General features: G+C 48.5%; 52 protein-coding genes (1 of these 52 running past the window's edge). 19 read left to right on the top strand and 33 right to left on the bottom strand.

Features of this window, described 5'->3' with window-relative positions; all coding sequences use genetic code 11:
- Positions 1-409 precede the first annotated feature (409 nt).
- The 17 genes from C5O22_RS09505 to C5O22_RS09585 form a co-directional block, all read right to left on the bottom strand.
- Entirely contained in the window at positions 410-1,372 is a 963-nt protein-coding gene (locus C5O22_RS09505) for a UDP-glucuronic acid decarboxylase family protein (RefSeq protein ID WP_132781255.1), read from the bottom strand.
- Positions 1,373-1,393: 21 nt separating this feature from the next.
- Complete coding sequence (locus C5O22_RS09510) at positions 1,394-2,251, bottom strand: alpha-1,2-fucosyltransferase (RefSeq protein ID WP_132781257.1); 858 nt, start codon at positions 2,249-2,251, stop codon at positions 1,394-1,396.
- Between the two features lie 3 nt (positions 2,252-2,254).
- Entirely contained in the window at positions 2,255-3,202 is a 948-nt protein-coding gene (locus C5O22_RS09515; protein ID WP_132781259.1) for a hypothetical protein, read from the bottom strand.
- Positions 3,133-3,960, bottom strand: a complete 828-nt coding sequence (locus tag C5O22_RS09520) for a glycosyltransferase family 32 protein (protein WP_132781261.1) — start codon at positions 3,958-3,960, stop codon at positions 3,133-3,135. The genes C5O22_RS09515 and C5O22_RS09520 overlap by 70 nt, the downstream gene beginning before the upstream one ends.
- Positions 3,953-5,797 (bottom strand): ABC transporter ATP-binding protein, encoded by a 1,845-nt coding sequence (locus C5O22_RS09525; RefSeq protein ID WP_132781263.1) that lies wholly within the window; start codon positions 5,795-5,797, stop codon positions 3,953-3,955. The genes C5O22_RS09520 and C5O22_RS09525 overlap by 8 nt, the downstream gene beginning before the upstream one ends.
- Before the next feature lie 28 nt (positions 5,798-5,825).
- Complete coding sequence (locus C5O22_RS09530; RefSeq protein WP_132781265.1) at positions 5,826-7,166, bottom strand: UDP-glucose dehydrogenase family protein; 1,341 nt, start codon at positions 7,164-7,166, stop codon at positions 5,826-5,828.
- Positions 7,167-7,265: 99 nt separating this feature from the next.
- Complete coding sequence (locus C5O22_RS09535) at positions 7,266-8,753, bottom strand: hypothetical protein (protein WP_132781267.1); 1,488 nt, start codon at positions 8,751-8,753, stop codon at positions 7,266-7,268.
- A 67-nt stretch (positions 8,754-8,820) separates the two neighbouring features.
- Positions 8,821-10,179, bottom strand: coding sequence for a 3-dehydroquinate synthase (locus C5O22_RS09540; RefSeq protein WP_165910484.1), 1,359 nt, complete (start codon positions 10,177-10,179; stop codon positions 8,821-8,823).
- 8 nt (positions 10,180-10,187) lie between these two features.
- Positions 10,188-10,784 (bottom strand): winged helix-turn-helix transcriptional regulator, encoded by a 597-nt coding sequence (locus C5O22_RS09545; protein ID WP_132781270.1) that lies wholly within the window; start codon positions 10,782-10,784, stop codon positions 10,188-10,190.
- A 271-nt stretch (positions 10,785-11,055) separates the two neighbouring features.
- A complete protein-coding gene (locus tag C5O22_RS09550) occupies positions 11,056-11,904 on the bottom strand; it encodes an FAD binding domain-containing protein (RefSeq protein ID WP_132781272.1) in 849 nt (282 codons plus the stop codon).
- Positions 11,888-12,373: a (2Fe-2S)-binding protein gene (locus C5O22_RS09555; protein WP_132781274.1), complete on the bottom strand. Its 486-nt coding sequence runs from the start codon at positions 12,371-12,373 to the stop codon at positions 11,888-11,890. Before C5O22_RS09555 ends, C5O22_RS09550 begins: the two co-directional genes overlap by 17 nt.
- On the bottom strand, positions 12,370-14,442 hold the full coding sequence (locus C5O22_RS09560; protein ID WP_132781276.1) for a xanthine dehydrogenase family protein molybdopterin-binding subunit: 2,073 nt from the start codon (positions 14,440-14,442) through the stop codon (positions 12,370-12,372). Before C5O22_RS09560 ends, C5O22_RS09555 begins: the two co-directional genes overlap by 4 nt.
- A 30-nt stretch (positions 14,443-14,472) precedes the next feature.
- Positions 14,473-15,753 (bottom strand): DegT/DnrJ/EryC1/StrS family aminotransferase, encoded by a 1,281-nt coding sequence (locus tag C5O22_RS09565; protein WP_132781277.1) that lies wholly within the window; start codon positions 15,751-15,753, stop codon positions 14,473-14,475.
- 3 nt (positions 15,754-15,756) lie between these two features.
- Entirely contained in the window at positions 15,757-17,223 is a 1,467-nt protein-coding gene (locus C5O22_RS09570; protein WP_132781279.1) for a polysaccharide biosynthesis protein, read from the bottom strand.
- A 35-nt stretch (positions 17,224-17,258) separates the two neighbouring features.
- Complete coding sequence (gene loaP / locus C5O22_RS09575) at positions 17,259-17,774, bottom strand: antiterminator LoaP (RefSeq protein WP_132781280.1); 516 nt, start codon at positions 17,772-17,774, stop codon at positions 17,259-17,261.
- 181 nt (positions 17,775-17,955) lie between these two features.
- The gene (locus C5O22_RS09580) at positions 17,956-20,127 is read right to left on the bottom strand and encodes a FecR family protein (protein WP_132781282.1); all 2,172 of its coding nucleotides are present in this window, start codon (positions 20,125-20,127) and stop codon (positions 17,956-17,958) included.
- 10 nt (positions 20,128-20,137) lie between these two features.
- Positions 20,138-21,541, bottom strand: a complete 1,404-nt coding sequence (locus C5O22_RS09585; protein ID WP_132781283.1) for a hypothetical protein — start codon at positions 21,539-21,541, stop codon at positions 20,138-20,140.
- A gap of 104 nt (positions 21,542-21,645) precedes the next feature.
- Here C5O22_RS09585 and C5O22_RS09590 point away from each other — a divergent pair, with 104 nt between their 5' ends.
- On the top strand, positions 21,646-23,118 hold the full coding sequence (locus C5O22_RS09590; protein ID WP_132781285.1) for a M16 family metallopeptidase: 1,473 nt from the start codon (positions 21,646-21,648) through the stop codon (positions 23,116-23,118).
- A gap of 18 nt (positions 23,119-23,136) precedes the next feature.
- Positions 23,137-24,615, top strand: coding sequence for a M16 family metallopeptidase (locus C5O22_RS09595; RefSeq protein WP_132781286.1), 1,479 nt, complete (start codon positions 23,137-23,139; stop codon positions 24,613-24,615).
- Between the two features lie 105 nt (positions 24,616-24,720).
- Here the strand turns inward: C5O22_RS09595 and priA are convergent, their stop codons facing one another.
- Together priA and C5O22_RS09605 are read right to left on the bottom strand one after the other, a co-directional pair.
- On the bottom strand, positions 24,721-26,856 hold the full coding sequence (gene priA, locus C5O22_RS09600; RefSeq protein WP_243692921.1) for a replication restart helicase PriA: 2,136 nt from the start codon (positions 26,854-26,856) through the stop codon (positions 24,721-24,723).
- Entirely contained in the window at positions 26,843-27,637 is a 795-nt protein-coding gene (locus C5O22_RS09605) for a uracil-DNA glycosylase (protein WP_132781288.1), read from the bottom strand. The genes priA and C5O22_RS09605 overlap by 14 nt, the downstream gene beginning before the upstream one ends.
- Positions 27,638-27,839: 202 nt before the next feature.
- On the opposite strand from C5O22_RS09605, the gene C5O22_RS09610 reads away from it, so the two are divergent.
- Positions 27,840-28,538, top strand: a complete 699-nt coding sequence (locus C5O22_RS09610) for an SAM-dependent methyltransferase (RefSeq protein WP_132781289.1) — start codon at positions 27,840-27,842, stop codon at positions 28,536-28,538.
- 77 nt (positions 28,539-28,615) lie between these two features.
- Here the strand turns inward: C5O22_RS09610 and C5O22_RS09615 are convergent, their stop codons facing one another.
- The 5 genes from C5O22_RS09615 to C5O22_RS09635 all read right to left on the bottom strand — a co-directional run bounded on the left by C5O22_RS09615 (position 28,616) and on the right by C5O22_RS09635 (position 34,562).
- Entirely contained in the window at positions 28,616-29,653 is a 1,038-nt protein-coding gene (locus tag C5O22_RS09615; protein WP_132781291.1) for a UPF0280 family protein, read from the bottom strand.
- Between the two features lie 144 nt (positions 29,654-29,797).
- Positions 29,798-30,217, bottom strand: coding sequence for a 4Fe-4S binding protein (locus C5O22_RS09620; protein WP_132781293.1), 420 nt, complete (start codon positions 30,215-30,217; stop codon positions 29,798-29,800).
- Positions 30,214-31,386 (bottom strand): homocysteine biosynthesis protein, encoded by a 1,173-nt coding sequence (locus tag C5O22_RS09625; RefSeq protein ID WP_132781295.1) that lies wholly within the window; start codon positions 31,384-31,386, stop codon positions 30,214-30,216. Before C5O22_RS09625 ends, C5O22_RS09620 begins: the two co-directional genes overlap by 4 nt.
- 227 nt (positions 31,387-31,613) lie before the next feature.
- Positions 31,614-34,196: a DsrE/DsrF/DrsH-like family protein gene (locus C5O22_RS09630; RefSeq protein WP_132781296.1), complete on the bottom strand. Its 2,583-nt coding sequence runs from the start codon at positions 34,194-34,196 to the stop codon at positions 31,614-31,616.
- Between the two features lie 3 nt (positions 34,197-34,199).
- The gene (locus C5O22_RS09635; protein WP_132781298.1) at positions 34,200-34,562 is read right to left on the bottom strand and encodes a MarR family winged helix-turn-helix transcriptional regulator; all 363 of its coding nucleotides are present in this window, start codon (positions 34,560-34,562) and stop codon (positions 34,200-34,202) included.
- A 184-nt stretch (positions 34,563-34,746) separates the two neighbouring features.
- On the opposite strand from C5O22_RS09635, the gene C5O22_RS09640 reads away from it, so the two are divergent.
- Positions 34,747-35,292: a hypothetical protein gene (locus tag C5O22_RS09640; protein ID WP_132781300.1), complete on the top strand. Its 546-nt coding sequence runs from the start codon at positions 34,747-34,749 to the stop codon at positions 35,290-35,292.
- Positions 35,293-35,319: 27 nt separating this feature from the next.
- Positions 35,320-36,849 carry an SPOR domain-containing protein gene (locus C5O22_RS09645; RefSeq protein WP_165910485.1) on the top strand — a complete coding sequence of 510 codons (1,530 nt, stop codon included), beginning with the start codon at positions 35,320-35,322 and terminating at the stop codon, positions 36,847-36,849.
- Positions 36,850-36,934: 85 nt separating this feature from the next.
- Here C5O22_RS09645 and secA read toward each other — a convergent pair whose 3' ends face one another.
- Positions 36,935-39,772, bottom strand: coding sequence for a preprotein translocase subunit SecA (gene secA, locus C5O22_RS09650; RefSeq protein ID WP_132781303.1), 2,838 nt, complete (start codon positions 39,770-39,772; stop codon positions 36,935-36,937).
- A 381-nt stretch (positions 39,773-40,153) separates the two neighbouring features.
- Here secA and C5O22_RS09655 point away from each other — a divergent pair, with 381 nt between their 5' ends.
- The 7 genes from C5O22_RS09655 to C5O22_RS09685 all read left to right on the top strand — a co-directional run bounded on the left by C5O22_RS09655 (position 40,154) and on the right by C5O22_RS09685 (position 45,996).
- Positions 40,154-41,386 carry an LIC_12708 family protein gene (locus tag C5O22_RS09655; protein ID WP_243692922.1) on the top strand — a complete coding sequence of 411 codons (1,233 nt, stop codon included), beginning with the start codon at positions 40,154-40,156 and terminating at the stop codon, positions 41,384-41,386.
- Complete coding sequence (locus C5O22_RS09660; RefSeq protein WP_132781305.1) at positions 41,383-42,987, top strand: NAD(P)H-hydrate epimerase; 1,605 nt, start codon at positions 41,383-41,385, stop codon at positions 42,985-42,987. Before C5O22_RS09655 ends, C5O22_RS09660 begins: the two co-directional genes overlap by 4 nt.
- Before the next feature lie 19 nt (positions 42,988-43,006).
- Complete coding sequence (locus C5O22_RS09665; RefSeq protein WP_132781306.1) at positions 43,007-43,231, top strand: hypothetical protein; 225 nt, start codon at positions 43,007-43,009, stop codon at positions 43,229-43,231.
- Positions 43,232-43,377: 146 nt separating this feature from the next.
- A complete protein-coding gene (locus tag C5O22_RS09670) occupies positions 43,378-43,782 on the top strand; it encodes a hypothetical protein (RefSeq protein WP_132781308.1) in 405 nt (134 codons plus the stop codon).
- Positions 43,783-43,803: 21 nt separating this feature from the next.
- Entirely contained in the window at positions 43,804-44,202 is a 399-nt protein-coding gene (locus tag C5O22_RS09675; RefSeq protein WP_132781310.1) for a (deoxy)nucleoside triphosphate pyrophosphohydrolase, read from the top strand.
- Positions 44,199-44,585, top strand: coding sequence for a hypothetical protein (locus tag C5O22_RS09680; RefSeq protein WP_132781311.1), 387 nt, complete (start codon positions 44,199-44,201; stop codon positions 44,583-44,585). The genes C5O22_RS09675 and C5O22_RS09680 overlap by 4 nt, the downstream gene beginning before the upstream one ends.
- The gene (locus tag C5O22_RS09685) at positions 44,578-45,996 is read left to right on the top strand and encodes a DUF445 family protein (RefSeq protein ID WP_132781313.1); all 1,419 of its coding nucleotides are present in this window, start codon (positions 44,578-44,580) and stop codon (positions 45,994-45,996) included. The genes C5O22_RS09680 and C5O22_RS09685 overlap by 8 nt, the downstream gene beginning before the upstream one ends.
- A 28-nt stretch (positions 45,997-46,024) precedes the next feature.
- On the opposite strand, the gene rlmN is transcribed toward C5O22_RS09685, so the two are convergent.
- The 6 genes from rlmN to C5O22_RS09715 all read right to left on the bottom strand — a co-directional run bounded on the left by rlmN (position 46,025) and on the right by C5O22_RS09715 (position 51,006).
- A complete protein-coding gene (rlmN, locus tag C5O22_RS09690; protein WP_132781316.1) occupies positions 46,025-47,062 on the bottom strand; it encodes a dual-specificity RNA methyltransferase RlmN in 1,038 nt (345 codons plus the stop codon).
- A 15-nt stretch (positions 47,063-47,077) separates the two neighbouring features.
- A complete protein-coding gene (locus C5O22_RS09695) occupies positions 47,078-48,199 on the bottom strand; it encodes a tetratricopeptide repeat protein (protein ID WP_243692924.1) in 1,122 nt (373 codons plus the stop codon).
- Complete coding sequence (locus C5O22_RS09700) at positions 48,189-48,566, bottom strand: hypothetical protein (RefSeq protein WP_207895373.1); 378 nt, start codon at positions 48,564-48,566, stop codon at positions 48,189-48,191. The genes C5O22_RS09695 and C5O22_RS09700 overlap by 11 nt, the downstream gene beginning before the upstream one ends.
- A 90-nt stretch (positions 48,567-48,656) precedes the next feature.
- Positions 48,657-49,190 carry an RsmD family RNA methyltransferase gene (locus tag C5O22_RS09705; protein WP_132781318.1) on the bottom strand — a complete coding sequence of 178 codons (534 nt, stop codon included), beginning with the start codon at positions 49,188-49,190 and terminating at the stop codon, positions 48,657-48,659.
- A complete protein-coding gene (locus C5O22_RS09710; protein WP_132781320.1) occupies positions 49,187-50,476 on the bottom strand; it encodes an NAD(P)-binding protein in 1,290 nt (429 codons plus the stop codon). Before C5O22_RS09710 ends, C5O22_RS09705 begins: the two co-directional genes overlap by 4 nt.
- 86 nt (positions 50,477-50,562) lie before the next feature.
- A complete protein-coding gene (locus tag C5O22_RS09715) occupies positions 50,563-51,006 on the bottom strand; it encodes a hypothetical protein (RefSeq protein ID WP_132781322.1) in 444 nt (147 codons plus the stop codon).
- 131 nt (positions 51,007-51,137) lie between these two features.
- On the opposite strand from C5O22_RS09715, the gene rpsF reads away from it, so the two are divergent.
- The 7 genes from rpsF to C5O22_RS09750 all read left to right on the top strand — a co-directional run bounded on the left by rpsF (position 51,138) and on the right by C5O22_RS09750 (position 55,649).
- Positions 51,138-51,416 carry a 30S ribosomal protein S6 gene (gene rpsF, locus C5O22_RS09720; protein ID WP_132781324.1) on the top strand — a complete coding sequence of 93 codons (279 nt, stop codon included), beginning with the start codon at positions 51,138-51,140 and terminating at the stop codon, positions 51,414-51,416.
- 15 nt (positions 51,417-51,431) lie between these two features.
- A complete protein-coding gene (locus C5O22_RS09725; RefSeq protein WP_132781326.1) occupies positions 51,432-51,875 on the top strand; it encodes a single-stranded DNA-binding protein in 444 nt (147 codons plus the stop codon).
- Between the two features lie 109 nt (positions 51,876-51,984).
- Entirely contained in the window at positions 51,985-52,296 is a 312-nt protein-coding gene (gene rpsR / locus C5O22_RS09730; RefSeq protein ID WP_132781328.1) for a 30S ribosomal protein S18, read from the top strand.
- 58 nt (positions 52,297-52,354) lie between these two features.
- Positions 52,355-53,365, top strand: coding sequence for a DUF2232 domain-containing protein (locus tag C5O22_RS09735; protein WP_132781330.1), 1,011 nt, complete (start codon positions 52,355-52,357; stop codon positions 53,363-53,365).
- A gap of 47 nt (positions 53,366-53,412) precedes the next feature.
- Positions 53,413-53,994: a 50S ribosomal protein L9 gene (rplI, locus tag C5O22_RS09740; protein ID WP_132781332.1), complete on the top strand. Its 582-nt coding sequence runs from the start codon at positions 53,413-53,415 to the stop codon at positions 53,992-53,994.
- A 23-nt stretch (positions 53,995-54,017) separates the two neighbouring features.
- Positions 54,018-55,343, top strand: a complete 1,326-nt coding sequence (gene dnaB / locus C5O22_RS09745) for a replicative DNA helicase (RefSeq protein WP_132781359.1) — start codon at positions 54,018-54,020, stop codon at positions 55,341-55,343.
- Between the two features lie 9 nt (positions 55,344-55,352).
- Positions 55,353-55,649 (top strand): late competence development ComFB family protein, encoded by a 297-nt coding sequence (locus C5O22_RS09750; RefSeq protein WP_132781334.1) that lies wholly within the window; start codon positions 55,353-55,355, stop codon positions 55,647-55,649.
- 165 nt (positions 55,650-55,814) lie between these two features.
- On the opposite strand, the gene C5O22_RS09755 is transcribed toward C5O22_RS09750, so the two are convergent.
- On the bottom strand, positions 55,815-56,444 hold the full coding sequence (locus C5O22_RS09755; protein ID WP_132781336.1) for a CpXC domain-containing protein: 630 nt from the start codon (positions 56,442-56,444) through the stop codon (positions 55,815-55,817).
- 11 nt (positions 56,445-56,455) lie between these two features.
- A protein-coding gene (locus C5O22_RS09760) for a site-2 protease family protein (protein WP_132781338.1) crosses the window boundary here: on the bottom strand, positions 56,456-57,671 show its 3' portion. Its footprint extends 140 nt past the window's final position; the window shows 1,216 of its 1,356 coding nt (coding positions 141-1,356); the start codon falls outside the window, past its right edge; its stop codon occupies positions 56,456-56,458.

Here is a 57,671-nt window from a genome sequence, read left to right on the forward strand (position 1 = left end):
AATGAGACCAAGAAAATAATTCATAAAAAGGGTGCATAAATAGGTGACAAATTTGTTGACAAATAGCGTGAACGCACTTAGGATAATCTAATTTTTTTTGTTTCTTTAGAAAGTAGGAGTAACAAAAAGTATCAAGATGAAGTAATACCTCGGTCTTAGGATCTTGATAATGTAAAGAATTGATACTTTGAATGGCAAGATCTACATATACTTTCTTACGAATAGCAAGCATCCCAATGGAGATAGCCCTGGTGCTAGATGATGGATAATGAAAAAACTTCCTATATTTCCTTTTAATAAAAAAGATAAACCGCTTATAGATTTGAATTATAGAAAGTTTTATTATGTGTAACTTTTCTAGGAAATTCTTACCGAAAAGAATTTTGATTATTCTTTTTATGATATACATTTATTGCTCACCAAACAATTTTTTAAAGTAATCGATAGTATATTTAAGTCCTTCTTCCAGCGGAATAGCAGGCTGCCAATGTAATATTTCTTTTGCTTTACTAATGTCAGGTCTGCGTTGTTTGGGATCGTCCTGAGGCAGTGGTTTAAATATAATTTTTGATTTTGAGCCGGTTAACTTGATAACCTTTTCGGCCAATTCAAGAATAGTAAATTCTCCAGGATTTCCCAGATTTATGGGTCCTGTTATGCTGGGATCGGTATTCATTAGTTTAATAAGCCCAGACACAAGGTCGGAAACGTAGCAAAAACTCCTGGTCTGACTCCCATCGCCGTAGACAGTAATATCCTCTCCTTTTAAGGCTTGAACAATAAAATTACTAACGACTCGACCGTCATTAGGATGCATATTTGGACCGTAGGTGTTAAAAATACGGGCCACTTTTATTTGTAGCTTATGCTGACGATGGTAGTCAAAAAATAGAGTTTCTGCACAGCGTTTGCCCTCGTCATAACACGCCCGAATACCGATGGGATTGACATTACCCCAGTATTCTTCTACCTGGGGGTGTACCGATGGATCTCCATACACTTCTGAGGTACTCGCCTGGAGTATTTTTACCTTGAGGCGTTTTGCAAGGCCGAGCATGTTTATCGCCCCATGTACCGAAGTCTTTGTGGTTTGTACTGGATCAAATTGATAATGTACAGGAGATGCAGGACAGGCTAGATTATAAATTTCATCTACCTCTACATATAATGGAAAGGTTACATCATGGCGGATTACTTCAAAATACGGATTGGTTAATAAATGGGCAATGTTCCGTTTTGAGCCGGTGTAAAAATTATCAACACAAATAACTTCATTGCCTTCCTGTAGTAATCGTTCGCATAGATGGCTTCCAATAAAACCAGCGCCACCGGTAACCAGGATTCTTTTACGATAGGGATTAGTATAAGACATACACAGCCTCACATTATATTGTTATTCTACGTCTATGACATCCATCCATGGAGCTATGATTCCAGATGGATATTCAATCTGCGATTTAAAACCGAGCCAATAGCGGGGAGCGATAACCTTTTTCCTGTTTTTCATGAAAAACGCTCCCCACCAGGAAAAACTGCTATTAGAAAGCACCCCATACTCACAAAGACTCATAAGGGCAAGATCCCCATATTGATCTAAATTTGAAATTGCTTTTTCAGAAAGATTTGGAAAATTGTGTAATACATATTCTGAATCATCAGTGAGAAAAATAAAAAAAGGATTGTTGATCGTCTCGGTAAAAATCTTGGTGGCCCTGTGATAATAGGAGAGAGGAAGATCTGCCCCTGTTTTCCCCAGAACGTCAAATGTTATATAATCGGTTTTACGTATGTGAACAAATACAAAGTTTTTCTTTTTAGGAAGCGAATCAAGAAACATATGTGCTTTATGTATATGGGTTTCTTTGATGGAGAAAGATACATTTTTTGCTAACTCTGCTTTTTGAAAATAAAATGTTGGTATCCATATGAAAGGAAATATTCCTTTTTTTAAGAAATAATGATTCTCTAGTTTATAACCGTTGTAGTGATCGAAAGAACAATATATAGACCCTATAATTCTAATTTTTCTTAAAAAGTTTAACACATAGCATAAATATTTGTCGAATAGCTTTACGATAATCTTATTATTAATTATATTCAGAACTAGAGTAGTATCTAGGCATTCATTAATTGATGGCATATTTAGAAGAATAAATTTTCTTTTTTTTATTTCTTTGGTTGCCGAATCTACTCCATTCAGTTGGAATAATTGATTACCCAATCGACCGGTTCCATTAAATAGTATATGCATAATTTATCTCTGTTCTAATCTTAGTTTTTCTTTTTTTCTTAGTATCTGTATTTTCCAGTATTTGTAATAAAGATAAGGACAATTTATTATTTTATGGTAATTATCTTTATAGTAGGCCTCTAAATCATTTTTAGTAAAAGCATAAATATCTTCCCATCTTCTTAATGCTAATACAGGAAGATCGGGAAAATAAGTAAAAAAAACATTTTCCTTTACTATTGGGATAGAATTTAGGATTATTGCCTCCCATGTTCTATGACAATCAAAACCATTACCGGGAGGAGATAAAACATATTGATAGTTAGACACTATTTTTCTATAAACAGGTACCGGTTTTTTATTTGAAAAACACAAAGAATAATCTAATTTCTCAAAGATATTAAATGCTTTTTCTCGTTCTAATGGGTTAGTGCTAATGCTAAAATTAACTAATATTTTACACTTTTTTTTTCTAATTGTTTTGTATTTAAAAAATTCAAAAATAATTCCATTCTCTAAATATTTTAGATTTTCTAAACCAATAGGGATAGCCTGAATTTTGTTATGCTTAAATAATATGTTCTGTACAAACGCATAATATATCATTGGATGATCAAATATGTATGAGGATGATTCATTGAAATTTTCATCTCCATTAGTAACTATTAATATAATTGGATTTTTTAAATTTTTAACTATTTTTTCGTAAAATTCCCCTAACAAAGGGGACTCAACGAAAATAATATCTCCTTTTTTTATTTTTTCAATAGATATTTTTTTATGTTTTTCATATCTTTTTTTTGTAATGAGCCTTAAAGTATCTCCAGATATATAAGGATAACTCGGTGGTCTTAATTTAAGGCTGAAAATAATCTTTTTTATAATTTTTTTAATTATATTTCTCATGATTTTATTCCCAACATTTTTTTCACTATGCTTTTTATTTTCTTTTGCCAACGGTTTTTTATCCAACTAGCCTCCCAATAATGGATAGCATAACTTTCATGACCAATATATGTTTTTTTAATTGTTTTTATATCTAGGTTTTTCGATAATTCATAATTTGGATATGGATAAAAATAGAGAGAAGGGAAGATAACGGCACTTAAATTAATGGCCATGTTTTTTATAAAGAGCTCTGTAAAAAGTCCTGGCCCAGAATGGTTAATAACCTTCATTCCATCGGTGGAAAAGAGAGGCCGTTTTGTAGCCTCTAATAGTTCTTCAAAAAAGAAGTTTTGGGGGTAGGTACCAATAAGAGCATTAATAATATTTATTGTTGATCCGTTACTATGCCCAGCAAAAAATCCGCACCCCTCTATGATTGGTTCAAAATTCTTAAGACATTCAAAATCGGTGTCTACATAAATACCGCCAAAACGATAGAGAATTTCATAGCGGGCAATGTCACTTTTGATGCCATAACTGGGCGAAAGATTATAGGCTATTTTATTCTTTAATCCTAATTTTTTTATTTTTTCTTCATCCCAGAGAATATATTCCCAATCGGGATGATAGAGCTTCCAGCTCTGCATAAAAGTTTTATATGCTTCTGGTACTGGAGAGCCCAGCCATATCTGATGAATAATTCGGGGGATCCGTTGGGTAATAGGAAGCGACTGGTTTAAAAAATCATTAAAACGGCGCTCTGCCAGTTCCCAAACAGGTAGGTTTTCAAGTTTTTTTTGTTCTTCTGTTTCAAAAAGGCAAAGGTCTAAAAATTTATTCATGTTTTTTTTGTTTTATTTCCGCATGCTGGGTGCTTTCTATATATTTTTTAAAAGCCCGATTGGTTAGTAGCTCAGTATAATTCCCTTCTGCTATAATTCTTCCCTGTTCTAAAAGATAAATCCGGTCACATTTTTCAATGGTGGTTAGTCGATGAGCAATAATAATGATTGTTTTACTGCGTTGCAGTTCTTCGATGGCTTCAAGAATTGTTCTCTCCGTGATAGTGTCGAGGGCACTGGTGGCCTCATCAAAAATAAGTATCTCCGGTTCATGGTATAATGCCCGGGCAATCCCAAGACGTTGCCGCTGGCCCCCACTCAAACGGACTCCCCGTTCCCCGATAATCGTATCGTATCCCTGGGGAAGTTCGTTAATAATAAAGTCATGGATATGGGCCATCTTGGCGGCCCTTTCTACTGCCCCATTGTCAATCTCGGTATCGGAGAACCCAAATGCAATATTATGGCGAACCGTGTCGTCGCTTAAGAATATAAACTGGGGAACATAGCCAATATTCCGCCGCCAGTTTCTCATATTGTTTTCGCTCAGGGGCGTGTCATCTATTAAAATGGTTCCTTCCTGGGGCCGGAGTAAACCGATAATAATGTCTACCAGGGTGCTTTTTCCTGAACCGGTTCTGCCGGCGATGCCTATGGTTGCGTGTGCGGGGATCCGTAGATTGATATTCTGAAAAAGTGCTTCGTTTGCGGTGGCATAGCGGAACGATATGTTATTAAGACGGATCCCCTCGCGAAGTCTGAGCTTTGTTTCTTCCTTTTCTGATGCAGGTAAATATATGGGCATCCGAAAATGTTCTTTTAACGTGTCTACACTGGAAGTAAAATAGTTAAGACTTGCGATACTGCGGAATACACTCTGAATGCTTGGCATGAGCCGGTAACCCGCGAGGGCAAAAAGGGTAAAGGTTTGCAAAATGGTGGAAAAATCTTTAACCAGTAGAAAATAAAAGGTGGCAAAGAGCACCATGAGACCAAAGATAAGAGTCTCAAGAATATATTTAGGTAAATCACTTAATAATTCATTAATTGCATAGCTTAATGCATATTGTTTTGTGGGAACTGAGAAATCTTCTATAAAGTGGTATTCTCGCCCAAGGATCTGAATATCCTTTATGCCCCCAAAGGCTTCAAGAAGGGCCTTGGTGCTTTTTCCTTCTACCACGAGACGTTCTCTTCCGAGCCGTTCGATGGTCTTCCGTATCAAGGTGTAGAGGATGCTGTAGGAACTAATGATAATCACCGCTGTTACCAGAGCTATGAGAGGATTTACCATTACTAGAAGAATAATCAAAAGAAGAGAGATGAGCCCACGGGAAACGATATCCATAAAGGGGTTTAGAACATTCCCTACAATATTGTTTACTTCTTTTTGAATATTCCGAAGCAGTTCGGATGAATTATGGGTAACAAAGAACTCGTAAGGGGCATATAGGTATTTGGTAAGAAGCTTAACGCTTAATTTATGTATTCGAAGAAGGGTAAACTTCTTTGCCACATAGGTAATCAGGGCCTTACTTACATTACTGAGGAGAATAAAAAAAACAAAGACAAGTCCTAAAAAGACAATAAACGAAGATACGGAGGAAAAATGCAGGAACTGATACAAAAATCGGAGTAATTCATTGGTATGGATGCTTTCAGGATTAGAGAGAATAGTGATAAATGGTAGAATCGAGCCAATCCCTACCATCTCGATAAGGGCCGAGAAAAACATGAGGATAAAAATAATGGATAATTTTATCTTATCCTCTTTTTCAAAAAAACTGAGGGTGGTACGGATAGGATCAATTATTTTTCGTAGTTTCGACACGATCATGTTTTCTTATTTCTTTCCCTATTTTTTTTCATTTTCCTACCGCAAAGTAGGTAAATCCTGCGGCCTCCACTTCATGCCGTTTGTAAATATTGCGCAGATCAAAAAAGTAGGGGGCCCGGAGCAGACGACGCACCCGTTCCAGGTCCAGATTTCGGAATTGGTTCCATTCGGTAAGGATCACCAGGGCGTCCGCCCCTTCGATTGCTTCATATTCATCGTGGGCATAGTAAAGGGAATCCTTAATAGCTGAAAGTCGCCAGCTTGCCTCTTTCATGGCGGCGGGATCAAAAGCCCGAAGTTGGGCCCCCCGGGTAACAAGGCCTTCACAAATGGTGATGGCCGGGGATTCCCTCATATCGTCCGTATTGGGTTTAAAGGCCAGCCCCAAAATTGCAATCGTCTTTCCCTTAAGAGAGCCGGGGCCACCGAGGCCATCTTCGATTTTTTTTACCATCCGCTGTTTTTGTCGTTCGTTGGCGGCAATGGTGGTTTCCACAAGAGTTAAGGGCTCCCCATAATCCCGACCGATCCGGGCCATGGCCTGGGTATCCTTCGGGAAGCAGGAGCCTCCATAGCCAGGGCCGGGATGTAAAAACTTTGCCCCAATACGTCCATCCCGGCCCATGGCCCGAGCGACATCCTGTACATTGGCACCCACCTTTTCGCAGAGATTGGCCACTTCATTAATAAAGGTGATTTTTACCGCGAGAAAGGCATTACTCGCATATTTAATCATCTCGGCGGTTTCTAGGTTTGTCTCGATATAAGGCGTTTCGTTCAGGTATAGGGCGCGGTACACATCTTTCATGAGTTCCCGGGCCCGATCGCTCTCTGCTCCAATGACTACCCGGTCAGGATGGGTAAAATCCTGTACCGCTGAGCCTTCTCGAAGAAATTCCGGATTGGAGACCACATCAAATTCAATACGGGCAGCCTCGGGGCCTCGTTTTTCTAGTTCTTCCCGGATCCAGCCCATCACCTTACGGGCAGTTCCTACGGGAACGGTACTCTTATCTACCACCACCGTATATTTGTTAATGGCCCGCCCTATTTCTCGAGCTACCTGCTCTACGTACCTTAGATCGGCGCTGCCATCGTCTGCCGGTGGGGTCCCTACCGCAATAAAGGCCACTTCGTTTGCCTGCACTGCAGCGGCCAGATTGGTGGTAAAGCTGAGGCGCCCTGCGGCCACGGTACGGGCAACCACATCGTCCAACCCAGGCTCATAGATAGGGATAATACCCTTTTTCAGGGCCTCTATTTTTTCACTGTTATTATCTACACAGGTAACAAAATTCCCAAAATCCGCAAGACAGGCCCCTGAAACAAGGCCCACATAACCAGTACCAATAACCGCAATTTTTGCCATGGAACTAACTCCTCGTCATTGCTTGTAGCATAAGATAATTTTTCTCATCATGTGTTTGTTTTACATAGCAACAGAATTTTCTGCGTTCCACATTTTTTATTAATAGTGGTGTCCAATACCAATGAATACACTTCGGTAATTTCCTGAAGGAATCCCTTTGATTCTCAGGGCCTCTTGAATATCGAAACCCACGCTAATTCGGACATAAAAGCTTCGCATAAAGTAGGGAAAGGTTACCACCTCAAGTCCCGCGGTGGTGATGGCCCCCTGAAGCGAAAATTCCCGTCCATGGACGGGGTCTTTTACCAGGGCCACATCGAAGAAGGGAGACCACTGTTGTTCAAAATCAAACAGGGCCATCCATTTTTTCCCAAACCACTCGGAAGGAACAAAGCGAATAACTCGGAAGGAAAAGTTCGTATTAAGGTATAGCCCATACTGAGCGGTAACGCTACTGGAAAGGATGCCCCGGATTGGCTCAGCCCCACTGGTATTGGGATCGTCAAAATAATATACCCCATACAGGCGACTTGAAAGACCCAGCCACGAAAACACTGGATAATGACCCATAATTGTGGCCGTTATATTCCTGCTCCAGGTTTCCTTATAAAAATTATGGGTGTTAGTATTGGCAAAGGAAACCTCGAGGCCGCGACGGAAATTCCCCACCCAGTCGGTACGTCCAAACGAGAGGGTATGTGAAAGAGTACCGGTGGGTCCTATTCGTTGCTGACCAATGTCTCCCCACGGCCGGTAGTTATATTGAAACCGCGCCGAAGGGGTATAGGTAAGTTTCCCGAGGCCATTTACTTTAAGTCCTGTAGGAATTTCCCAATCCGTCTGGAACCAGTTAGAAAGATACCAGTAGTCGGCAAACCGTTCCCCTTCGGTAGCCTTGTATTCAGAACTATTTTCTTCGTTAACATAAAACCCCTGATAGGCCTTTACCGTAAGGGTCGTAAAACCTACGGGGAAGGAGATGCCGAGTCCCGTGGTTGTTTTGTATTCAAATCCATATTGATAGGTGTATCCAAAGGTATGATCCGAATCGAGGTCCCAGTTAAGGTCGAAGGCCCTAAAAGGGAAATTAGAGTCTAACTCAATAAAGAGGGTTCCCTGTTTAAAGTCCAGTTCATTAAGGGGTTCCCGATCGATGGTATAGCCCAGATCTATCTTAAGAGGCTGGAGGGTTCCTAAAAAATTGTAGTCCCGGGCCTTTGCACTGAGTTCAAGCCCCGTATTGGAATCGTATTTAAAGTAGGGGAGGGCAATGATGTTCCAGGTATCCTTCGTGTAAATAGTCAAATCCACAGGAATCCGTCCATCCCCATCGGGTTCTGCCAGGATATATTCTACCCGGACTGAAGCAAGGGCCCGCTGATTCAAAAGGAGCTGCTTTTTTTCCTGTACATATTGTTCCAGGACTTCTTTGCCAATCAGGGCTTCCCCTTCGGTAAGTTCCGCCGCATTCCGAAGGGCGTAGGGCTGGGAAATCCCTTCCCGGTAAAAAGTGATATGCCGAATATAGTAAACGGTTTCATCTCTGCTTTGCTGAACCTGCGCGAAAAGATGGGGGGCACCAGGCATTAGAGTGAAAAGAATAAGGCAGAGAGATACCGCACGAGGGGTTTTCCTTTTTTTCATACCAGGTCCTTTATTTAGGGAATAGCTGTACGAACGCTTCAAACGAAAGCGGGAGGATCGTACAGGTCTCTTCGGTGGGAACAATAAAACGGAGCCCCCGCTCCTGATTCTTTTTATCGAGTCCCATGGGGCGGACAAGATGTTCCCACGAGATAGTTCCATTATAGAGGGGCGCCGTTTCGTATCCTAACTGGTCTAAAAGATTAATAATCCATCGGCCTTTCTCTTGGGGGGTGTGCCCCGTTACGACCCCGAGCCGGCATGCCTGGGCAATGCCCCACGCAACGGCTTCGCCATGGCTTATGGCTCCCAGTCCAAGGATTGCCTCCAAAGCATGGCCGAAGGTATGTCCCAGATTAAGCAGGGCCCGCTTACCTCCCCGCTCTTCGGGATCTTCGCTTACGATTTTGGCTTTTACTTCGATGGAACGAAGGATCAGTTCTCCAATAAGCTCATACAATTCAGGGGCTTTGCTTCTGGGTGGTGGCAATGCGTTCAAAGAAACAGTCCCATGGGAATCGGTATTCCCTTCTGAGGGATCCAGGTTAGTAGATAGGGGGGGCGGACTGAAGGTGTCTCCGGAGCCCCTTCCAAGGTTTTCCTGCGACGAAACAGGATTAAAAAGACTGTTCCATAAAGGAACTGTTTCTTCAATGAGGGAAAGGATTCCAGGATCTCCGATGATGCCGGTTTTTATGATTTCCGCAAACCCACTTTTCCATTCCCTGAGGGGAAGGGTTTCAAGGGTGATAAGAGGAGCCCATACTACTGAAGCAGGATAAAAGCTTCCGATAAGATTCTTTATTCCAAAGGCATCAAAGCCGGTTTTCCCACCCAGGGCAGCATCCACCATACCGAGCAGGGTAGTTGAAACAAGCCGTACCTCTACTCCTCGCATGTAGATGGAAGCAGCGAAGGCGACCAGGTCGGTGATTACTCCTCCTCCGATGCCAATGAAAAGCCCATCCCGTTTCATGCCTGCCTGTGAAGCGGATGCAAGGATCCTTTCTACCGTGGGCCAGCCTTTGTGGGCCTCTCCCGCCGGAAGAACGCAGAGGGCCGGTGTTCCCCGAGAAATGGGGGGTAAGCTGTTTTCAGTATTGTCGGCGGAGGATTTTTCGAGTTCTTCGCTAAAGGTAGAAAAGGGGGTTCCCGAATTGGATGGCGATCTGTTTTCCCTTACTAGCAATTCACCGTACCGTTTCGTATTTTCATCGCATATAATAAGAGTACTCGAAGCGCTGTGATTTCCACATAATTCCTCAAGTGAAGGGAGTTCCTGGGTTAGGACAAGGGTGGTCTTTTTGCTTCCAAACTGGTAGGTACGAGAAGAAGGTATTTTTTGAGACACCGCCAGATGAAAAGACATATCACACATTACCGTTCTATTTCACTAGGTGCCGGTAGGGGCTCCTCAAGCAATGCCGAAAGGTATACGATAGCTGAAGCGTCGGTTTGTTCTGGATTAGAGGAAAGGTGTGAAGGGGCAATGTTTTCCGAGTATATAACAAACAGACCTTTAGTAACCAGTTGTTCAATCTGGCTTACTTCGATGGCTTTGAAAAAAGGAAACTCGTGGCGTAAACATACGTGTTCGATGATGAATTCAAAGTCACTAATTCCTACCAGGATCACCCCCGAATATCCCTGGAGTTTTGCAGAAAGAATGATTCTATCCAGAAGATCCCGGTAGATCACCACGTTTTTGATGGTCCGCTTTACATAGCGGTAGCTCCGGCGGGCAATTTCATGGAGGCCCTCCGGCGTAATTGCATAATGGATGTTACGACTATTTACACGACGGATGGTAATCCAGCCTTTCTGGGCCATGCGTTTGAGGATCGCATTGGCCATGCCAAGCGAAACCCCCGCCACATGGGCCAAATCCCGCTGGCGGATTTCTTGCTCTTTTCGGGCAGAGTCATAGATGTTTTCCAGAATGACTAATTCTTCGTCAAAGTGTTCCGTTGGCATGAAATATAAAGGGGAAAAAAATGAAGAAAGTAGGGAAGCCCTTCCTGAATAGAACGGGTTTTTACCTTCTTAAAAAATCCGTGGTTTCTTTTTAGAAATAGAAATTTTGTAGCCCCCTTCTTTTAATGGGACCCTTGGGCCGAAACCACATTAAAAAATTCCACAGGTGGCCGCAACACACTCTGTGAAAATTGTTCACTCTTTGAACAGTATAGCACGGCACCCTGGGAAAATCAATAGTAGGGGCTTTTTCTTAATGTAAAAGTTTTCTTTAAATGGTTAAATGATGCACCAGTGCTTCTTCAAGAGCCCGGGAACTTACTTCCCATATATATGGTTCCTGATTCCAGAGTTTTTGATAGCCCTCTTTCCAGCTTTTTAGACTTTGTTCTATGATTGATTGTTCAAGGGGAAGTTGACTGCCCAGAAGCTTAAGTTCCATTTCTTTGTTTCGGAGCACCTGCTTGCCGGTCAGAATAAAACGAAAATCGCTGAGCACTTCCTTTTCTACCCGCGCCACCATAAGGATACACCCATAAGAAGTATAGGGAAGAGGACTGGGATAGGAACCAAAGCGGATATAATAAAATTGGTTCCAAGTTTCTAGGGGAATACGAACCCGGCTCAGAACCTTTTTCCCTTCGATGATCCGTTGTTCCCGTAAATACTGAAAGCGACTGGCCGAAATCCATTGACCCCCATTGGCATCTCGCAATTCATACATGGCATCCATGGCGATGAGCGGTCCATGAATATCGGAGGCCCTTTTACGAGCACAGAGGGCCCCTCCTATGGTTGCCAGGTTCTGAATAAGGGGAGTCGCCATACCTTCCACGGTGGCAATGAAAAAGGGAGGAAGTAACTTTCCTAAGGAAAGAATCTCTGCCAGAGGTACCATCGCTCCTATTTCCAGATATCGTTCGGTACGGGATATTTTTTTGAGTTCCTCCAGGGCCCCTAGATGCAAAATAATTGAAGGAATTTCAAATCGAAAATTGGTTTGCCCCTGCAGAATCTCGGTTCCTCCCGCAAAAAGGGTCGCCTCAGGATATTGATCCCATAACAAAAAAAGTTCATGGAAACTTCGGGGCGAAAAATATTGCCTATGAGGAACGTCCATACATCCTCCGTCGTCTGATATCTACAACCCGCTGAAGCACTTCAAGGCGTTCTTTGGGAGAAACACAATTACAGGGCATAAACGAACAAAAGGCGTTCATTTCTTCTGGGGTTGGTCTTGGAGAACGGAGCAGAAAATCCTCAATACTTAAGATGGTGGCATTGGTACAGTACCCACAGAAATGTATCCCCGTCTGGTCAATCCCCTGAATGATATCCTGATACTCTAGTGTCTGGGAAAAACCCTCTATGGTAACCACTTCGCTTCCCTGCAATTTGAATACAGGAATCATGCAGGATGGGACTAAGCGATTATTTAAAAAAACGCCGCAAAGACCACAGTGCCCGCTATTACAGGAACCATGGGTTCCCTTCAGATGAAAAGTTTCATGAAGAATATGGAGTAATCGTTCGTCCATCGATGCTTGAATAACCACATCTTCTCCATTCAGAATAAAAGAGATGGTCATAGGACATCCTTTCTTTCTTTATACGTTTGTACGATATCGAAGGGGCTAATGGGAATATCGGTTATAGCACCGTACACCGCTTGAGAAATGGCTTTCCCGTATGCGGCAGGCACAAGAATGCGGGGAAGGTCCCCTATGCCTTTACTATGGGTGGCCCCACCCCAGGAAAAATCAATCGTAATGGGAAAATCGGAAAGTTCTGGTGGTCGATAATAGGTTCCAGGGGAAGAAACTGTTCCCTCTGGGGAAAAAAGAATAGGGTCTTGCATGAGGTAGCTTATAACCTTTCTGGTCGCCTGTTCGATGGAACGTTTTGCCATGATTTCTGAAAGAATGGTTCCCCCATCGATAGAAAACCATACCCCTTTTATTAAAGGGAAAAAGGTGACAGGATTAACTTCCACTTCTACTACACAGGAAGCGGTGCTTTGAAACTTAGAAAGAAGGGATGTCTTGCTTCGGGGAGTGCAACGAAGGGTCTTTTCTTCCCGGATAGGGAGGGGATTCCGGAACCGTTTTTTCCGGATGTTTTCAAAGGCCTGTATGAGTAAACGGGTTATAATCACCATGCTGGAACTTACGGTAGGACCTGAGTCGGGGACCATGTCGGTTCTAAGGGGAGTAAAAACAATTTTGGAAAGGGGGATGGTAAGAATTTCTCCCGCCAGTTGGGCCCATAAGAGCTGCCAATTCATGAATGCCGATTGGGCACTGGTTGTTATGATAAGCTGTCCATCTTTCTGCAGGGTGACTACCACCGAAATAGAGGGAATTGAAAAAAACTCAAAAAACTCTCCTGCGGGTTGATAAGAATAGCTTACTCCAATCCCTCGCAGAGGCCGTTCTTCCTGGGAAAAGAACCCTTCCTGGGTAGAACGGTGTTTCCGACCCCGGGCAAGAAGTTCAAAGGAAACCCATTTGCGATGAAAATCGCTCATAGTGCATACCGTATCGATATGAGAAAAAAGGGGGCTCCGTTCCTGGCCTGCGGAGTGTGTTCCCGTACTTCCGGTATGGTACAGTTCCACGGGGTTACGGTCGAAATGCCGGCCTACCATGGCCATATGTTGTTCGATACAGAAAACTCCCGCTGCAAAGCCCCCATCTTCTGGGAGGTGAGCGGGGGGGCGATTAGTAGTAATACCGTACAGCTCAATCCGCTGATGTTCTATGGCATAGGTCCCCTGAATCCCTTTCCCAAACATCTCCAGGTATTCCGATAAAAAGGGCATATATGCCCCAGCGTGGACTACTCCCTGTACTTCCAGGGCAAGGATATCCCCATTTCGGCTATGGGCAGAACGAATCGTCGTTTTTACAAGGGGAGTCGCAAAGGCCCTCCCAATTTCTTCCCATTTTTCAAGAATGAGTCGGACTGGTTTTTTGAATAGTCGGGTGGCGAGGGCCACATAACAGGCAAGCAGGGCGGGGTACCACAATTTAAGATTCCCATGATTCCCTAGTTTTGATGGTTCTATCACAATATCCCGACTATGGGCCCTTAACACCTGGGCAACTGAATCTCGCACCAGGAAGGGCCATTGAGTTGGGAGTCGAATGCGTAATTTATCGTATTCATATTCTGCAAGGGCTCCGAGGGGTTCCGATGTCCAGGGATACAGGGGCTGTATCGTATAGGATTTTTCAAGAATGACCGGTGCTTTTTTAAATACCTCTTCTGGTTCTCCTTTTAGGGAACGAAATTTATCTCGAACATATTCGGAGGAGATAGAAGTGCTTCCATAATAGGGCTCTCGGGGCTGTACCTGTACTTGTATGTCCTGGCGAAGCTCATATAGTTTTTTTAAGGTAGGGCCTACGAGAATTCCTACCGGTTGTCCGCTATAAAGAATCTCTTCCTCAGCAAACAAAGGAACCTCGGTGTTCCCGATAGAAAGTACTTTGTGGCCCGGAATATCATCGGGTCCAATAAAGCTATAGTTGGGTGGTAACTTAGGAAGGCGAATGTCGGTGACCTGCCCTGCTGCCACTGGAGCCCCTACGAGGATAGCCTGGTACATTCCGTGGAGGATAATCTCATCAATATAAGGAGGGCTTCCTTCATTCATAGAACACCGCTTCCTTTGCTCCTTAAAGAGTTAGCGAAAAAGTTCTTCTCCCGCCTTTTTCACCGTGATAATTACCCGATCGATATCCTGGTCCGACATGTCCGGCCAGATAGGAAGAGAAATGGTCCGCTTGAAACTATCCATCGCATAGGGAAAATCGGAAGGAAGAAGATGATAGGTTTCCGCATAGTATCGCATGGTATGAAGGGGGATAAAATGGACCGATACACCAATCCCCTGTTCTTGTAATCGTTGAATCATCTCGTCCCGTTTTTGGAGGCCTATCGTCCCTGCCAGGCGGAGGGGATACAGGTGCCAGGCGTTTTCTGGACCGTCGGGGGGGATGATCACAAAGGGAAGGTCTCTGAAAGCTTCTGTATATCGATGGGCAATGTACCGTCGTCGGTCAAGGAGTTCCCAGGCCCGCTGTAATTGGACCCGACCAATGGCGGCAAGGATATCAGGAAGATTGTACTTATAACCCGGTGCTACCACGTCGTATTGCCAGGATGCTTTCGTATCGGTGTAGCGATGCCATACGGATCGATCGATTCCATGGGAGCGCATGATCGATATTCGCTGGGCAAGCTCTGGCTTGCCTGTTACAACCATGCCTCCTTCGCCGGTGGTAATGGTTTTGGTCGCATAAAAGGAAAAGACCCCTGCATCCCCGAGGGTTCCCAGAAAAGAACCGTCAGGGAGGAGCGAAGGGAACGCATGGGCCGCATCTTCGATGACCGTAAGATTATACTTCCGGGCGATGGAGCGAATGCTTCCCATATCACAGCCTAGGCCGCCAAAATGAACGGGAATCACTGCCCGGGGTCTCCCACGGGGGCCCTCAGTGACTGCCTGTCCTTCCCGCAGCAATTCGTAGGGGCCCTTTCCTTTGTTGATTCGCTCAAGGCTTTCTTCCAGGGCCCGGGGATCCATAAGGTAGGTACCGGGGATTACATCGACAAAAACTACTTCCGCTCCAAGGTACCGAACAACTTCGGCAGTGGCGGTAAAAGTATAGGTGGGCACAAAAACGAGATCCCCCGGTCCGACTCCACAGGCTTCGAGGGCCAGATGGAGGCCGCTGGTGGCAGAATTAACCGCCAGGGCGGTATGCGAACAGGCAGGGGCCGAGCCCCCCTTTTCTTTTCTTTGCAAAAAGGAGGCGAATTCTTGTTCAAAAGCCAGGGTCTCTTTCCCGGTGGTAAGCCAGCCTGAACGAAGCACCCGGAGCACCGCCGCCTCTTCCTCTGGTCCGATGGAGGGGCGAGCAAAGGGGAGCGGCTCGTTAGAAAGATCTTTTTTCGTATTCATATACTATGGCATCATAACCGTGGGGATTGCTTCGTGCAATACCTGACGGAGCTTTTGCCGATCCCGATAGAGCGAAGGTTGGGCGGGATCAAAAAAGCAGATGGGCCGCAGGGCCTCGAGGATCTCCGGAAGAGAAAAGGGAGGGGTTTGCGTCCGTTCTACCCGTTTGATGCGGGGGTATTCGGTATCTACCGGCACTTCCTCATCACTCCAGAGGTGTTCATCCAGACGCTCTCCCGCCCGTAACCCGATATACACAATTTTAATGTCCCGGTCTGGTTCATAGCCATAGAAACGAATCATCTGTTCCGCCAGGTCTTTTATACGAATGGGCTCTCCCATATCAAGGAGATACAATTTCCCGTTTTCTCCGACCCCGCCGGCTTTTAAAACCAACGAGCAGGCTTCGGGAATGGTCATGAAGTACCGTTTTGCTTCAGGGTGGGTTACCGTGACGGGACCCCCTTTTTCAATCTGTTTCTGAAAGAGGGGCATGATAGACCCCCGGGACCCCAGGACATTGCCAAAACGAACCACCATGTAGCTCCCTGGGGAACCTGTACGGGCCGCCTGGAGCACCAATTGTTCAGAGAGAAATTTTGATGCCCCATAGACCGATACGGGATGTACCGCTTTGTCGGTGGAAATAAGAACGAAGCGTTTTACCCCATGACGGAGGGCGGCGTGGAGCAAATTTTCAGTCCCAAACACGTTATTTTCGATGGCCGCCACGGGATTTTCTTCCATGAGAGGTACATGTTTATAGGCCGCGCAGTGAAAAATGACGTCGGTCCGGGTTTTCTCTATGATGTAGTCCATGTAGGCCCGATCTTTTAGGTCCCCAATGATGGGAACAATGGTGGCCTTTTCTCCCACCCCTTCTTCTTGCAAAAGACGCAACTCCCGATCGATCTGGTAGATTGAATTCTCACCGTGCCCAAACAGATACAGCCGCTGGGCTCCTCCCGAAAGGAGCTGCCGGCAAATTTCGCTCCCGATGGATCCCCCCGCGCCAGTAACCAGGACACGCTTGCCCCGGAGGTACTTGAGGCTTTCTTTAAGACCGATGACCACCGGGGTTCTTCCCAATAAGTCCTGGGGATCGATGGTCCGGGTCTGGATAAGGTGGGCATCCCCTTCGATGATTTGGGCGATGGCTGGCAGGATACGGATTTTTTCGAAACCCGCTTTTTTGAGGATCCCGTACAGTTCCCGGAGGTATTCTCGGGAGGCACTGGGAATGGCAATGATGGCCTCGTCGGCGGGGTTCATCCTCAGGAGTTGGGCCACGTCCTTAATGGGGCCGAGGACAGGAACTCCTTCGATGGTTTTCCCAATCTTTTCTGGGTCGTCGTCTAAAAAGGCAACTACTTTCCCAAATATCCCTTTAGACTGGATTTCCCGGGCCAGGTTCTGACCCGCAAATCCTGCTCCGATAATATACAGTCGTCGCGTTAGATTTCCGTTCATCCTTGTTGCGAAGGTACCCCAAACTGCGGTGCCGATTACGCTCGAGTAATCACCGTAAAGGCTAGATCAATAGTAAAGGAATCATTGTAGAGATCTAGCTTGACCTTCGCCCTCCCTTTTCTTTTATCGACCTTTACGATGGATCCCTCGAGTCCTTTGAGGGGACCTTCGGTAATCACGATCCGATCCTGTTCATCAAAATAGACGATGGATTTTTCTGCGATGGGACCGAGGCGAATAAAATGAAGGACCGTTTCGAGATCCTTTCCTGAAAGGGGAGTAGGTTCTGAGTTAGATCGGAGAAAACGATAAAACCCTTCGGTTTTGCGGAGTTCCCAATAGAGGAGAGGGGAAAAGGCTGTCTCTGTTTGGATAAATATATAACCCGGAAAGATAGGGGCCAGTTCGGTGTATAATTTCCCCATGCGTCGAATGGTGAGACGACGGCGGGGGAAGTGAAAAGACAGGGGAGTATCGGGATGTCTGCTGGTAAAGGTCTGGATGAATTTTTCTTCTCCCTTGGTTCGTACCTGGATGGTGTAGTACATCATGCCATGAGCATAGCACAGAGCATGACCTCTAGGCAACGGAAGGGTTTTTATAATAGGGTACGGATTCCGTTTGTTTCTGCTATGCGGTGGTCTCCGATATTTTTTGTTGGACTGAACATACAACAAAGGGTGCCCGGGAAAATCCGGAGCACCCTCATACTTTTTATTCTATTTGCAGTAATTAAAAGTGCACCCGTGTTTCGATAGTGAGGGTTGGACCACTAGTATAGGTAGGATTGGTAATCGAAAGGGTTTCGTTTCGAAGGGCATTGTTGGCAAGGATAAACGCCAGATCCACCGTCGGTGCAATGGGGACCACCACCTCTCCTTTAAAGATGGTGTTGGTATCAAAGAGATTTTGTCCCTTCGCAAGGGCATACACAAAGCCGGTCCGTTCATAACTGATAGAACCATACACATCATAGATGGGAATGAGTCCTCGTTTTATTGTCAGTACCGCCTTGATATAGTCTTCCTTGCTTGCATCCACAAAGGAAACATCTCCGGTGGGTGACCAGGGCATAAGATACCCCACCGTCATGGTGATCTTGTCCTTTATGAGGGAGAAGCCTGCCTCTCCGTAGATCCCGTTGATGGTTGCCTCCTGGCTCACCGGATTCTGGGCGAGGTTTATGAAATCTACCGCATACTGGGCCCGATTTCGTTCGTAGGTTCCATCGAACAACGAAGGTCTAAAGGCGCCCCGGTAGAATCGATATTCCAGTCTCCAGTCGATAAAGAGGACCCGTCCCATAAAACCGGTCATGAAGCCATAGTTCTGGAGAGCGTCAAACCCACTGCCCCGGTCGGGATCATAGATGGTTTTGTATTGCAAACCCGTTTCAAGTCCCGCTACTTCGGTCCTTGTGTAAGGGGCCACCGCAGCCACATCCGCAAAGGCCCGCAGCGCAAGCCAATCCATTTTAAGAATCGGCACATCAATATCCAGGGCCCCACCCAACAGCATCGGATTCCCGAGGGCATCCTGATCTGCCTTGCTCATGGCAGAAGCCGGATTAATATCCGCCACAAAGGTTATGCCGAAATACTGAGCAAGCTTTACGCGGGTTCCAAAGATCTCCGGTCTACCGATATCGTTGATTGCCCCTTCCAGAGCCCAGGGGCCTGCATCATAACCTGCATTCAGCCCAACCCGCCGTACCGATGGGAAGTCTGCATCATTGGCAAAGTTCCGCATGAGGATCCCATGCCCCAGGGTCATGGAAGAAAGGTTCCCTACTTTAAAGTAAAGATTGTCCACCAGGGGATCCCCATATTCAATGTATCGAATCTTAAGGGTCAGGTCCTGGAGGGCGTCCAGGGCTCCTTCGCCGGGGTTGCTTGCCCAGTATTCACTTCCGAAGGACCATTCATTGTTTCCTGCAGGATGGTACCAGGTAGAAGGATTAAAGAGGTCGTTGGTATAAATAACCGGCAGGTACAGGGCCATCTTTAATTTGCCAAGGGAGAATACCGGTTGTATCACCGCCTTGGAATAGGTTTTCCCATCAATAGCAACCGAACCAATCTCAAAGCCCAGCATGTCCCCGAGCCATCCCATCAATTTAGATTCGGTGGCCCTTGGCTTTTCTTTCCCCTCTGAAGGAGCAGCCGTCTCTGCAGAAGGAGGAAGAACCGCTGCTTCTGTATTTTTGGGGGAATCTTCACTCGTTTGGGCTGCCGGTGCCTCTGCTTGGGGCACTGTTTCAGGATTAAGCCTGATGAAATTCACGAGGTCCTGGAATTCCTGGGTAAATTGGTCCATCGTAAAGGGAACGGGAAGAAAGGCAGCACCAAAGACATCCACAAATTGGCCGGCCCCAACCAGGACCGATTGAACAGCTCCACCGCTTGTGCGGGCAAACTCTACCAGGCCCCGTTGGACATAGACCGCATCCCGTTTGCCTTCCTCTACCACCATGCTAAAGTCTGTTCCCCGCACGCCACAAACTGCGGTGGGGGTGCGGATTTCGTATCTTTCTTTACCCGTTACCTTTGCGGCCACCGTTCTGATTTTACCGGCCGCGAGGGACATTCGGTTGGTGTCCTGGCCCCCTCCACTCGCCAGGGCTTCAATCTTAAAGGTGGTATTCCGGGAAAGCTTAATAATACTGCCATTGGGATCAAGCTGAAGTTCCGCGGTAGTTTTTCCCGTTCTAATCGTCTCACCCACTTGAATGGTGTCACCCATCATGGCAGCGCGGGGTGTGCCTTCTTTAGTAATAACCGTGAGGGCCGATTCATCGTCGGCGTATACTAAAAGGGCCTTTGGTCCCCCCTGGGCCCACACCATCGTGACACTGCTGAAGATAGCTATAAAAAGGAATATATGCCGTATCCAGGCTTTTTTCATCGTTCGCCTCCTAGAACTGGACCGTCGTCATCAAGCTCGACGTCACCACATACGAATCCGTTCCCGGATCGTAGCGCAAATTATACACCAGCGAAAGAATCGCCGGTCCTGTTCTATAGTTTATTTTAGCACTTATGACCGCATTTTCAGGATCTACCAGATCCTTGAAAAAGTTCCCTGTTCCTTTAGGTGTGGGGGCTCCAAGATAATACTTTTCGTAGAGCGCATCAAAAGAGAATCCTGCCAGAAGCCCTTCCCCGAGCCGGGCAATCATCCGTAGATGGGGAAAATCGGTGATAGCCGTATCCGTAAGGGTTGTGGGAAGCGCCTTAAATGGCCCATCCAGGCTTGCGTTGAACACAACCAGTTCATCCATAAGGGAGAACCCCATGCTCGCAAGCCAGCCGGTATATATATCGCCAGAGGGATCACCGGTAAGGGAGGCGTATTTAATGTGGCGGAAAAGGTCATAGGAACTATCAAAATACGTAGGGATAAAATCGGGGCCTAAGAGTCTCAACTGCGCGCCGTAGGTCATAAAACCAAAGAGTTTACCTCCCATACCGAGCATGGAACCCCAGCGACTGCGGGGTTGGAAGACCAGATCCGAAAAGGCCGCCAGGCTTACCAGGGAGGTATTCACAATGGGAACCCGGGTATCGAGCCCCCAGATAACCACCGTTTCGTTGCTTAAGTTATAGGTGCTCACAAAAGTAGAATCCGCATAGCGCAGAGGATCCCGGTCGGCTGCTACGGTAACCCCTACTTGCATCTGTTTTAGAATGGGTAGATCGAAAGGATACAGGGGACGGACATACAAACGGCTTCCCACCACATCAAAATTGGCCAGGTTCCCCACAAAGGTTTCAATTCCCACATAGGGGAAATTGAAAAGTACGCCATCTATGTCGAGGGCGGCCCCAAAAATGCGGGTAGCGGGTAAGAAGCGGGTATTGGAATAATTGCCCATAATGAAACCGTTCCCCAATGTCCCATCGTCGAAGGAGCCAAGTTTTACAAAAAGAGGTTCTCCCTTTTCGGCATACCTGATATAGGCAATTTTGGGAAGGTACAGTTCGAAGAAGTTTTTTCCCGCCTTTTGCCAGTTCCAGTCGGGTTCGTATATTTCGACGGCGGTTCCACCGGGACCAGGCTTAATATTAAAGTGTATAGTGAGATCGAGGCCAATACCGAATTTTCCCAGGGCAATGTCAGGTTTTAGGGTAAGCTTATTGTAGGTTGCCTGGTTTTCTGCCGTTAAAGGGGCAGTGGGATCTATGGGTAGTATTTCTGTGCCAAGGCCCAATTGAAAGGTGAATGCCGGAGCATTTGCGTTCTCCGCCTGCAGGGGAAGAATAGAAAAAATTCCTCCCAACACCAAGAGGGTCAGGCTGTGTCGTATCGTCTGTTTCATCACGTTCTCCTCCCTACTCAAAATTATACTACATGGCTGGATAAAAAAAAGGAAAAAAGTTTACAATATGACTAGTTTTGTATGATTTTTAGGAGGAGGTATTCATGAAGGTTGGAATTCGTCGGTGGCCCCTGGTACTGATGGTGATGGTAGGAAGTATCTGGGCTCCCCTTCTTTGGTCAGAAATCCCTGAAGGAACTCCCCGCGGTTTTTCCCGCCAGGTACTCGATAATGGGCTTGAGGTGTTTTTGTATGAAAACCACAGTACACCCCTGGTGTATATTGAGATTGCCTTTCGTTGTGGGGGTATTACTCAGGATGAGCGGACCGCAGGGCTCTTTCATTTTTACGAGCACCTGATGTTTAAGGGGAATTCTCGATATCCCACCGCAGCGGCGGTGCAAACCGCCTATCTTGATCTTGGGGTGTCTCAATGGAATGGTTCTACCGGCTCGGAGTACGTAAACTATTATTTTACCGTTCCTTCCCATATGATTCGGGAGGGTCTTGAGTTCTGGTCCTTTGCGATTCGAGAACCCCTCCTTAAAGAGGAAGAAATAGAGCGAGAAAAAGGGGTGGTGATCAGCGAAATTACCGGTGATTTTTCGGATCCTGACCAGATCTTTCAAGCTGCAGTGGATAAGCATCTTTTTCCGCGCTATCCCTGGCGGCGGGATCCCCGGGGAACGGTGGAAAATGTTCGTTCCTGTACTCGAGATGACCTGCTTCGTATCAAAAACACCTATTATGTTCCTAACAATGCGGCCCTTTTTATTGGGGGAGATATTGACCCTGTCAAAACCCTGGCACTGGTGAAAGAGATCTACGGTAGCTGGAAAGCTGCCCCGGACCCCTGGGCCACGGCGCTTTCCCCCCAGGTAGATAAACCCTTCCAGAAACCCCTCTTCCTTGTGTACCCCGATAGTACGGTAAATCCCCGGATTGGGGTAGTCAGTATCTACTATCGGGGCCCCGATGTTCAGCGGGATACCAATGCTACCTATGGTGCCGATGTCTGGGGAACCCTTTTGGATAATCCTGCGGGTCGATACAAGACCCGTCTTATTCAAGCTAACCTGGGCATCCCTGATCCCCGGTATACGGGGGCCTGGTATTGGACCCAGCGGGATGGGGGACAAATCGTTTTTTGGGCCTATCTTTTAAGGGATGAACGACCCTTTAGCCAGAAAGTGCGATCCCTGTATGAACTGCTTTCTCAGCAGGAAATTCCAGCCATGGTTCAGGACCCTGCCTATTTCTCCGCAGAAGAATTTGAACTGGTAAAGCAGGTCCTCGAAAATCAACAAATTTTGGAACAAGAGACGGTAGAGGGTTTCCTTCGGAACCTTCGATTCTGGTGGGCCTCGGCTTCTACGGACTACTACTTTTCGTACATGAAGAATCTCCGTTCCACCACAAAAGAAGCGGTAAGCCGGTATGTACAACAGTATCTTCTGGGAACGGCCCCCCTTATTACGCTGCGGATTCATCCATCGGTGTATGAGCAGGAGAAAAAACGATTAGAAAGCGATGGTTTTACCGTCATCACCGAAGACAAAGCCTTTTGGTGGAAATAAGAAAAAGGGGAGAGATATATGAAACAGCACAAACTATTACGATACGGTTATTCGGCTTTCGTTTATCTGGCTCTTATGGTCCTTTTTTTGTGGGGGTCCTGTGCAACTCCAGGGGATCGCCAGGGGACGGTGAAAGAGGTCTCCTCAGGATATGAGGCTTTTTATACGCAAAACCAGAAAGATTTTACCCAGCGGACCTTATCCAATGGAATTCCCCTTGTCATAAAAGGAAATGCCCCCGGTCGTGTTGTTACGCTTAAAATCCTTATTCGAGGGGGAAGTTCCCTCATTCCTCCCCAAAAAGCAGGTCTTGAGAAAGTGGGACTTGCCCTCCTTTCCCGCGGCTCAGAACGATATCCCTACGAGGGCATCCTTGACACCCTGTATCGAACCTCCGCTTCTTTGTCGTTTGATAGCCAGTTAGATTATGCAAGTTATGATCTCATCTGTATCGACCAGTATCTTCCTACTCTTTTTGATATGTATATTGATGGGTTCCTCCATCCTCTTTTTACGCAGGAACAATTTGAGCTTGTTCGGAACGAGGCCCTTCAAGCTCTGGAAGAAGAGGCAGGGGATCCCGATCGCTTTGGAAGACGCAAGGGAATCGAAACGCTTTTCCAGGGAGAAGCCTATGAAAGCCTGCCGGCAGGAACAAGAGAATCCCTTTTATCTCTTACCCTTGAAGATGTTCGACAATGGCATCGTTCAATCTTAAATGCCCAGCGACTGGTAGTCATTGTGGTGGGAAACGTTTCCTCCCAGGATATAGTTTCTCGGTTTGAAAAGAATGTGGGGACCTTACCGAAGAATCCCGTTACCTTCCCTTCGGCGTCCTATCACATCGGTTCTGAGGTGCGTACCTTCCCTCATGCCGCGAGTAAAGATGTGGCCTATATCCAGGGCTTTTTTCAGCTACCACCCCGTTCTCATGCCGATTATGTGCCCTTCGCCATGGGGATCGATATGCTGGATGATCTTTATTTTAATATTGTCCGGGAACAGTATGGGGCCTGTTATTCGGTGGGTACTATTTTTAATCAGGCAAAGAGTCCCTACGGCATTGTGTGGGTGTATAAGGCTACCGATATACAGGGAATTCCCCGGTATATCGAAGAGGCTTGGAATCTTTTTAAAAAGGAACAGCTTATTTTAATGAAGGATCCGGAAACGGATCAGTATGTGTATACCTCCCTTTCAGAACGATTACGGGCCTATAAAAACAAATACATTAATCAACTCTTTGAAAACCAAAAAACCTCTGCCCAGATTGCGGGGCTCATTGCACGGAGCTTTATATTTACGGGAGATCCCCTGGATTATCTTCGTTTCCCCGAACGGATCGAAGCGGTGACGGTGGGGGATATTACAAGGGCGATGAATCGCTGGCTTTTTGGGGCTTCCCTTCAGTGGGTTGTGGTAAGCGATGCAAATGGCCTGGCCAAAATAAAGGGGATTTCTTTCCCGGGGGTAGCTGCAGGCTCTTCTCAAAAATAAAGGTATGTGTCTTTTTTGACTCCCCATGTCTGACTGTTTAACCAGGGGCTCCCAGGGACTCCCTGGAGGAATGGTTGAGACTCTTTTTCTTGATAGGGCCGGAACTTACAAGAGTTGCACCGGGTCTACATCTACCTCGATGTAGACCCGGGGGTCTCGTTTTTGTTCATAGAGCTCCAGGGCCGACCGGGCGGCGGCGTGGATGCCTCCCAACTGTTTTGCCCGCAGAATAATGTGCCGTCGGTGATTTCCTGCGATAAGCGAAAGGGGGCAGTCCGCCGGCCCAAGGAGTTCCGCATCGGCGGGGAGGAAGAGGTGTATAAGGTGAGCCAGGGTTTCTGCCGCCCGGTCGGCCCGCTGGGGGTCCCGGGACCGGATGGTACAACGGATAAGACGGGTGTAGGGCGGAAAGGCGAGTTCTTTGCGCACCGCCAGTTCGGCCGCGTAAAATCCAGTAATGTCCATGGCACAGGCCCGACTGATGGCGGGATCGGAGGGTCGGAAGGTCTGGACCAGGACTTTCCCATCGGGGAAATAGCGCCCCGCCCGGCCTGCAACCTGAACAATAAGAGAAAAGGTCCGTTCTGCGGCCCGAAAATCGGGAAGGTGAAGGGCCGTGTCCGCAAGAACTACCCCTACAAGGCGGACCCCCGGAAAATTGAGCCCCTTGGCGACCATCTGGGTTCCCAGGAGGATGTCAATGCCCCCTGCTCGAAACACCTCAAACACTTCTTTAAGGCTTCCCTTTTTCCCTAAGGTGTCCGTATCTACCCGCCGCACCCGGAGATCCGGAAAGGTTTGACGCACCTCTTCTTCGATCATTTCGGTCCCGAATCCCACAAAACCGGCTTCTACCGAACCGCACTGGGGGCATACCGACGGTGGCAAGACCGAATAGCCACAGTAGTGACAGAGGGCCCTTCCTTTGTGTTTGTGATACGTAAGAGAAACAGAACAGCGTTTGCACACCAGTTCGTATCCACAGTGTTTGCAATGATAAAAATAGGCAAAGCCCCGGCGATTCAAAAAGAGAATGGTCTGGCGTCCCATTCGAGCGGTGGTGCGAATTTCTTCTTTAAGTTCCTGGGTAAGACAGCCTTCTGTTCCTTCCAGGGAGAGAATTCGTATTTCCGGCGGAGCGCCGCCGGAAAGGCGACGGGTAAGGATGTGTCGTTCGAGCTTACCTTCTTCCATCAATTTCCAGGCTTCGACAGAAGGAGTGGCGGACCCCAAGAGCAGGGTGGCCCCCTTCATGGCACACCGTTTCATGGCCACCTGACGGGCATGGTAGCGGGGAGTATTTCCCGATTTGTAACTGCCATCATGTTCTTCATCGATGATGATGAGCCCCAGATTTTGAAGGGGAGCAAAGACCGCACTCCGGGGGCCCACCACGAGGCGGACTTCGCCCCGCCGCATACGAAGCCACTCTCGAAGCCGCTGGCTTCCCGTCATGCGGGAATGGACGGTGGTAGCAAGGCTACCGAATCGTTTTTGCAGGGCCTCCTCTAATTGATGGGTAAGGCCGATTTCGGGGACCAGGTAAATCACCGACTTACCTGCGGCAAGGGTTGCTTCTGCGGCCCGGAGAAACACCTCTGTTTTACCCGAACCCGTAATGCCATAGAGATAGTGGGGTATTTCGGGCTTTCTCAAAATTGCCGAAAGGGCTTTCTCCTGTTCTTCCGACAGGACAAGGGTCTCCGGGGGAATGAAGCCCTCTTCGGTGAGCAAGGCTTCTGCCGCCGATTCTCGTCTTCCCGAAGGTACCATGACCGCCAGGGCTTCTCCCAGACTGCAGAGATAGTAGGAAGAAAGCCAGCGGGCAAGTTCGATGTGTTCTTCATCGTAGAGGGGTGCTTCATCGACGACCCGACGAATTTTTTTTAAGTTCCCTTCTTGTAAAGCGGGGGGGAGAGTGGGGGGAGTGCCAATCACAAAGCCGAGGAGTTCCTGTCGTCCAAAGGGTGCGATAACCCGCTTACCCACCGCTACGCTTTGTTCATCATCGGGAAGATAGGTAAAGGTCCTCTGCAGGGGAATGTCAAAAACCACTTCCACAAAGAAGGGTGGGGAAGTCGTTGCTGGATGTTCTTGTTGAGAAGCGGTACCGGGATTCCCGCTGTCGTGATGGCGGGCTTCCTGCTCTTGTTTTTGTTCAGAGGGCACTTTAAAAGGGGTCTCGTCGGCGAGGGGGGAGGTTTTTGTCTGCTTTGAAAGAGATGGGCTAGCCATTTCCATAGGCACCGATAGTAGTAAGGTAACTCCGTAGGAGTTTAAGATCTTCCCAGGCAGGTCGCTTCAGTTCTTCATTTCTCAGAAGAGCGCTGGGATGGTAGGTGGCAAAGAGGGGAATTCCCCGGTATGTATGTTGACGCCCTCGCAGGTGACTGATCCCTTCTGTGGTTTCTAAGAGCGTCTGGGCAGAAATACGGCCCACCGTCAGAATTGCCCGGGGCTGGAGTAACCTGATTTGTCGTTCTAAATAGGAACGGCAGGCGGAAACCTCTCCCGGTAGGGGATCTCGATTGTTAGGAGGACGGCATTTTACCACATTGGCGATATAGCAGTTAGTTTCTCGGTTCAAATTGATGGCCGCAAGCATTTTATCTAACAGTTGCCCCGCCCGACCCACAAAGGGACGGCCGGTTCTGTCTTCGTCAGCCCCGGGGCCTTCTCCGATTACCATGACGATGGGCTGGGGTACCCCTTCTCCTGGTACGGTAGTGGTCCGTCCCAGGGCAAGCTGACAGCGGCGGCAGTGGAAAATTTCCTGGGCAATTTTTTCAAGACTATCTTCTTCTAGTGAAGGGAGGGAAAGATCTTCAGCGAGGGGAAGAAGGGAAGGCTCCCTTGGTGGGGGGGATTCTGCGGGGGAATGCCCTTGTGGTAGCGTAAGGGTGGTAAAAAAGGAATCATCCTGTACGGGATATTCTGGGTGGGGCCGATGATATCTCCCATCGAGGTAATCGAGGATACAATCAATATGAGTAAGGAGTGCCTTTTTTTCTTCCGCCCTCATAGCTGTAATAAAACTGGAATTGCCTGCCCTTGACAAGCCCCTCAGGGGGATTCAAGAAAGGAACCCATAGGCCGGTTATGGCTCTGTTCTCATGGTGCAGGAAGACGGCCTTTTTTGAAAAGGTTTTGCAAAAAGAAAGGGATGGCACCTCTTTTTTACTAACCTTTGACCTTATTTCTAAAATAGGATAGTCTTGAACCCTATGGCGGGCGTACTGCACCTTATACCTACTCCGATTAGTTCTGGTCCCTTCCCTTTGCCGGAATACCTAAAAGAGGTCTTTCGCTCTGTACCTTACATCATTAGTGAGCGGGAACGGACTACGATTCGTTTCCTTGCTTCTTTTCTTACCCCTGAGGAGCTTTCCCGGAAACACTTTGCCCGTTTTGACGAGCATTCTACCGAAGAGGATCTGGACCCCCTGCTTCATCCTATTGTACAGGGGATGGAGGGGGCCCTCGTATCTGAGGCGGGGCTCCCCTGTGTGGCCGATCCGGGGGCTTCCCTGGTGGCCCTTGCCCATCGGCGGGGAATCTCCGTGGTGCCCCATCCTGGTCCCTCGGCGATTGTGCAGGCCCTCATGGCCAGTGGTCTTAATGGTCAACGTTTTATGTTTGAGGGCTATTTGCCCATTAAAGAACCGGACCGCCTTAAACGACTTCGGTATCTGGAAGGCCTTTCCCGTCGAGAGGCCCTTTCGGTAGGATGGATAGAGACCCCCTACAGGACCGACCAGCTTGCGGCGTACCTGGTGTCCCATCTGGAAGAAACAACCCGCCTCTGTATTGCCCGGGATATCATGGGTACCGATGAGCGAATTGAGATGAAGACCATAGGGGAATGGAGAAAACACCCCCTTCGTTTTGGCAAGATCCCTGCGATTTTCTGGATGCAGGGTTAAACAAGACGTGCCAGCTCTTCACGGTCCTCTCTGAAAAGGTCTGGTAGGGGGCCCTTATGATGGCATAGTAAGAGTTCTTAGTCTGTCCATGAGCCATCCCAGGGAACCAGTTCAAGGTTGCCCCATGCGGCAAGATGATCGGCCATGATACAGAGGGCTCCCTGGGGAAGACAATCAAAAGGTGTTTCTAAGAGAAGAGAGGATGTCCCTCCAGGTGTGCAGAACGAAGGGGGCCCACCATGGATGTCTCCTTTTTTCTGGGTTTGCGGTGCCGCTGAAGAGGGCCTTTCAAAATGAGATAAAGGTTCCTTATCATCCCTCTGGTTTTTCTGGGGTTGGTTTTTCTGAGGGGCCATTGAGGCAAGGTACGAAAGGGCTTCTTCCATATCTTCTTGCCGTTTAAGGAGGTTCCCCAGGGCGGTGGCCCAGGCATCAGCCGCGGCCGCATCGGGGGCCAGTACCATGGCCGCATCGGCTTTGCCAAAGCTCAGGGAAGGCCCTACGGTTCCGGAAGAGCAGGCAAGCCCCCAGGGTCTTCCCGAAGGCTGTAGTCGCACTGCTATTTTCCCCGAAAGCGAAGAAAGCCCCGCGTACACTCCCACAAGCAGCGGCTCCTGAATCCAGAGCCAATAATCTCCGCCGTTTTCTATAACCAATTCATCAAAGGCAAATTCTTTTGTAAGGTCTTCTCCCAGGATGGCCGCAATAGCTCCGGCTACCGCCGCCATGGGGCCTACACCGGCCGCCTGACCGGCCTGGAGCATCCGTTGCACAATGGGGGGCGCCTCTGGATCAAAATGAAGGGGAACCAGGCTGGAAAGAAAATTGGGGTGTGTATCACTGTATTCCTGGATGTGTCTTCTTAAGGCCTGTACGATATGGGTTGCTCGCTGACGGACACGGTGTTCTTCGAAGGGGTGTGCAAGAAATGTTCCCCCCGTTTCCGCAGCGGCGCCACCCCCCATCCAGCTTACCGGATCTTTTTCAGCAATTTCTGTGGGATGGGCTGATTCCCCCTCTCCCTGCGCGGAAGGGAAGACTCCTCCCTTCCAGCCAATCCAGAGATCCGTTTCTTCTATTTGGAGGGTGAGGGAAGAAAAGCGGCTCCCTTCCATGGGATGCCGGTAAAATCGTTCTCTGTACAGGGGATACCTCCTGGCGTATGTGGGGGATACCGCACAAAGGCTGTCTCTGGGACGGCGCCTCAGCTACCATGATACTCCGGAACCTATCGGAAAGGCCGCCCCCTTTTTCATGGTTTATGAAACTTCCCCAAAATCAAGGGTAAAGCACCCCATAGGGCAGGCCTTGACGCAGTTTCCGCAGGCCACACAAAGGTCCCGGTTTACCTGGAGCTTCCAGTCTTTTCTGTCCAGGAGGATGGCCCCTGAAAAACATACCCCCGAACAGCTGCCACAGTCGATGCATCGATCCTCGTCCCAGAAAAGGCGCTTTGAAACACTAACCCAGCTTACCCCTATCGATTCGAGCCAGGAAAGGGCCCGGGAGAGCTTTTCTTCTTCTTCAACCCCAAATTCGACAAGGAGATTTCCCTCTTGTCCAGGAGAAATTTCAGCCCGAAGAATGTTTACCCGGATATCAAAATCTTTCACCAGGCGCCACAAGATAGGTTCGCTTACGGTTTCTGCGGAATATCCAAGTACATATTTACTGGTCATCGGGATGTCCTCCGGTTTCTGATAATAGGTAATCCCTGCACGGTACTTCGCTGGGGAAGAGGACGTGCTGGAGGTATGAGGGGGAAGGCCCCCGAAAGGACCATGCGTTTTAAGGTCTCTGCCAGTTCTCGGGCTCGGCGATAACTGGAAAGAGGTGCGGTCCTCACCTTTTTCCCCCGGAATTCGACGGTCCCTGACATGAGTTCTGCATAGCTTATGTTCCCCAGAGGCGGGTGCCCATCGAGGGCATAATCGCAAATAGTAGTCTGGATTTCTTCGTTGCGGACCATGACGCGATAGGCCAGATCTTCATCCAGAACGGGGATAGCAAAGCCCACTCCCACGTAGAGGGTAACCCCATATTTTTCATAATAGGCTGCCCGGATCCATTGGCTCGACATTTCTTTAGCATTCCCTACGAGCATGAGGGTTCGGGCGTTCGAAAGGGGAATGCCCCGTTCGTTGGTCGGTTTCTCGGTATTAAATTGGGTCCCATTCCAGGCTACGGATCCTACGGCGCCACCTAAAAAAACGGGGCTCCCAATCCCTATGGTACGGAGTTCAGGATCATTTAAAAGTGGAGAAAGACAACCCGAGGTGGAATAATTAATATTCAAGAAAGAAGGAAGTAGGGTGCCCATATAAGTATACAGGGTTCGATGACTGGAATTCGTTGCGGCCGGATAGTTTTGATAAGCATTGCGGGGATTGGTAAGGATCATCTCGTTGACCCGATCCCGATGGATGTAGGTTTCAATGTCTTTTCGGGGATAACAGTCGGTTCCCTTGGCGTGGGCTTTGAGGAAGAGTTCTTCCCCTTCAATAAGCTTTTGGATGATGTGGGCCCCCCCAAAGCGGGGATTCTCTGGATGCACTTCTGTGGCGCCGATGTAGGCATCTACCGCCGCAATGCCGCCGAAGACCGGTACGCCCTCGATAGTAATATGCTCCATCCGAATCGGTGGTTCCGGATGGCCAAAATTGATAAACATCCCCGAGGAACACATGGCTCCAAAGGTTCCGGTGGTAACCACATCTACTTTTTGTACAAAATTAGCGGGTTTTTCTTCACTGGCCATCTGGGCTGCCTCTTCAGCGGTAATGACCACGGCCTTTCCTTCTTTTAGTTTTTGGTTAATCTCATCCCAGCTCTTGGTTGTCCTGCTCATGGAAAACGCTCCTCTGGGGAGTATAGACCCTTCTTATTTTTTATTCAATAAATGTAGCCTCTTCGTATCGATGTTCCAAACAATGGAAAAACCTGGTTACGTGATACGCGGGTGAGCGCTCAGATTAGGAAATAGAAACAAAGGCCCCCGAATATTCCCCCTTTCTTTAAAAGTGGGGTATCCAGGGACCCGTGGTTGTTTCCTGCAGGCAGAGCCTACCGGGCGATTTAGATAAAGAGATTTACCCCCGCGTTACTGGCCGCTTCGTAGTAGGTGGCAACCCCGCCAATTTCGATGCCGTCAAGGAGTTCTTCTTTCTGAACCCCCATGATATCCATGGACATCTGGCATGCCACTAGGCGCACCCCCGCGGCCCGGGCCTGGGCAATCATTGCTTCCAGTGGATCCACCTGTTTTGCCTTCATGCGGGCTTTCATCATCCAGGGGCCCATACCCCCAAAATTCATCTTAGAAAGGGAAAGGGTCCCCGCATGTTTGGGCAGCATCCAGCTAAACATCCGGCCCATGAGGTCCTTGCGAACCCGGGGTTTTTGTTGCTTCATGATGACCGAGAGCCCCCAGAAGGTGAAGAACATGGTTACCGGTTTGCCCACCGCCGCAGCCCCATTGGCCAGAACAAAGGATGCCAGGGCCCGATCAAAATCGTTAGAAAAGACGATGATGGTGGCTCCCTGGGCGGTTTGAACCATCGTGGGGCTCGAAGAAGAAGGGACTGTTCCTTGGGGTCGATCGCCCCCCAGGAAGGGACGAGATGCGGATGCAAGGGGGGCCCCCTGTTGCTTTTCGATAAGGGCTTCGATTTTTCCTCCTTTGTTTTCAAGAGAAACAAGGAGGTTCCCCGTTAAATTGGTCCAGGACTGCACATCCCGGGCAAAACCAGGGTCAGTCGCGGTAATCAGGATACGGCTTCCCCGTTCGATTTTATCAATCTCTGTTTTAAGGCGCATGATGGGGCCCGGACACTGGAGACCACAGGCGTCCACCGTAATAATCTTGACATTTTTTTGTTCTACGATTCCTTCGGGAAGGCCCGTCCCTTCATGGTAGGTGATTTTTTGATCCCCCACCTGAGCGGTTTTCCCTTTCCACAGAGCCAGGGCCCCCGGGTTGTCCTGTTTTTCCATGGCGGCCTTCCAGGTTTTGTATCCCCCCGTCAGGTTGTAAAGGTCGGTCCATCCATGCTGACGGAGGATCCGTTCGGCCAGGTAACCCCGCAGTCCTACACCGCAGTAGACGAGGACCGTTCTGTCTTTAGGAACCTCCGAAAGACGGGTGCGAAGTTCCGTGTTGGGGATACACACCGCCCCCGGTATATGGCCGAGGTCGAATTCTTCTTTCGTACGTACGTCAAGGATAAAGGCTCCCTTTGCTCGCTGTTCTTCAAACTGTCGCCAGGAAAGGACCCGAGAGCGGCCGGCCAGGATGTTTTCGGCCACAAAACCGGCCATGTTGATGGGATCCTTGGCGGAGGAATAGGGTGGGGCATAGACGTGTTCGAATTCGCAGAGGTCAAAAACGGTGCCGCCCTTCTGAATAAAGGCCGCAATCGCATCAATCCGTTTATCTACTCCCTCATAGCCGACCGCCTGGGCGCCGTAGATGGCACCGTTCTCTGGATGAAAGAGAACTTTCAAGGTGAGGGGAAGGGCATTAGGATAGTATCCCGCATGGTGATTTGGATGTACAATAACCTGACTATAGGGCTTTCCAACCCTCTGAAGGACCTTTTCGTTGATTCCGGTGGTAGCGACGGTAAGATCAAAGATCTTCGCCCCAGCGGTTCCAATGGCCCCTTTCCAGGGCCGCACCTTCTTGTTCCCAAATACAATCGCATCGGCTACCAAACGCCCCTGTTTGTTTGCGGGACCCGCAAGGGGTATCACCCCGAGTTCCCCACTCAGGGGATGTTTGAAGGCAATTGCGTCCCCAATGGCCCGAATGGCCTGGTCACTGGTGGTAAAGTATTCATCCACTATGATGGCCCCTGCACCGGGTTTTCCCGGAGGGACAGTTTCGAGCCCCGCCTCCTGGGCGATCTTTGTATCGGGCCGTACGCCTACCGAAAAGATCACCATATCGGTCAGAATTTCATCCCCCGAAGCCAGAAGGACTGCGATACGGCTCCCCCGACGTTCAAAGGCCTTGACGCCATCTTTCAGTCGTAACTCGAGCCCCTTGTCTTTAAGATGTTGATGAACGATGGCGGCCATTTCAAAGTCCAGCGGTGCCATTACCTGATCCAGGGCCTCCACAATGGCAACCCCGAGTCCCCGGTGGGCAAGATTTTCTGCCATTTCAAGGCCGATAAAGCCTCCACCCACAACCACCGCAAGCTGGGGATGTTGGAGATCGAGCCACGCTTTGATACGATCCACGTCGGGAACAGAACGGAGGGTAAAAATCCCTTCGAGGTCAAGTCCCGGAATAGGAGGCCGTACCGGTTCGGCTCCCGGAGAAAGGATAAGGGTGTCGTAGGACTCTTCGTAGGTCCTGCCGGTTTTTTTATCCACCAGCGTTACGGTTTTTTTCTGCCGATTAATAACTGTCGCTTCCGTAGCAACCCGGACATCCACATTCAAGGTGGCCCGGAATTTTTCGGGGGTCATAACGAAGAGTTTGTCCCGTTCTGCAATAACCCCGCCACTGTAGTAGGGAAGTCCGCAGTTAGCGTAGGAGATATACTCTCCTCGTTCAACCAGGATTATCTCTGCCTGCTCATCGTTCCGTCTTAAGCGGGCCGCCGCAGTGGCACCTCCCGCGACACCACCGATAACAAGGTACTTTGCCATAACCTACTCCTTGAGGGCGATAAATATTTCAAGCAATTGAGGGGGAATAGTTATCCCCCGTTCTTGCAAAGCCGCCAACAATTCTTTGCCTTTTTCCGTCGGCTGGTTCGACCAGTGCCGTTTATCCTGGGTTCCCCGGCTTCGTTCTATCAAACCTTTCTGTTCAAGACTACTCAGGAGACGGGAAATCCGGGATGGTGAGAGACCTATCTGGTCCTGCAGGGGGGCACTCCCCGTGCAGCCCCCGCCAATACAACAGAGGAGAAGGGCCTCCGAAAGGGTGATATGATATTCTTCCTTAAGATCTTCTTCTAAGCGGGTGACATACCGGAGGATTTCTTTCAGAGCACAGAGTTTTTCTTTCATACAAACAGGGTCCGTCGTTCCTTTATGCTATTAATTGCCTCTATCAATGATTGTTAGTAGCAAATATTATATAAAAATATCGATATGTCAAGAGCGGATTCCTGTATCCTGTTCCGGATCCCTTATGGTTCATCTTCTTTAGTTGATACAAGAATCGGTCGATACATACAGAGGAGGACCAGAAGTGCAAAAATCGTTATTTCTCCGCCGGGGAAAGAGTGTATCTGTACCATTTCTGTTTATCGTTTTTGTGATCCTGGGGATACTACCGCTCCAGGCATGGGGAGAATCTCTTTGTCTTGCGGTGGTAGAACAGAAAGGGGCACAGGAAAAGTATGAGGCTTCCACCGTCTGGGAAGGGGCCCTCATGGGGGTGTTTTTTAATGCGGGACATATCATTAGTAGTTTCCCCATTACCCTGGTAGAGGAACGCCCCCTGTATCAAGATATCTATCAAGCAAAAGAGGGTGGAGCAACTTTCTTTATTGTATGTATAATGAAGTATGATGACCTTCAGTTGAAAAACGGACAAATAAAAAAAGATGAAAATTATTCCTATATAGGTCCCCGGGAAGTGGTAGTCCAGATATTTACTACAAAAGATGGTAAAAAGGTATTTGAAAAATATTATGAGTATCCTCTAGATGAACGAGGCCTTTCTGTGGAGGAAGATATGCGGCGAGCCCAATATGTGGGATTAGAAGTGGTAGATTTTTTGAGAAAACGATGAGGAAATACCATGAATGGGAGTAGTACTATGAAACGGCCATGGCTTTTGGGGTGTATTGCCGTCGTCTCTCTTGTCCTATTGCCAGCCTCTTCGGTGTGGGAGGGTGCTGCGGTCCAGGCCGATGGGGGCCTGTTGCCAGAAAAGGGCTACTTTATTGCGACAAGTTCTTTTCCCCGAAATACGCTGGTAGATATTGTGAATCTGGAAAACAACCGGTCCTTGCGGGTTGTGGTAGTACAGGAACTGGATACGGCGGGCCTTTTGGCGCTTGTTTCAAAAGAAGCCGCCGAATACCTGGGAATGAAACCCCGGGTAGTCACGAGGATCCGCATGAGCATGCCCGCAGACCCCATTGCCTTCTCTCGGTTTAATGAGGAACTGGTAGCTCCTCGAGATCCGGATCGCAATCCGTCGGTTTTTGTTGAGCAAAACCGAGCAAGGCCTGAGGACTCCATTGTCGGATCTCCTATTCAGGAAGAAGCTCCGGTGACATCTCTTGCTGAAAATAAAGAACCACTGCCGGAGAAAAAACCAGAAGAAACCCCTGTGGGGCCATCCCTGGCAGAAACCGTACCTGAGGCAGAAGCGCTGGTAGAAGTTCCTGTCCCTCAGGAAAAAGAAAAAAATGAGGGAGCGGTGGCTCAAGAATCTTCCCTTGCGGAAAACAAAAAAGAGGCATTGCCCCCCGTTTCTGCTTTTGAAACTCCGATGGCACCCCAGAATGTTGAAACCGCCCACCTAGAAGGATTCCCTCCAGAGGAAGGAAAAATCACGGAGGTGCCTGAACCTGCTCTTGCAGCTCAACCACCGCAGGAACAAAAAGCAGAGACCCTCTATCCTCAAGAGCCTTCTTCTGAAGTGACGGTGCTTATTGCAGAAGAACCTCCCCAAAAGGAAGAACCGATAGGGGCCCCTCAAAAAGAGGAAAAGGAAACACTTACAGAAGCGCCCCCTCTAAAAGAAGAGGTACCATCGACTCCTCCGGTTACTCCCGAACCAGAAGAAACGGAGATGGTCCTTGTGCCGGCAGAGGAACGACCACCCGTATTGGATACACCGGAGGCGCAGCTTCCTGACTCTGCTCGGGTGGCCACACTTCCGCCTGAATCCCCTCTTGCTGCCCCAAAGGAAGAACAGTCGCAAGGGGAGATTAACCTTGAGATTAAGGAAGTTCCTCTCGAAATGGCTATACCTACCCCTAGCACTGAAGCGGTAGCGCCGGTTGTAAAAGGACCGGTGAAAGAAGTTGTACCAGAGGTTCTATCTGAAAAAAAAGCATCCATTCCCGAGCGAATCCTTCATGTGCCGGTAGTGCGCTCCCTGGAACGGGGAACGTATTATATCCAGTTGGGGTCCTTCCGCAGTGCCGCTTCCCTTGAAGGGGCCATTGCGAAACTCAATCCACGATATCCAGCGGTAATACAGGTTTCAGAAAATAAGGGGGAATTGATATATCGATTGTTTGTGGGCCCCTTGAATCAGGGAGAAAGTACCGCCCTGCTCCAGCAAATGAAACGGCTGGGTTACAAAGATGCCTTCGTTAAAAAGGAAGGATAGCACCTTACAATAAAAAGAAGGGTAAATCTCCGCTGAGCTAAGTAATTCTTGATAAGTTGAAGGGGCCCCTGCAGGCCCCTGTTTTTTATCTTCCATGGCAGTATTTATACTTTTTCCCGCTTCCACAGGGACACGGATCGTTACGACCCACTTTGGGAATGGTTCGTACCACCGTGGCAGCCTCCGGTTCTGAACGGGCAGGGCCAGCGCTTCGGCCCAGCGTAGCCCCTTGCCCGGAGCCTCCACTTTGCCCCGCGGACTGGAATGCTCCCCTGTTTCCGCTCACCGATTCCCTGCCGCCTGTTTCTACCATACCACCGAAACTGCCGATGCTCCCATGGCTTGCATTCTGAATAGTCACTAGGGGCCGAACGGTGCGGGTCTCCCGTTCTTCTGGCCGCTGGATGCGTACCAGATGGAGCCGACTTGCAATTTCTTGCCGGATCTCCGCAATCATGGTATCGAAAATCTGGAATCCTTCGATCTTGTATTCCGTAAGGGGATTCTTTTGCCCATAACTACGGAGATACACCGCCTCCCGAAGGGCCTCCATGTTTTCCAGGTGGTCAAGCCATTTACGGTCGATGGCCTGCAGGTACTGCATGCGAATGAAAAGGTTAAGGTTTTCTTTTCCTACCAGATTTTCTTTTTCTATAAGTTCTTGTTTTAAATCTTGAATAATCCGGCTGGCCAGTTCTTCTGGCTTATCCCGCAGGGCCTGTTGGAGGGATGGATCGAGCAGGTAGCCGAATTTTTCCCGTAAAAATTGGGAAAGCTCCTTTGCGGCTTGAGCAGGATCCCGCCGGACCATATCGGCATAGATCTCGATTCTATCCCGCACCATGTCTTCGGTGGCGCTATGGACCCGTTCGATAAGGTTCTGGTCGGCGAGAATCGCATCCCGTTGTTCGTAGATGAATTTCCGTTGCTGATTAAGCACATCATCATATTCCAACAGGTGTTTACGAATTTCGAAATTTCGCTCCTCCACCTTTTTCTGGGCCCGCTCAATACTTTTGTTCAGCCAGGGATGGAAGATGGGTTCCCCCGCCTCCATACCCATGCGGGCCATCATACCCTTTATTCGTTCCCCTCCAAAGAGACGCATGAGATCGTCATCGAGGGAAATGAAGAATTTAGAACGGCCGGGGTCTCCCTGTCGTCCTGAACGTCCCCGTAACTGGTTATCAATTCGTCGGCTTTCGTGCCGTTCCGTACCGATGACGTAAAGGCCCCCTAAATTTTTTACCTCTTCGTAATCCTTTTTCCATTTTTCGTATTCTTCTTGATATATTTTTGCATATTGTTCTGGAGTAGCATTGGTCCCGGCCCGCTTTCGTGCCCGATGTTCCGGATTACCTCCGAGCTTAATGTCCGTTCCTCGTCCGGCCATGTTGGTTGCTATGGTGACCGCCCCCTTGGCCCCTGCTTCAGCGATGATTACTGCTTCACGGGCGTGGTTTTTTGCATTGAGCACTTCATGGCGGATTCCACGCCGGGTAAGAAGGGCAGAAACCTTTTCAGATTTTTCGATAGAGACGGTCCCCACAAGAACCGGTTGTCCCCGTTTATGGGCCGCCTCAATTTCGTCGCAGAGGGCGTTGAATTTATCGGTTTCGTTAAGATACACCACATCATCTTCGTCAATCCGAATTACCGGCAGGTTGGTGGGAATAACCACCACATCAAGACCGTATATTTTATTGAACTCTACCGCCTCGGTGTCGGCGGTCCCCGTCATACCGGCTATTTTTTCATACATCCTGAAGTAATTTTGAAAGGTGATGGTGGCGAGGGTTCTATTCCGTTGAGCTATTTTGATATGTTCTTTTGCCTCGATTGCCTGGTGAAGTCCATCGGAATAGCGGCGGCCGTGCAGAATACGACCGGTAAATTCATCTACGATTTGTACCTGCCCATCCTGGACCACATAATCCACATCAATATGGAACAGCTTATGGGCCCGCAGCGCCTGGGTAAAGTAGTGGATGTATTCAAAATTTTCTTCATCGAAGAGGGAACCCTTTATAAGCCCCCGTTTTTGCAGGAGCTTTTCGATTTTATTCATCCCCGCATTGGTAAACGAAACGGTCTTGTTTTTTTCATTTATCTTATAATCGCCGATGACTTCTTCGCCCTGGGTCTCATCAGGATACTCCCCGTTCTCTTTTTTTCGAACCTCTTCCAGGGTGTCCAGGAGTTTATCTACTTCAAAATACTTGTAGGTGTCATCTTCGGCGGCACCGGAAATGATAAGGGGGGTGCGGGCCTCATCAATAAGGATAGAGTCGATTTCATCGATAACGCAGAAATGATGACCCCGCTGAACCCGACCTTCCAGATCCCAGCGCATGTTATCCCGCAGGTAATCAAAACCAAATTCGTTATTGGTTCCGTAGGTAATGTCGCAGGCATAATTTTGCCGGCGCCGGTCATTGTCCATATCAGAAAGGATGGTCCCTACCGTAAGTCCCAGGTATTCAAAAACCGGCCGCATCCACTGGGCATCCCGGCTTGCCAGGTAGTCGTTTACCGTTACGACGTGCACCCCTTTACCGGTGAGGGCATTCAAATAGGTGGCGGCCACACTCATCAGGGTCTTTCCTTCGCCGGTCTTCATTTCCACGATTTTTCCCTGGTGCAATACAATGGACCCCAAAACCTGAACATCGTAGGGCCGTTCTCCTAATTGCCGTCGGGCCGCTTCCCGGGCAAGGGCAAAGGCTTCGGGAAGCATAGAATCCAGACTTTCTCCATTTTGATACCGCTCTTTAAAACGGGCGGTCATCCGTTTAAACTCTTCCGCAGGCAGTGAAGCCGCCCAAGCTTCTTTTTCATTTACCGCATGAAGAATCGGTAACAGGGCTTTAAGATCCCGTTCATGCTGGGATCCAAACAGGGCAGTAAAAAGCTTTTCCAACATAGGGACAAGATACCCCGTTCTTGTGCTCTTGGCAAGGGACTTACTCCTGGTAAATGGTAAGTACACAGACATGGCATCCCCGCAGGTCCCGTAAAAAGCTGAATTTGCTCAATGGGCCGCTTAATTCCAGGGGGATACCATGTCTGTTAAATTATCACGTGCTCCTGGTATAATCGGAGAAAAAAGCGTCTGTTTGTTGTTAAGCTCTGCTTCCTCTCCCTAAAAGTGATGGGCGGGATATACGGCGGCCTAACAAAAATGGGAGTATTCCTGCGGGGCCTATCCTGTGAGAGGGTGAAAGGAGGTATCTGGAAACAGTACCAACATCTCTCCTCTACCTCATTGGTTGACAAGGGTTTCCACTCGGTCTATGGTACATCCATGAATAGAAGAGAAATTAAAAGAACAGGAATGGTGATACTCGCAGGTTTTTGTCTTTTAGGATGGGGACTTGCTTCCTGTGCTTCAAAAAACAAGGTAGAAACCATACGACGGGAAAATCTTTTTCGTCTTGATCTTGGAAAATTGGAAAACCAGATCGACCTGGTGAACATGGAAGGAGATGGCCGACCCCTTAAGACAAGTCTGGTGATGCGGGATGGTCAATTCTATATTTCTGATAATAGAGGAAACAAGGTGGTTCGATATACGTCCTACGGGGATCTGCTTTCCATGATATACAATCCTGACACGAATCCACCACCCCTGACGTTACAAAAACAGGATGCGGAGCACCAGCTGGTTACTCGCCGGGCAATTCCGTACCCTCTTATTTCTAATGGCTACCTCGCCGTCGATTCCCGTCGCCATATCTATGTGGAGGATAAGTTACCCGTGGAACGGCAGGTATACGATCAAAATAATAATGTGCTCCTGGATTCTACGGTGCTCCATTTTGATGGGGATGGCAATTTCGTTGAATATCTTGGCCAGGAGGGTATTGGGGGATCTCCCTTTCCGTATATCACGGGAATTTATACGTCTGTGGATGATGATGTGGCTGTCGTATGCCGTCTTCAAAAGGGCTGGAATGTATATTGGTTCGATAAGGAAGGACAAAGCCGGTATATCATTCTTATTCGCTCGCAGGATATCCCGATTCCCAAGGGAATAGAGGGGTTCCCGGTGATAGATAGCCTCGTCGTTTCTCCCGATAGTCGGCAGGTGTATCTAAAGGTGGATTATTATGCAGACCTCTTTGATGAGACCACCAAAATGAAGACCGGGATCCAGATAGTAGGCTCCTATTTGTGGATCATGAATGTGGAAACAGGAAATTATGAAAAAAGCATGGTTATTCCTTTCTTCGAACAAACACGGGTAGAAAATGATAAAAAAGAAACCCTTTCATTGCTGTATTCCCTTTTGGGGGTTGCAAATGGTCATAAGGTATTTTTCGTTATCCCCGTAGAAGAAGGGTATCGCCTTTTAGTGATTGATGTGGAATCAAAAACCCAAAAACAGAGTTTTATTCAAGTGAGTCGGGATGAACTCATTTACAATGCCCTCTCCCTTTCTCCAGAGGGTATTCTTTCGGCCCTCCTTGCCACCGAATATGAGGTAAAAATTGTATGGTGGAGAACGGATAGTCTTACGGGGGTGGTGTACAAATGAAGCTGGTGCTCAGTAAGGAAGCCCGTCTTCTCGATCAAGAGGCAATTGAAGGGTGGGGGTATCCTTCTGAAATGCTGGTGGAAGCGGCTGGCCGGGCTTGTTGGGAGGTACTCCAACGGCAGGGTTTCTTTACTGAACACACAGGGGATGAGAAAATTGTTGTTCTCGTCGGGTCTGGAAACAATGGGGCCGATGCATTGGTGGTACTCAAAAACCTGCTGTTTTGTGGAGCCCTTACACCTGCTTCCTGCGCGGTGGTGTTTTGTAAAGCCCCGGTATACCCGCCTCAGAGCGTAAGGGATCGACTCCTTTTTGTGGTAAACCGTTGTGGCTGTCCCCTCTATCACTGGGAAGAAGAGAAAGAAAGAATTACGAAGTTCCTCCAGGAAGCCCCGTTCATTATTGATGGTCTTCTTGGGACGGGAGTACATCAACCGATAAGTGGAGCGGTACAAAGCCTTGTGGATGTGGTGAATGAAATCCGTTCTCAAAGAGAGGCAGGGAAGTCTCCGTGCATCATTTCGATAGATATTCCGTCGGGCCTCTATGATGGCTGGAAAGCCGCTGATGGGGCAGTCCGCGCGGACTATACCTTAGCGATTGAGCCCCTTAAGGCATGTCTTTTTAGCCCCGAAGGAAGAAAAATGGCAGGCACCATTCTTCCTGTTACTGGTATTTTCCCGCCGCCTTTGCTTGATTCTCTTACGGGGGGAGAGCTCCAGACCTTTGCAGAGGCCCTTCCGTCCCTTAAAAAACTTGCTTCGCTACCGACAAACTATAAACATGAACGAGGGGTGGTAGAAATTTATGGAGGGGCAGAGGGAACCACGGGAGCCCCCCTCTTAAGTGCCCGAGGAGCCCAGTATGGCGGCTCTGGTTTGGTGCGACTTGTGGTGGATAATCACCTTCTTCCCCTCGTTGCGCCGGGGGCAGGGGGCATCATGGTGGTCTCTCAGAAGGGGGCCCGGGAGCGCCCCTTAGCTACGGACGTGATGGTAGTAGGGCCTGGCTGGGGGAATGGCCCAGAACGGGCTTCTTTGTTTTCAGAACTGGTGAGAGAGCGGCCTGCGGGAACGGGACTCGTCATTGATGCGGATGCCCTTCGGTGGTGCGAAAATTTTTCCTATGGGGGGAAGGCGGTCTGTACTCCCCATGTAGGAGAAATGGAGCAACTCCTTATAAGGCTTAATGAACGGAGCCCTCTCTCTTTTCCACAAGGAAAAATCGTTCGGGAAATGCTACTTTCCCAGCCCCTTCCGTTGCTTCAAGAAGTTTCTCGCCGCTTAGAGGCGGTTATTCTTTTTAAATCCCATATCCTCTGGGTTGTTGCTCCCGACGGCCGATGGTCCGTCATTGATGGCCTTGTGCCTGTTCTGGCAATGGGAGGAACGGGGGATGTTCTCGCGGGGCTTGTGGGGGCGGTGATGGCCCGCATAAAACGGCAAACTGGAGGAGTAGATCCGTACCAGGCCGCGGTGATAGCTGGATTGCTTCTTATGGAAGCAGGAAAAACGGTACAAAAAGAAGGTTTCTGTGATCCTACTGCGGTAGTTGCCGCGGTGGGGAAATTGGCAGGTTCTTTGTGGCTTTCTCAGGGATAAGCTACCGAGGAGGCTTTTTATGAAGGATAGTGAGAAAAAAGAGATTCCCTTTTATTATTCCCGGGCACGCCGGTTAGAAAGGGCACCCCTTGAGGTACAACGGTTGATGAATTCCTCCAACCAGGGTAAACCAAGCCTCTTTAAAACCCTTACGGCAAGCCGTTCCCATGCCTTTCTGTTTCTTGCCATTGTGATATTGTCCCTTACCATCATGGTGCTTACCTATTTGATGCCCCTTCGATGACTGAATGAGAGGGTAAGATACGCATGGAGGAGGGAACCCATTGGGTTATTCACAATAGGGAAGACGAAGAGCCGCAGAAGTTTCTTTTTTAAAAGAATCATGATTGACCAGAGGGATATTTTTACTATAGAGTAGAAAGAGAGCCTATGCTTCAATTTTATTTCTTATCGGTTCTAACGAATATGCTCGCTGGGTATGCCCTTCTGGTAGAAGATTCGGAAGGTTCTTCTGCACTGGAGGGATTGCGTTCTTACGCAAAGGATGAAATAGTTCGCCTTGTTCTAGGCATCCTCAGTGTTATTGTGGGCTTTTTTAAGGTGCTTTCCGCTATACGGGGGGATATCCCTATAATAGGGGACCTGATTCCAGCCGCGGCCGGAATACTCTCAGGAATTCTCTTGGTGTACGAATACTACAAGAGACATAGCACCGTGGCGGGTGAACAACCGGAAAAGTTAGAAGTTCTCTGGCAAAAAAAACGGTGGGTAGGGTATGGTGCGCTCGTTGCAGGGGTAGCCCACTTTCTCTTTCCTACCGTGCTTTTCTTGTGATATGGAGTAGAAGGAGAACCGGTGGCTGTTCAGCGTTCAGTGGCAGGGGTTGCTATTCGGGATAGAAAGATTTTTGTGGCCCAACGAAAAGCTGGTGGTTCCATGGGAGAGCGCTGGGAATTCCCGGGGGGTAAAGTAGAAGCGGGTGAACGAGATGAAGATGCCCTTGTTCGGGAATTTCAGGAAGAGCTTGAGCTTTCTATTACGGTAGGTCCTCTGATTGGAAAAACCTCTTTTGTTCACAATGGTGTGCCCCGAGAACTTTACGCTTATGAAGTGACATTTTCAGGAGAGCCTTCTTCCCTCCATGAACATTTGCAGGTGCGGTGGGTTTCTCTCCCGGAACTGAACACCCTTCGATTTGCCGATTCGGATGGCAAAATAGTAGAGGCTATTGTATCCTACCTGGAGAAAAAATGATGAAAAGAACACATAACGTCGGTGGACTGTTTCTTTTTCTGGTATGGGTATTAGGGTCTTGTTCTGGAGAATCATCCAAAACCACCGTTGTTCCCTCAGAAAATCCGCCCCTTTCTCGAGCATATATTGGATACGGACAGGTTATTGTTCCCTATGCCCAGGTTTTGGACAAACCGGGTAAGGAGGGAATCATTTTAAGAATCATCCGGGAAAACGAATTGTATCCTATTCTCGAACGGCGCTATAAAACAGAAAACGGTCGTCCTGATGTATGGGTTCGCATTGGAACAGAAGAAAGTGGATGGGTCCGGGCTTCTCAGCTTTCGATATATGCGACCGAAAAGAAGGCCCGCTTCATGATAGAAAAGAAAACCCATGAATAGGTTCCTTGTCTTTATTGTTCCTCCCCTGGTGGGGGCAATTATTGGGTATGTAACCAATGCCATCGCCATTAAAATGTTGTTTCGTCCCCTCAGGCCCTGGTATATTGGTCGCTGGCGTGTTCCCTTTACCCCGGGAATTTTGCCCCGTCAACGGGAGAAACTGGCCGATAATATTGGGCGGATGGTAGAACGGGAGCTTATTACTCCCCACCTTATTCAGCAGCGCCTTGCCCACCCCGAGATACAAACGGCCGTAGCTGCCACCATCAAAACGTTTTCCCTTCCCCTTATGACTCGCCCGCTGCATGTCCATGTGGCTAGTCTTTCAAAGTTTGTGCAATCCCTGGGAAAGAAAACCGACGCTCCCACCTCTCAGGAACCGGCGGTGGCGGATGGGGTGGTTCTTTTTGTGCAAAAGATTCTTTTTTCTCCTCCTGTTCAGACCCTGATTCAGCGGGGAATCGAAGCGGTGGAACAGTCCCTGGAAGAGCGGACGGTGCCCGAATTGTTACACTGGACCGCGGAGGAATGTTCAGAGCGGGTACGGACTTTTTTCTGGAACCTTTTGGAGCAACACCAGGAGACTCTGATTCGCCAGGTGGAAGAACTGCTTGAACGCCTTTATGACCCCCTCACGGGAGCTGCCATAGGATTGCTTAAAACCGAACAGGTCCGGAAGAAACTGGAGCACCATGGGAGAGCTTTTTTGAAACGGGTCATATTACGGCTCAATGTTTTTCAGCGCCTGTTCTTATCCGCTGCCCAGTATGATAAGACCCTGGATGAAAAAATGCCCGAAATCATTCAGGATCTCATTGAAGAACTGGAACGTATGCTTTCGGATCAAAAAAATAAAAAAGTAATAATTGAATATGTACGGAGAGAATTTTCGAAATTCATAGGAAGTACTTCTAACCGTATCCAAATTGCTACATTCCTGTATACCCTGGTGGTGCCCCTCCTTTCTCTTCCGGTAGGGAAACTGGTGGAAAAGGTGGGTCTGGGGAATCTTCAGTCGGTTGGGACGGCCCTGCAAGAAAAATTAAAAGACTTTCTGGCTCAGCTAAACTATGAAAAGCTTACTGCCTTTATACAAGGAGGAGAAAAGCCCCTCCTTGATAATTCACTCCAGGAACTTCTTGGACTGAAGGAAGATGATATAGATCGATTGAGTACTGTTCTGACCTCGGCACTGCTTTCTTTTGTTGAGGGGCAGGTGGAAGGAATCCTCGGAGCTTTAAATGTTAAGGAGGTGGTACGCCAGAGGATCAACAGCCTTGAGATGGAAGAGGTGGAACGGATCGTTTTGGATGTGATGGCAAGTCAATTTCAATGGATTAACATTTTTGGAGCTATCCTGGGAGCCCTTATCGGTATTGGACAGGTGGGCCTTTCTTTTTTCATGAAGTGATGGAAAGTGTTTATTTCTCTTTCTTTCTTCAAGCTTCCGTTTGATAGGGAAGTGCCCCCAATTGTCCGCACGAGCCGGATACGCCGCGGCCTTTCTTATAGCGAATAGTTACGGGAATGCCGGTTTTTTCTAGCTGTCGGGCAAAATTTTCTACCTCCGCAGGAGCGGGTTCTGCAAAATTTTTATCATCCATCCCAAGACCTTCAACGGGGTTCCAGGGGATAAGATTTACCATCACCTTAAGGCTCCGACAGAACTCCTGGAGGGCCCGTATGTCCTGGGGCCTCGTGTTAATTCCCTTAAGGAGCACCGCTTCCAGGGTAATGCGGTGGTGTTGTTTCTGTTGATAGAGGAGAAGGGATTCTTTTAGTGTATCAAGTGGATAGGTCCGATTAATAGGCATGAGACGGTTTCGTAATTGGGGATCCGCGGTAGTGAGGGAGACGGCAAGACGAACCTCTGGACCTTTCTCTGCAAGTTCTGTGATGCCAGGAACAATACCACTGGTGGAAATAGTAATCCGACGATGGGAAAGATTAAGTCCTTCAGGACTCGTCCAGATATCGATGGCCTTCCGGAGGGCTTCCAGATTCAAGAGGGGTTCCCCCATACCCATCACCACGATGTTCGATATTGTTCCCCCTACCTTTTGGAGATGAAAAAACTGGTCCACTATTTCTGAAGGGGAAAGATTACGGAAAAAACCGAGGGTGCCGGTTTTACAAAACAGGCACCCTATAGGACAGCCTACCTGGGTGGAAATACAGGCGGTCTTTCTTCCCATTCCATCCTGAAGGAGCACCGCCTCCACAAGGGAGTTGTCTGCACAGCGAAGCTGGAGTTTGATAGTCCCATCCTTATCCGTAAGTTGTTGGGCTATTTCGGTAGCGTGAAGGGTGAATCGAGAAGCAAGCTCCTCCCGCAGGGAGCAAGGAAGGTCCGTCATTTCCTCAAAGCTCTCGGCTCCGCGGGCGATCCATTTAAAAATTTGCCGCCCCCGATAGGGGGGCAGGGGGGCCATCAGGGCGGTTAGCTCGGGAAGGGTTAAACCTGAGAGAATTTCCATGGGCTTACGATTTGCTTAGGCCTGTTTCAATTTTTCAAACAATTCGTTGATAGCCGCATTCTTGATTCCCAGTTTTTGAAATTCCGCAAGAACCTCTAGGGCTCGCTCTTTTTCGCCCTTTTTAAGCCAACAATCCGCTAATTCAAGGTAGAGTCGATAGTTTTTTTGGTCCTGTTGAATGAGCCTTCGCAGGGATTCAATGGCATCCTCATATTTCCCTTGCATTTTTGCGATGATGGCAAGGCCTAACACTGCATACACATCGAATTCAATGTTCAGTGCCCGATGGTAGTACTCCTGGGCCTTTTCGAGTTCCCCCATATTGCGGTAGGCATCCCCCGCTCGAGTAAGGATGACCTTGTTGCGGGGGTCCTGTTCCAGGATACGGTTCCAGTATTCGAGGGAACGATATTGCTGGTTAAGTCCCCGATAACAGTCGGCCAGTCCGAAGAGGGCATAGAAATTGTAGGGGTCCATTTTTAAGGCCCGTTCAAAATAGGGAATCCCCTCTGCAAAGGTTTTGAGCTTGCGGTGACAGTTTCCGATGGAGGTTAAGACCCGAATATCCACATTGTCTTTGTGGAGTTCCAGCATCTTCTCCCAATAGTACAGGGCATCCCGGTATTCTTTAAAGTCGTAGTGGAGATGGCCCAGGCCGATGAGGGCGTAGGGGTTGTTTTCTTCCATTTCCAGGACCCGCAGGTACACCGCCTTGGATTTGCGGAAATCCCGCACCTTGCGGTATGCATCCGCCACCCGGGTAAGAACCGTAATGTTTCGGTCGTCATGAAGGAGGTATTGTTCCCAAATTTCGATAGCCTTCTGGAATTGATTCAAGGCTTTGTAACAGTCTGCAAGCCCAAAGAGGGCGTAGTTATTTCCCGGGTGATGGGAAAGACAACGACGGTAATATTCCACCGCATCTCGGAAGGCCCCCCGTTTGCGGGCTGCGTCTCCAAGCCCTACCAGGGCGTAATTATTGTCGGGATCCTTTTCAAGGATAGTCTTAAAACATTCCACCGCTTCGGGAATCTTATTCTCTTTAAGGAGATGATACCCTTTTTTGGAAAGTTCTGAAATTTCGGTAAATTTATCTTTTTCTTTTTGGCTTAGCCCCTCAGGAATTTCAAAATTCATGTCCTGGGTAAGCTGTGCTGGTTCTTCCATCATCGCTTTTTTCCTCTTGATGCAGCAATTTTTGTATAAGTATGGCCAATTTGGCGCTTAGCTGTTCTACCTTTGCTTTGTCAGGGGCAAGCCAATACATCTTGAGGGCCTCTAGTATTTTCCCCTGTCGCTCGTAATACTCTCCTACCCGGCGTAACCCATCGGAGTACCCTGTGGTAAGATATATTTTTCGGGCCTCTTCTATCCTTCCCTTGTTAAAAAGATCATTTCCTTTACGATTCAGGGCAACCTTTTGGGTATCTGTCAGGGCAGGTCGTTCAATGGTTTTTATAAATCCCTGATCGCCAAAACGATCAAATATATTATTTTTATCCAATGGCCACCTTACTCTATTCTCTCTTAATCTGTAATATAACCTACAAAGGGGAGAAAATGCAAGAAAAATTTTCAAAAAACTCCAAAATCTTTAATTTTGTAGGCTATAAAAGTCCACAAGGGATCGCCCGTATTGTCGACGGTCCGTAAGCATGAGCTTTCCCGGCGGCGTTTCAAACTGTTCTTCCCGGGGATAGTGGATAAGCAAAAGGCTGGTCTCCTGCATGAGGGGCGAAGTGCTTATGGCTTCTAGCAACTCTTTTTTATATGCATAGGGGAAGGGGGGATCACAAAAAATCACATCGAAGGAATTTTTTGCCCGCTTAACATATAATTCTACCGCCATGAAGTGACAATGGATATGCACCGGAGAAATAGCCACGTTTCGAAGTAATTGGGACCGTTTGCGGGGATCCTTTTCTACCGCTTCGATAGGAGAGGCCCCCCGACTTGCGGCTTCTAGCGCGATTATTCCTGATCCCGAAAAGAGATCGAGGAATGATTTTCCGCTGAGATCCCCCAGGATGGCAAACACCGATTCCCGCATTCTATCCATGGCGGGCCTGATAATGCCATCGGGAACAGCTATCCTTCGACCACAGAGGGAGCCCCCGGTAATTCTCATGATTGTTCCTCCTCGAGCATACCGTCGGCAACCCGAATACCACTGGCCCAGGCGGCGGTGATGCCCCGACTTGTTCCTGCTCCATCGCCGGCCAAATACAGGTGGGGGAGGGCCCGGAAATAACGGGGGTCCTGGAAAACCGGTTTGTTGGCGTAGAGTTTTATTTCGGGATAGTACATTATGGTACTCGGATGAAGCACCCCCGGTACAATCGTATCTAACAATTTCAGAGCCTTCCAGATGGACCTGAGGAATTTAGCGGGCATGACAAGACTAATATCGCCAGGGGTACAATCCGCAAGGGTTGGTTCGAAATCATAGAGGTCATGGTTAAAGGTATCCCGACTGGAACGTTTCCCTAAACGAAAATCTCCCACCCGTTGCATGAGGGGTTTGCCCCCACCGGCAAGCATTGCCTGGAGGCCGAGCATCTCCGCAAAGTCCTGGCCTGAAGCGAGGGGCTCGGTAAAATCGACGGTTCGCAGCATGGCAAAATTCACAAGGCCATTGGGCGCTCGTTGTTCTGACCAGGCATGGCCGTTTACGCTGTAGTACACCTCTCCATGGTGGGTTTCGTATCGTTCTTTTACTACGTGGGCAGAGCGGGAATTAGTACAAAAGGTCCGTACCCGTTCTGGAAAGAGGAACTTGGGGTCATAATAATCCCGCACAATAGGGTAGCGCTCTTCCCGGGTTTCTATACGAATCCCGACGTCGATAGAATTGTCAGAGAAGGGTATGGCAAGCTTTTTCATAAGGTTCCTGAGAAAGTCAAAGCCACCCCGGCCAGGGGCCACGAGAAGCGAGCCATATCGGGCTTCCCGTTTACTGGTCACTATTATGCGGGACGAAGCATCCACCTCTACAAGGGATTCTTCAAGGGCGATGTCTACTCCTTTTTGTTGGAGTTCTGCCATAAGATGCTGGATGAGTTTGAGCCCCCCATCGGTACCCAGGTGAGCCTGGGTGATTTCAAGGAGTTCTACCCCAATTTTCTGGGCCCGATACATATATGATGAAAGATTTTTTTTCTCCATCACCGGTGGTGAAAGAATTTCCATAACCCGGTGGAGATATGATTCGGCTAATTCTCGATCCCAGAACTCGGTAGGAAATCCGATAGGATAGGTAAAATTCATTTTACAATCGTTTCGCAGGCCCCCGGAAGAAACCTTAGCCTTATCGATGAGAAGGATCGATGCACTTTTTCGGCGTTTTACCAGTTCAAAGGCGGCTCCCAATCCCGCCGGGCCCGAACCGACGATGATATACTCGTAGCTGTCCATACCTTCATCATACCCTATAAGGGGAGTTTGTATCTATGGTTGATAGGGAGGGAGTAAAAACTTCCCAGGAAGGCCTTTTGCTGCTTTTACATGCCCCGTAATAATTCTTCCATTTCGGCGGAACTTACCACCTGGATTTCTTCTGGGAATAGGTGCGGTTGGGCCAGTTGATTTTGAAATTGGGCGCGCCACTCTATTCGATGTTGGCGGAGGGTAACAAAACGATCGCTAATGGGTATAAGAGATCGGGTAATCGGGGTGTTTCCTTCAAGTATCAGACCTAAAACCCTCGTAAAATATTCGTCGGTTTCGATAAGATTTTTTAATTGTTCTTCCCGGTCCACGAAACGATCGTTGGCAAGCAAAAAGTTTCCTATTTGATCGAGGGCGACCGTTATGGTGTCGATGGTAGTAACGAGATGTTCTGCAAAAAGATCCGCCGATATTTCCAACTGGCTTGTCTGTTCTATCAGCCGAATCAGACTATTGATAAAAAAAATGGTGTCTTCTATGTGTATTTTCTGAATCATAGGCCCTTCCTTCTAAGGTATCGGTATTCTCAAGTACAACCTTGACAGGATACCTATACAAGATTATACTTCCTTCGCCTCTTTATCCACCCCCGGCGGGTGGATCATTCTAGAGTCCATAAGGAGGACCTATGCGTCACTATGAACTTACGGTCATCTTCCCCCTGGAAGAAGACCAATATCGATCTGGTCGGGAACAAGTTATGGCCGACCTCGCGGCTCACCATGCCACGGTCGAAAAAACCGATGAAATGGGAGACCGGGATCTTGCCTATCCCATCAACAAGCGGAAGCGGGGACGCTACGTAGTATTTTACCTGCAGTTGGATCCAGCGCAGCTTACCGGCTTAGACAGGGCTTTTAAACTGAATCAGAATGTGGTGCGCTACTTATTTGTTAAAGTAGATTAATAAGGAAACAAAAGTATGGCCGATGTGAACCATGTTATTCTGATTGGACGGCTTACCCGGGATGCGGAACTGAAATATACTCCGAATGGGCAGGCGGTGTGTAAGTTTTCCCTGGCGGTCAATCGTCGCCGAAAAAATGGAGAACAATGGGTAGATGAACCTAATTTTTTTGATATTGTTCTGTGGGGACGGCAGGGAGAAACCCTTACCCCTTACCTGATAAAGGGAAAGCAAGTTGCCGTAGAGGGAGAGCTCCGACAGGATAAATGGGAACAGGATGGTCAAAGTCGTTCACGGGTGGAAATCTTGGCAAACAATATTCAACTGTTAGGCGGCGGAACAGGGGCAGGAGGTTCTGCGCCATCCGCTCCGGGCCGCCAGGATGCATCCCAGGGAAGAGGCCCTTCAGCAATGAACGGCCCTGAGGATGATTCCTTTGTCGATGATATTCCATTCTAAACTGAAAAGAAGATGGGTATGACAGGGGCACGGATCACCCAAATTGAAAGGTCCCCAGATATGCCTGTCTACGTTGATTGCTAGTACCTAAGATGAGAAGGAGTAATCCATGGCTGATGAAATGATGAATGAAGAGGTAAAAGTAGAGCCCGCTGCTGATATGGGCAGTCGAGAAGGGGATGATAAAAGCGGGCGGAATCCAAAAGGGAAAATATATTTTAAGAAGAAGGTGTGCAAATTCTGCGCCCAGAAAGCCGCTATCGATTATAAAGATGCGGATACCCTTCGTCGGTATACCACAGAACGGGGTAAGATTTTGCCCCGCCGTATTACTGGTACCTGTGCAAAACATCAGCGGGAGCTTTCTACGGCCATTAAACGGGCCCGTATTTTAGCGTTGCTTCCGTTTGTAGCGGACTAATCAGATAATTAAACGGCAGGGGTGATTTGCGAAATCCCTGCCAAAGAGACCCTAAGTAATGAATACAAAGTGGCGGCCCTTCCTGCAGAAGGTGGTACAGGGAGGGGGTATTGCGATTGTAGGAGCGGGGCTTTCTCTGTTTTTGATGGGAAGTGGCCTGTTAAGTCCCTTTTATCTTCTTCCTTTTGGGGTGGTGGCATACCGCTTTTCTCCCAAGGTAAGTTGGATAAGCTGGGGAGTGGCCTCTCTGTTGCACCTGGCCTTAGGCATAAAGGGCGGATTTCCCCTTTCGATAGGTAGTACAGCCTTCTATTGGGAATTACTCTATTTTGGGATTCTTTCGGCATCTTTTGTGGTGATGGTGCTACCGGGAATGTCGGTGCGCACCTTATATCGCTTCCTGGGAGGAGCCCTGATTAGCTCGGTGGTTTTTCTTGGGTTGCTCCAGGTTTCTTCTGGGAAAGGAGAGCAAAGCCTTATTCAACAGGTGGTTCAGGAGGTTCTCAGGCTGTACGAAGAAACGGCGACGATCGATGGTGAGGCCTCCCTTGGAGAAAGCCTGGTCGAAAAAAAAGAGGAAATAGCCACCTTTATATGGTATCTATTGCTGTATGGGGGGGCCCTGGTAGGGCATCTGATACTGGTAAGTGTAAACTACTTTTTGGCCCGTTTTTTTGATCGATCATCCTCTCCCAAGGGTGCGGTGTTTATCGGCCGTTTTACGGTACCCCCAGGGTTTATCTGGTTACTGTCCCTCTCGCTTCTTTTGTTAGTGCTGGGGGCCTTTTTTAACGTGTCGGTACTCCAGATTGCTGGAGGCAATGGGATTGTGGTAGGAGGGTTTGTGTATCTGGTACAGGGGATGGGAATATTGGTGTACCTGTCTTCTCACCCTGCTTTTCCTGGATTTCTCAGGACCCTCGGAACAGTCCTTTTTTTAGTAGCCCTTTTTATACCGGGAATTAACGTGATACCCCTGGGAATTTGTATAATTCTGGGTATTGCGGAAACCTGGGTACCCCTGCGGGTACCTTATACTACGGGATCATCCTCTACTCCGGGGATGTGAATAGGGAATTTCTCTATTCTGGGTCCTAACATTTATAAGGAGCTTGTATGAAGGTCATTCTGAACAAGGATGTCCATCCCCTCGGCGAAGAGGGCGATGTGCGAGATGTAGCCCGGGGCTATGCTCGCAATTATTTGTTTCCTCGGGGGCTCGCATTACCCTATACCGAGCGAAATCTGAAACTGTTTGAGGCCCGCCGCGAAGAGATTGAAAAACGGAAGGCGGAAAAACGGCAGAATGCGGCAAGCCTTAAAGAACGGCTTGAAAGCCTGGAACTGGTACTTTCTATGCCGGCAGGGGCTAACGGAAAACTCTATGGGGCGGTGACGAACCAGACCATTGCGGATGAGCTTGCCCGCCAGGGTTTCCAGATTGAACGGAAAAAGATTGAAGTCCCGGGAAATCATATTAAGAGTGTCGGAAAGTACAAGGTTACGGTACGGCTCTATGAAAATGCTTCGGCAGAACTTACGGTTCTGGTCCAGGCCCACATAGAGGAAAAAACCGAAGAACCCAAGACAACCCACAGCAAGCAGCGCCATCAGCGTTCTTCCCGGGCTCCCGAAACAAAGGAGACCTCGGGAGATACGGCGGCTCCTGCTGAGGCGAGCCAGGAAAAAACTGAATAAAGAGGGGTAGGTACGCCGTGGCAATGCGAGATAAAATTCCTCCTCATAATGAGGAGGCTGAGCAGGCTACCCTTGGGGCACTGCTGTTAGATGAAAATGCTATTGCAACGGCTATCCGCTACCTCAGACCCGACGATTTTTACAGTAATGCGAATCGTCGGGTCTATCGAGCCATTTTGAACCTCTTTAACCAGGGACAAAAGGCAGACATCATTACAGTCACGGAAGAGTTAAAAAAGCAAGGAGAATTAGAACAGGCAGGAGGGGCGGCCTATGTGGCATCCCTTCCGAACCTGGTGCCTACCAGTGCGAATATCGAGTATTATGCCCGGCTCGTGCAAGATTGTGCCATTCGGCGCTCCCTTATTCGTATTTCGACGGATATTTCAGCGAAATCCTATGATGAGGGAGAGGATTCTCGCCTTTTGGTAGAAGAAGCCCAGCGCCAGATTTTTGAGCTTACCGATGATCGACAAACCCTGAGTTTTAAAAGTGCAAAGGAAATCATTCCTAAGGCCATCGAGGCTATAGAAAAACTCTACTATACGAAAGAAGCCTTTACCGGTATTCCTTCGGGGCTGTCTGACCTGGATGCCATGACAAGCGGTTTTCAAAAGTCGGAGCTTATCATCATCGGAGCCCGACCTTCGGTGGGGAAAACCGCCCTTGCCCTTACGATGGCAGCCCATACGAGTATCAAATTGAAAATTCCCACCGCCTTTTTTACCCTCGAAATGTCGGACCTGGCCCTGATGCAACGACTTATTTCAGCGGAAGCCCGCATAGAGTCGGAGAAAATCAGAACAGGGATGCTCAAACCCAGTGATTTTCAGAGTTTGATGGAGGCCGCCGGTCGTATCTATGATGCTCCTCTGTACGTTGTGGACATGCCTAATATGAAGCTCCTGGATCTTCGGGCCCAGGCCCGGCGACTTCGGGCGCAACAAAAGGTAGAAATCATATTTATCGATTATCTTACCCTCATTACCTCTGAAAACTATCAACTCCCCCGGCATGAACAGATTGCAGAAATTTCCCGGTCCTTAAAGAGTCTGGCCCGGGAACTGGATATTCCCATCGTGGCCCTTTCTCAGGTACGCCGGGATGCGGAGGGGAAACGGCCAACCCTGTCGGATATTCGGGAGTCCGGCTCCATCGAACAGGATGCGGATGTGGTGATGTTTCTGCATCGGGAACGGGAAACGGAAAAACGCCCCGATGCGGAGCGTTCCCGGGCCATTACCACGGAACTTATCGTCGCCAAACAACGCAATGGTCCGGTAGGTACCGTAGAAATTGTATTCCTTCCGAGTTACACAAAATTTGAAAATTTAACTCGAAGTGCCTAAAATACTGTTATGGGATTTAAAGATCAATACGACTTTGAACAACTGGTAAATGAAGCGGAACGGCTCGTGATTGATGAACTGGAACGCCAACTGGATGCGCTTTCTGAGCCAGTTTGTCGCTGCGAAGATTGTGTGCTTGACATGGCTACCCTCGCGTTAAATGCGGTAAAACCGCTGTATCGGGTCTCGCTCCTTGGTTCTTTGTATGCGGCCCACGCAATGGATGAAGCATCCTACGCCGAAAGTCTCCGAAAGGCCGTTGCCGCGGCAATCCAAAGGGTGCGGGAAAACCCCTCCCACGATTAAGGGAATACCCTTCCTCTTTGGAGGTAGCCGCTGCGTTTCGTTTTTTCAGGCCCTGAAGCTTCATTGTATCCAGGGACGTTCTTCCGCATCAGAAGCCGGTGAGCGTTTTGGTACTATGGGGGGGGACCGGTAGACTTCCTGATGCCCCAAAAAGTGTCAATCCCCTTACTCTATCTCTGGCCGTAGCAGGTTCTGTACCGAAAGATAGGGCCCAAAGCGGAGGGAAGGGAAGGGTTCTGCCTGCGGGTTTGTCTCGTATTCGGTAAGAGTTTTTTCATAAATTCGGTAGGGAAGTATGGTAACCGCTACTTCATCGGCTTTAAGACCATGGATATGGAATTCAAGCTGATCGCCGTTTTTCCCGGAAAACCAGGCAGAAAGTTCTGCCTGGGGATTCGCCTCATCCGCTTTCAGGAGCAAATAGTATTTGATAGCTTCGATGATGAGGGGATCCAGTCCTGCATGGACTACCATGATTCGATCGATTGCCTCGGGGTATCCAATAACCAGTTCTGAATCTTCCATGAGGGGATACCCTCCCTTTTTGTATTTTAGGTAAAAGGAGGAACGATCAAACTCAGGGATCACCTGGAGCCTTAGGCGATGACTGGGCCATTCGATGATAATCGGAAACTCAGGCTTAAGACGGGTATCACAGGAAGGACACACCACCGTAAGAAAGGTCCCCTGATACAATTCATCGATGCGACCTTTTTCTGTATCCAGGTTAATTTTTTCCGGTATTTCCACATTAAAAACATACTCACATTGACAGGTAATCTGATGCTGCGCCATAGATCCTCCTTTTATTGCTTAAATAAAAATGCCACATCTCCAAAGAGAGAAAAAATCAAAAGGGTGAAAATAAATAAGGTCCCAAGCATCTGAAAGGCATAGACAAGTTTTGGATGCAGGGGTTTACGAAAAATTCCCTCGATAAGAAACAGTACGAAAAGACCCCCATCGAGGGCAGGAATGGGGAGCAAGTTCATGATGGCGAGGGATATAGATATAAGAGCAAGGAAGCTTGCCACCGATATGAATGCCGTTTCAAACCCTTCGCCGATACTTTCGGTGGCCACGTCTCCTACCATGTAGGTAATGCGAACAGGACCAGAAAGGGCCTTGCTTAAATCCACCCCCCTAAAGAGAATCGCGAGACTTTTTACAGAAACCTGTAGGGTTTTTATCGTTTCGGTGGTTCCCCGCCACAGGGCTTCTGCTACATTGGAAGCCCTCTTTCGGTACCGAAGGCCTTCAAAACTGATGCCTATATTGGGATTCCCTCCTTCATCATAGGAGAGGACCAGTTCTTTTGTCAGGATAGTTCCATTTCGTTCAATAGTAAGGGGAAGCACTTCAGGCTTGTTTTTTAGTATACGATAAAGAGCCGCAGAATAGGGAAGCGGTTCCCCTGCGGCTTGCAGGATACGGTCCCCTTTTTGTAATCCCCCAATAGCCGCAGCACTGTGGGCTGCCACAGCAGCAATCCGCGGTTCCCCCCAGAAGTAGATCCCAATTTTCCCAGACCCTGTGGCGGGATCTAGCTGGGGTGTTATCTGATAGGTAAACACCGAACCCTCTCGCTCTACGGTAAAATTCAAGGTTTTTCCTGGATTTGTGGAAACCCACTCCTGAATGTCCAGGGCATTGGTAACGGTTTTCCCATTTATGGCAGTGATGCGATCGCCCGTTTTAAGACCCGCCTGGTTTGCCGGATAGTCGTTTTTTTGGTCAATATCAGAAGCGAGCACAATCCGGTTATCCATGGTATGGACAGTGAATCCAATACCCCACACTATAGAAAGCAAACATACTGCAAAAAGGGCGTTAAAAAAGGGTCCCGCCAGGGCCACAATAATTCTTCGCCAGGGAGAGGCTCCATAAAAGCTTCCTGTTTCTCGCGGGATGTGAGAGAGGTCGTGGGTAAGGGCCTCTTTAAACTCATCTTCCCCCTTCATTTTGCAGTATCCACCGACGGGAAAAACTCCAATTCGATATTCAACCTGACCAATTTTCCGT

Origin of the sequence: Treponema sp. J25 (assembly GCF_004343725.1) — a bacterium.
GTDB lineage: Bacteria > Spirochaetota > Spirochaetia > Treponematales > Breznakiellaceae > J25.

What these genes read in the sequence shown, in the direction of transcription:
- C5O22_RS09755 (WP_132781336.1), bottom strand. Translation starts at nt 56,444, where the DNA reads ATGGCGCAGCATCAGATTACCTGTCAATGTGAGTATGTTTTTAATGTG.
- C5O22_RS09555 (WP_132781274.1), bottom strand. Translation starts at nt 12,373, where the DNA reads ATGACCATCTCTTTTATTCTGAATGGAGAAGATGTGGTTATTCAAGCA.
- C5O22_RS09550 (WP_132781272.1), bottom strand. Translation starts at nt 11,904, where the DNA reads ATGGACGTTCCTCATAGGCAATATTTTTCGCCCCGAAGTTTCCATGAA.
- C5O22_RS09735 (WP_132781330.1), top strand. Translation starts at nt 52,355, where the DNA reads ATGAATACAAAGTGGCGGCCCTTCCTGCAGAAGGTGGTACAGGGAGGG.
- C5O22_RS09510 (WP_132781257.1), bottom strand. Translation starts at nt 2,251, where the DNA reads ATGCATATACTATTTAATGGAACCGGTCGATTGGGTAATCAATTATTC.
- C5O22_RS09605 (WP_132781288.1), bottom strand. Translation starts at nt 27,637, where the DNA reads ATGAGGGCGGAAGAAAAAAAGGCACTCCTTACTCATATTGATTGTATC.
- C5O22_RS09630 (WP_132781296.1), bottom strand. Translation starts at nt 34,196, where the DNA reads ATGGCAAAGTACCTTGTTATCGGTGGTGTCGCGGGAGGTGCCACTGCG.
- C5O22_RS09540 (WP_165910484.1), bottom strand. Translation starts at nt 10,179, where the DNA reads ATGTCTTTTCATCTGGCGGTGTCTCAAAAAATACCTTCTTCTCGTACC.
- C5O22_RS09680 (WP_132781311.1), top strand. Translation starts at nt 44,199, where the DNA reads ATGATGAAAAGAACACATAACGTCGGTGGACTGTTTCTTTTTCTGGTA.
- C5O22_RS09595 (WP_132781286.1), top strand. Translation starts at nt 23,137, where the DNA reads ATGAAACAGCACAAACTATTACGATACGGTTATTCGGCTTTCGTTTAT.
- rlmN (WP_132781316.1), bottom strand. Translation starts at nt 47,062, where the DNA reads ATGGAAATTCTCTCAGGTTTAACCCTTCCCGAGCTAACCGCCCTGATG.
- C5O22_RS09525 (WP_132781263.1), bottom strand. Translation starts at nt 5,797, where the DNA reads ATGATCGTGTCGAAACTACGAAAAATAATTGATCCTATCCGTACCACC.
- C5O22_RS09750 (WP_132781334.1), top strand. Translation starts at nt 55,353, where the DNA reads ATGGGATTTAAAGATCAATACGACTTTGAACAACTGGTAAATGAAGCG.
- rpsR (WP_132781328.1), top strand. Translation starts at nt 51,985, where the DNA reads ATGGCTGATGAAATGATGAATGAAGAGGTAAAAGTAGAGCCCGCTGCT.
- C5O22_RS09620 (WP_132781293.1), bottom strand. Translation starts at nt 30,217, where the DNA reads ATGACCAGTAAATATGTACTTGGATATTCCGCAGAAACCGTAAGCGAA.
- C5O22_RS09645 (WP_165910485.1), top strand. Translation starts at nt 35,320, where the DNA reads ATGAAACGGCCATGGCTTTTGGGGTGTATTGCCGTCGTCTCTCTTGTC.
- C5O22_RS09565 (WP_132781277.1), bottom strand. Translation starts at nt 15,753, where the DNA reads ATGAATACGAAAAAAGATCTTTCTAACGAGCCGCTCCCCTTTGCTCGC.
- dnaB (WP_132781359.1), top strand. Translation starts at nt 54,018, where the DNA reads ATGCGAGATAAAATTCCTCCTCATAATGAGGAGGCTGAGCAGGCTACC.
- C5O22_RS09580 (WP_132781282.1), bottom strand. Translation starts at nt 20,127, where the DNA reads ATGAAAAAAGCCTGGATACGGCATATATTCCTTTTTATAGCTATCTTC.
- C5O22_RS09530 (WP_132781265.1), bottom strand. Translation starts at nt 7,166, where the DNA reads ATGGCAAAAATTGCGGTTATTGGTACTGGTTATGTGGGCCTTGTTTCA.
- priA (WP_243692921.1), bottom strand. Translation starts at nt 26,856, where the DNA reads ATGGAAATGGCTAGCCCATCTCTTTCAAAGCAGACAAAAACCTCCCCC.
- C5O22_RS09615 (WP_132781291.1), bottom strand. Translation starts at nt 29,653, where the DNA reads ATGGAAGGGAGCCGCTTTTCTTCCCTCACCCTCCAAATAGAAGAAACG.
- C5O22_RS09590 (WP_132781285.1), top strand. Translation starts at nt 21,646, where the DNA reads ATGAAGGTTGGAATTCGTCGGTGGCCCCTGGTACTGATGGTGATGGTA.
- C5O22_RS09610 (WP_132781289.1), top strand. Translation starts at nt 27,840, where the DNA reads ATGGCGGGCGTACTGCACCTTATACCTACTCCGATTAGTTCTGGTCCC.
- rpsF (WP_132781324.1), top strand. Translation starts at nt 51,138, where the DNA reads ATGCGTCACTATGAACTTACGGTCATCTTCCCCCTGGAAGAAGACCAA.
- C5O22_RS09685 (WP_132781313.1), top strand. Translation starts at nt 44,578, where the DNA reads ATGAATAGGTTCCTTGTCTTTATTGTTCCTCCCCTGGTGGGGGCAATT.
- C5O22_RS09725 (WP_132781326.1), top strand. Translation starts at nt 51,432, where the DNA reads ATGGCCGATGTGAACCATGTTATTCTGATTGGACGGCTTACCCGGGAT.
- C5O22_RS09665 (WP_132781306.1), top strand. Translation starts at nt 43,007, where the DNA reads ATGAAGGATAGTGAGAAAAAAGAGATTCCCTTTTATTATTCCCGGGCA.
- C5O22_RS09635 (WP_132781298.1), bottom strand. Translation starts at nt 34,562, where the DNA reads ATGAAAGAAAAACTCTGTGCTCTGAAAGAAATCCTCCGGTATGTCACC.
- C5O22_RS09585 (WP_132781283.1), bottom strand. Translation starts at nt 21,541, where the DNA reads ATGAAACAGACGATACGACACAGCCTGACCCTCTTGGTGTTGGGAGGA.
- C5O22_RS09715 (WP_132781322.1), bottom strand. Translation starts at nt 51,006, where the DNA reads ATGATTCAGAAAATACACATAGAAGACACCATTTTTTTTATCAATAGT.
- C5O22_RS09545 (WP_132781270.1), bottom strand. Translation starts at nt 10,784, where the DNA reads ATGCCAACGGAACACTTTGACGAAGAATTAGTCATTCTGGAAAACATC.
- C5O22_RS09520 (WP_132781261.1), bottom strand. Translation starts at nt 3,960, where the DNA reads ATGAATAAATTTTTAGACCTTTGCCTTTTTGAAACAGAAGAACAAAAA.
- C5O22_RS09705 (WP_132781318.1), bottom strand. Translation starts at nt 49,190, where the DNA reads ATGAGAATTACCGGGGGCTCCCTCTGTGGTCGAAGGATAGCTGTTCCC.
- C5O22_RS09505 (WP_132781255.1), bottom strand. Translation starts at nt 1,372, where the DNA reads ATGTCTTATACTAATCCCTATCGTAAAAGAATCCTGGTTACCGGTGGC.
- secA (WP_132781303.1), bottom strand. Translation starts at nt 39,772, where the DNA reads ATGTTGGAAAAGCTTTTTACTGCCCTGTTTGGATCCCAGCATGAACGG.
- C5O22_RS09625 (WP_132781295.1), bottom strand. Translation starts at nt 31,386, where the DNA reads ATGAGCAGGACAACCAAGAGCTGGGATGAGATTAACCAAAAACTAAAA.
- C5O22_RS09660 (WP_132781305.1), top strand. Translation starts at nt 41,383, where the DNA reads ATGAAGCTGGTGCTCAGTAAGGAAGCCCGTCTTCTCGATCAAGAGGCA.
- C5O22_RS09655 (WP_243692922.1), top strand. Translation starts at nt 40,154, where the DNA reads ATGAATAGAAGAGAAATTAAAAGAACAGGAATGGTGATACTCGCAGGT.
- C5O22_RS09560 (WP_132781276.1), bottom strand. Translation starts at nt 14,442, where the DNA reads ATGAATGAAGGAAGCCCTCCTTATATTGATGAGATTATCCTCCACGGA.
- C5O22_RS09535 (WP_132781267.1), bottom strand. Translation starts at nt 8,753, where the DNA reads ATGCCTGGTGCCCCCCATCTTTTCGCGCAGGTTCAGCAAAGCAGAGAT.
- loaP (WP_132781280.1), bottom strand. Translation starts at nt 17,774, where the DNA reads ATGATGTACTACACCATCCAGGTACGAACCAAGGGAGAAGAAAAATTC.
- C5O22_RS09670 (WP_132781308.1), top strand. Translation starts at nt 43,378, where the DNA reads ATGCTTCAATTTTATTTCTTATCGGTTCTAACGAATATGCTCGCTGGG.
- rplI (WP_132781332.1), top strand. Translation starts at nt 53,413, where the DNA reads ATGAAGGTCATTCTGAACAAGGATGTCCATCCCCTCGGCGAAGAGGGC.
- C5O22_RS09695 (WP_243692924.1), bottom strand. Translation starts at nt 48,199, where the DNA reads ATGAATTTTGAAATTCCTGAGGGGCTAAGCCAAAAAGAAAAAGATAAA.
- C5O22_RS09710 (WP_132781320.1), bottom strand. Translation starts at nt 50,476, where the DNA reads ATGGACAGCTACGAGTATATCATCGTCGGTTCGGGCCCGGCGGGATTG.
- C5O22_RS09570 (WP_132781279.1), bottom strand. Translation starts at nt 17,223, where the DNA reads ATGAACGGAAATCTAACGCGACGACTGTATATTATCGGAGCAGGATTT.